The sequence below is a fragment of the Cellulosimicrobium sp. NPDC057862 genome (genome assembly GCF_042797035.1).
In the GTDB taxonomy this organism is placed as follows: domain Bacteria; phylum Actinomycetota; class Actinomycetes; order Actinomycetales; family Cellulomonadaceae; genus Cellulosimicrobium.
The window spans coordinates 546,791-602,508 of sequence record NZ_JBHVMH010000001.1; the positions used below are offsets into that span (position 1 = coordinate 546,791).

Sequence of the window (55,718 nt, forward strand, 5' to 3'; positions counted from 1 at the left end):
GGGGGGGGGGGGGGGCTCTCTTAACCCCCCCCCCCCCCCCCCGGGCGGCCGCGCGGGGCCCCTTTCCCGCCCCCCACCACCCCGGGCCCCGCCCCCCCCCCCGGGGGGGCCCGGGCCGGGCTCCTGACCCTCCTGGGGGCGGTGCTCGTCACCGCAGCGGTCGTCGGCGGATGCTCCCCGCCGTCTGCCGACGGGTCGTCCGACGGACTCCTCGGACCGACGGCCGACACCCCACCCGTCCCGGTCCCCCACCGGGACGGGGCGGGGACCGCAGGGACGTCCGGTCCCGCCCAGGACGTCCCGGTCCGACCAGCCCAGGACGTGCCCGCCCCCGCGCCGCCCGCGCCCACGCGCGTCGTCGTCGCGGACCTCGACGTCGACCTCCCCGTCGAGCCGGCGGGCGTCGACCCCGACGGGCGGATGTCCCTGCCGGGCAGCGGGGACGTCGCCGCGTGGTACCGGTTCGGCCCGGCACCCGCGAGCCCCGCGGGCACGACGCTCGTCGCCGCCCACGTGGACGACCCGGACGGTGTCGGGCCCTTCGCCCGGCTCGCGGAGATCGCGACGGGGGCCCGCGTCGACGTCGTCGACGCGACGGGCGCCTCGTACACCTACACAGTGACGGACGTGCGGAGCGTCCCGAAGCCCGACGTCCCGCTCGACGAGCTCTTCGACCGCACGGGCGAGCGCCGCCTCGTGCTCGTGACGTGCGGGGGCGCGTGGGACCGCGACCGGCGCTCGTACTCGGACAACGTCGTCGTGACCGCGGCGCCCGTCCGGTGACGCCTCTCCCCGGCCGGCGCTCGCGGGGCGCCCCGCGAGCGTGCGACGGCCCCGGCGCTACGATCGCTGCTACCCGCTCGCCGCTGCCGCCCGTGCGGTCGGCGCCGACCCTCGAGGACCCGCCCTGAACGTGACCGAGACCGGGACGCCCGACCCGGACCTGTGGCGCCTCGGCCGCGCGTTCGCGGACGGCGACGAGGCAGCCCTCGCGGAGGCCTACCGGCGGTGGTCCGCGCTCGTGCACACCCTGGCCCTGCGGTCGCTCGGCACGCGCGCCGACGCGGAGGACGTGACCCAGCAGGTGTTCGTCGCGGCGTGGCGCGGGAGGTCCCGGTTCGACCCCGACCGGGCCCGGCTGCCCGCGTGGCTCGTCGGGATCACGCGGCACACCGTCGCCGACGCGCACGAGGCCCGCGCCCGGGTGCGCCGGTCCGAGCAGGCGGCCGCCACGGACCCCCGGCCCGCCGTGGACGAGGACGCCGACGTCGGACGCGTCGCCGACCGCGTGCTCCTGTCCGACGAGCTGCGGCGGCTCGGCGATCCCGGCCGGACGATCCTCGAGCTCGCGTTCTTCCGCGACCTGACGCACGTGCAGATCGCCGAGGAGCTCGGCCTCCCGCTGGGTACGGTCAAGAGCCACGTACGACGGAGCCTGATCCGGCTGCGCGACCGATTGGAGGTGGACGGTGCAGCACATCGATGACGAGACCCTCGCGCTCCTCGCGCTCGGCGAGGACGTGCTCGACGACGACGCCCGCGCGCACCTCGCCTCCTGCGCGGAGTGCGCCGACGGCGCCGCCCGGCTCGCGCGCGTGGCCGACGCGTTCGACGGCGCCGACGCGCCCGACGAGCTCGTCGAGCCGCCCCCGGCGGTGTGGTCCGCGATCCGGGCCGAGCTCGAACTGCCTGCGGCGAGCACGGACCTCGACGAGCCCGCCGCCCGCGCCCCGTCCCGGGCCGACGCGCCGGACGGCGAGCGCGCGGGGGCCGTCGTCGTGCCGCTCGCACCGCGGCGTCGGCGGGTCTGGGTGCCCGTCGCCGCGGCGTCCGCCGCGCTCCTCGTCGGCGTGGCCGGCGGAGTGCTGTGGGAGCGGCGCGAGGCCGAGCCGCCGGAGACGACGGTGGCCAGCGCGACGCTCGACCCGCTGCCCGACTGGGAGGGCGCGAGCGGCGACGCGCGCGTCGAGGAGCATCCCGACGGGCGGCGCCAGGTCGTCGTGACCGTCGACGCCCCGGTGCCCGAGGGCACGTACCGCGAGGTGTGGCTTCTGGCCGAGGACCTCAGCGGTCTCGTGAGCCTCGGCGTGCTCGACGGCGCGGAGGGCCGGTTCGACCTGCCCGACGGCCTGGATCTCGCGCAGTTCCCGGTGGTCGACGTCTCCGAGGAGCACTTCGACGGCGACCCCGCGCACTCCGGAGACTCCGTCGTCCGGGGCCCGCTGGACGTCTGACGGCGGGTGGATCGGTCGAGACCGATTCTCACACGAAGTACCGTCGCCGAACGATCCCGCCCCGCGTCGCGGCCGTGATCATGTTCCCCGATCGGCGAGCAACCTTCCCGGGTCGTGGTCCGTGTTCTGTGCATGACGACGACGACAGGGGGTTTCGTGGCACCGATCGGTGGGAGCGACGAGGTCGTCCTTCCTGTCGAGGTCGGCGCGAGGACCGAGCGGGACAGGGAGTTCACGGCGTTCATGGTCGACGCGCAGCCGGCTCTCTCCCGGACGGCGTGGTTGTTGTGCGGAGACGTGCACCGTGCGGAGGAGCTGGTGCAGCACGCGCTGGTGCGCACGTACGTGGCATGGCCCCGAGCTCGCGAGCGAGATCCGATCGCCTACGCGAGGCGGGTGCTCGCGAACGCGCGGATCGACCACTGGCGCAAGCATCGCCGGGAGCACCTCACCGAGCCGCACGAGGTCCCGTCCGATGAGCGTGCGTCGACGGAGGGCACCCACGCCGAGCGGGACGCGCTCGTCCGAGCACTGGTGCAGCTGAGCCCGCAGCGTCGACGCGTGGTGGTGCTGCGCTACCTGCTCGACCTGCCCGAGCGGCAGGTCGCCGACGAGCTCGGCCTGAGCCTCGGCGCGGTGAAGTCGGCTGCGTCGCGGGGGCTGGCGCACCTCCGCCGGATCCTCGCCGACGAGGCGAGCTCGACCGAGATCTTGAAGGAGGAGCGATGAACGACGAGGACTTCATCCTGCGGCTGCGCTCCGCCTCGCGGCACACGCCCGACGTCGTCGTCGACCACGCCGAGGTCCTGCGGTCCGGTCGTCGTCGTCGCGCGGGACGAGCGGTCGGGTCGACCCTGGGGGTCGGAGCGCTGTGCGGTGGCTTGGTCGCCGGCGCGCTCGCCCTCACCCCGCCCCCGACGCGCGAGACCCCGGTGATGCCTGCGACGACCTCGCCGACGGCGCAAGCGCCGTCCGAGCCCGGGGGCGGGCCACGCGCGATCGTCGACGAGGCGGCTGGGACCATCACGACCCCGCTCGACGACTGGGTCCTCGGCGCCGACGAGCTCACCGAGCTGCGTACGGCCAATCACGTGTTGACGGCCCGATGCATGACCGACGCCGGGTACGGCCACACGGTGGTATCCGACGGACCGTCCTATCCCCTCAACACGGACGGGTTCGGCTTCGGGCTGTGGCGCCACGACGCGCTCCTGAGGTCCGGCTACGAGATGGATCTCGAGGGAGTCAGCAGGAATGGGTTCACCGCTGCACCCGGGACCGAGGAAGCCGTGACCGCGCAGCTCGACGTGTGCGGTCAGCAGGCCGTCGAGGCGGGGCTGACGTACGACCCCGAAGAGCTCGGGGAGATCCCGCCGACCGGCTCCATCCTGGCCGCGGACACCCCCGAAGGTGTCACGGTCGTCGCCGCCTGGAAGCAGTGCCTGGCCGATCGTGGTGTCGAACCGCCAGGGCAGGACGACGGGATGGTCCCGCCCGCCGCCCAGGACGCGTCACCGGACGAGGTCGTCCGCATCGGCGAGATCGACCTTGCCTGCAAGCGCGATCTCGACACCGTGCAGCAGCTCGCCGACATCCAGGCCGCGCACGAAGCCGAGTACGTCGCTCAGCACAAGGACTACCTCGAGCGGCGGCTCACCCTCGAACGGGCAGCGCTCGAGGCCTCACGGGCGTACCTGGAGGAGCAAGGCGTCTCCATGGACCCAGCCACCTGGTGAGCGGGACGTGCCCCTCGTCCTCGCCTAGGCCTGGACGTACTCCGCGAACGTCACGCCGGAGCGGAACGTCTGCGTGCTCGTCGACCGCCAGGACAGGGGCGCGTAGGTGCGCTCGCCGAACAGGGGGATCCCGGCGCCGAGCATGACCGGGTTGACCTTGAGCGCGAGCCGGTCGATCTCGTCGACGAGCACCGCGGCCAGCTCGCCCCCGCCGCACAGCCAGATGCCCTTGCCGTCCTCCCGCTTGAGCGCCCGCACCATCTCGACCGGGTCGGCGTCCGTGAACTGCACCCCCTCGCTCCCCGGCGGCGCCTCGTGCGCGCGGGTGAAGACGACCTGCCGCAGGTGCCGGTAGGGGTTCGGCAGGTGGTGGTCGGGGAGCCCGACGGCGTAGGTGTTCCACCCCATGAGGACCGTGTCGAAGGGTCCGTCGTCGACGGAGAAGCCGACGGCCCGGGCCAGCTCGGTCGGCGCCGTCCCGCGGTACCGGTCCCAGATCGGCTCCATGTGGTCCCCCTCGGCGAGGAACGCGTCGAACTCGCCGTCCGGACCCGCGATGTACCCGTCCAGGCTGACGGCGACGTAGTAGGTCAGCTCACGCATCATCTCTCCAACTACTACAGGTGAAGTGGTCACCGTCAGACTACAACAGGTGCAGTGGTTGGGATACCATCGGCGCATGGCGAGAAACTCCACCCGGCGTGGCGCGCTGGCGGACGCGGGGATCGCCGTGCTCGCGCGCGAGGGGTCGCGCGGACTGACCCATCGCGCGATCGACGACGAGGCGGGCGTCCCGACGGGTACGACCTCGAACTACTTCCGCAGCCGGGACGCCCTCGTCGCCGGGCTCTTCGAGCGCATCGGCGAACGCCTCGCGCCCACACCGGAGGACCTGGAGCGGCGCGCCGCCCAGAAGCCCGACCGTGCCCTCTTCGCGGACTACCTCCGCGACATCGTGCGCCGGCTGACGGCCGACGCCGACGTCACCCGCGCCCTGTTCGAGCTGCGCCTCGAGTCCGGCCGCCGCGCCGAGCTCGCCGCCCTGCTCGGGCCGTGGCTCCGCGCGGGCTTCGAGGCCGACGTCGCGTTCAACCGGTCGGCCGGCCTGCCCGGCGGTCGGCGGGAGATCGCCCTGTTCCACTTTGCGATCGACGGGCTCCTGCTCGACCGGCTCACGACGCCGGTCGACCCCGACGTCGCGACCGACGACGTCATCGACGCGCTCGTGGCGGGGTTGCTCCCGGAGCGTTGAGCCGCCTCGTCACCCCCGTCCAGGGGTGAGGCCCGCTACGCGCGGCGGCCGTCGAGGCGGTCGAGCCACGCCCGGACCGGGCCCGCGGACACGAGCCCCGAACCCGCCCCGGCGAGCTCGTCCGGCACGCGCGCGAGCGCGTGCCGGGCACGCCGCGCAAGGCCCGCATCACCGAGTCGGACGGCGGTCTCCGCGACGAGCGCCCACCGCAGCTCGCGCAGGTGGTCGGCCGGAGGCTCCGGGACCGCGCGGGCGAGGTCCGCGGCGCCGGGACGGTCGCCGGCGTCGAGCGCGCGCAGCGGCGCGACCCACGGTGTGTACGGGCCGGCGTCGCCGAGCCCGTCGAGCGGTCGCCCGTGCCGCAGGCGGAGCGTGAGCAGCGCGAGCGGGAGCAGCCCGTCGCGCACGCCGGGCATGCGCACCCCGGCCAGGAGGTCGTCGGCGGCCCGGTACGCGCGCGCCGCCGCGTCGGGCGACGCGGTCTCCGCGTCGCGCATCGCCCGGTACCAGGCCGTGAGCATCGGGACCACGGGCGACTCGTACCCGGCCGCGACGTCCTCCGCCGCCGCGGCGTGGACGTCGGCGTCGCCGAACCGCCCCGTCCCCGCGGCGGCCTGCAGACGCACGAGGTGCCCGAGTATCGCGAACGTCGGCAGGTCGTGGGCCTCCGCCAGCGCGACGAGCTCCGCGCCGGTCGTCTCCCGCTCGGCGCCCGCGCCCGGGCGTTGGAACGACTGGAGGAACCGGGCGTTGAGCGCGAGCGCGAGCGTCCCCGGGTCGCCGACGTCGCGCGCGATGCCCACCGCGTCCTCCGCCGCGGCCCGCGCCCACGCGTCGCGCGTCCCCCGGTGCTCGATCCCGACGACGGCGAGCAGCCGCGCCCGCAGGACCGGCGCCGCGTCGGGGCCGAGGCGGTGCAGCGTGCGCCGCGCCACGCCGACGAGCGCGTCGGCCGCCTCGGCGTCGTCGCTCCGGGTCCAGACGGCCGGGACGTCGTACGCCGTGACCGTGCGCGCGGTGAGCACCGGGTCACCCGTCGCCTCGGCCGCGAGCGCCGCGGCGACCCGCTGCTGCTGCGCGGTCGCGAGGTGGTCGCCGCCCGCGATCGCGAGCGTGCGCGCGACGTCGACGGTGGACCGCAGGTGGGTGCGCGAGGTCGGGGCCGTGACCGCGAGACGGGGGCCTGGCGTCGGGCCGTCGAGCGACGGCGCCTGATCGAGCACGTCGCGCTCGAGCCGCGCGAGCTCGGGTCCTGGGTCGAGGCCGAGCTCGTCGGCGAGCCGGCGGCGCGCGCGGCGCAGGACGTCGAGCGCGTCCGACTGCCGACCGTCGCGGTACAGAGCGAGCGCGAGCAGCGCCCACGCGTGCTCGCGCCACGGGTGCGCGACGGCGTGCGCGTCGAGCGCGGCGACCGCCTCCCCCGGGCGCCCGTCCGCGAGCAGCGCCTCCGCGAGCAGCTCGACCCCGCGCGCGTGCACCTCGACGAGGCGCCGCCGCTCCGCCCGCACCCACGCGCGGTCCGGCAGGTCGGCGTAGGGCTCTCCGCGCCAGGCCGCGACCGCGTCCTGCAGCGCGCGCGTCGTACCCGACGACGCGTCCCCGGCCCGGGCGTCCGCACCCGCGCGGTCCGTCGTCGCGGGCCCGGCGGGCCCGGCGGGCGCGCGGCGCTCCGCCCGCGCGACGACGTCCTCGAGCCGTGCCGCGTCCAGGCCTCCGTCCGGGAGCCGCAGCGCATAGCCGCCGTGCTCGGTGACGAGCACGTGCGACGGCGCGCGCGGAGCCCGCTCGGGATCGAGCCGACGGCGCAGGTCACCGACGAACGTCGCGAGCGCACCCCTCCGGTCGCGGGGATCGCGTGCGGGGTCCTCGTCCCACAGGTCCTCGGCGAGCCGCTCGAACGACACCGGACGACCGCCCGCGGCCGCGAGCCGGGCGAGGAGCTCGCGCTGGCGTGGGCCGCCCGAGTCGACCTCGACGCCGTCGCGCAGCACCCGGACCGGCCCGAGAACCTCGACGCGCAGCTCCACCACCCGGCCATTCTCCCCGCACCCGGACGTTCGCACCCGCGTGGGTCGCGTCCGTCGGGCACTGATCGGACGCTGATCCGCCGCTCGGAGGATGGGCACGAGCCGCCCGGGCAGGACCCGGGCGGGAACCGGGCGAGGCGCACGGCGACCCCTGCCACGCCGCGACCCGGTCCTGACCGCGTCCGAGAGGAACCACCCATGAACATCCCCGGCTTCGAGACCCGCACCGTCGAGGTGGCGCCCGACGTCGCGCTGCGCGTCGAGACCGCGGGCGAGGGCACGCCCGTCGTCCTGCTCCACGGCTTCCCCCAGACCCGCCACATGTGGCGGCACGTCGCCGCCGACCTCGCGCGCGACCACCAGGTCGTCGTGCCCGACCTGCGGGGCTACGGCGACAGCGGCAAGCCCGCCGCGACCACGCCCGACGTCTACGCCAAGCGCACCATGGGCGCCGACGTCGTCGCGCTCGCCGACGCGCTGGACGTCGACCGGTTCGCCCTCGTCGGCCACGACCGCGGCGCGCTCGTCGCGTTCCGTGCCGCGCTCGACCACCCCGACCGCGTGAGCCACCTCGGCATCCTCGACGTGGTGCCCACGCTCGACACGTGGGCCGTGCTGCACGGCGTGGACGCCGCCGTCGCGTTCCACCTCTACCTCATGGCGCAGCCCCCGGGCCTTCCCGAGGAGATGATCCGCAGCAGCGCCGACGCGTTCTTCGGGTCGTTCCTCGACGCGTGGACCCAGGACCCCGCGGCGATCCCCGACGACGTCCGTGCGCACTACCTCGCGGCGAGCCGGGACGCCGTCGACTCGATCGTCGCCGACTACCGCGCCACCGCGACGATCGACGTCGAGCACGACCAGGCGTCGCTCGACGCCGGTGACCGGCTCGCCATGCCGGTCACCGTGATGCAGCAGGACTGGGGCGCGCAGCTCGGGTACGACGCCGCGGGCGTCTGGCGCCGCTGGGCCCCGGACCTCGAGCACCTCACGACGACCGCCGGGCACTTCATGGCCGAGGAGGCGCCCGGCGACGTCGCGGCGGTCGTGCGGGCGCTCGGCCGGCGCTGACCTCCCCGCGGCGCGGTCCGTTCCGCCGCGCCCCGCTCCCCCGCCCACGACGGCGGCGCGGCCCGGGTGCAGGAGCAGCGTGACGAACCCGAGCCCGCCGCGGTACCCGTGGAGCCAGCCGTCGCGGTGCTTCTCGACCGCGGCCAGCACCTCGCGCGCCTCGGGGTCCTCCGGGTGCTCGACCGCCCACCGCGCGGGCGCCCCCGTCCAGGCCCACTCGTAGTCGTCCCACTCGTCCTGCGTGCTGACGTGCCCGTGCACCGTCGCCCACCCGTGCTCCGTCACGAGGTCGACGGTGCCGGGCAGGTCGAGGTACTCGTCCGCCGACGCCCCGCCCAGGCCGTCGAGCACGGCCCGCGTCGGGGGCGCGGGCCAGAAGCAGTCGCCGAGCAGGAGGAGGCCGTCGGTCGCGAGGTGGCCGCGCGCGGCGTCGAGCGTCGGGGCGAGCCCTCCGAACGCGTACGCCGCGCCCACGCTGAGCACGGCGTCGAACCGCGCGTCGCCCGCGTACTCCCGCGCGTCGCCCTGGACCAGAGTGAGCCGGTCCGCGACACCCGCCTCGGCCGCCTGGGCGAGCGTCTGCTCGAACCCGACGTCGGACGTGTCCACCCCGACCGCGGTGAGCGAGGGGTGCTGCCGCAGCGCCCGCAGGAGCCAGGTCCCGTCGCCGCACCCGAGGTCGAGCAGGCTCCCCCGGCCACCCACCGCGCGCCGGAGCAGGTCGTCGACGCGCGCGTCGCTCAGCGGCGACGCGATCGGGTGGTCGGAGTGCGCGAGCCGTACGAGCGTGGATCGTCCCATCGACGCACCGTAGGCCGGACGCGGCGCGGTCGTCAGCGGATTTCACTCCGGGCTCCTCCGCGAGATCGGCTCAGCGGTACCAGTCCTCGTCGATCGTCGCGAGGCGCGACGGGTGCGCCTCGCGCCCGAGGCCGTAGAACCGCTGGAAGCTCATGAGGAGCGGGCGCCACCGGTCGGGGTCCACGCGGTGCGCCGTCCCCGGCATGCGGACGCTCTCGTGGACGTGGACCCGCGTCACGCGCACCTCGAACGCGACGAGCGACCCGGCGCGGGCGGCGTCGTCGCGACCGAGCGGGTGGGCGTGCACGAGCCGCGCCTCGACCGCGACGGGGCACTGCGCGGCGCGCGGCGGCGCGACGGTGTCCGACGCCACGGGCGTCAGCCCTGCGCGCCCGAACTTGTCCGGCTCGTAGCGGTAGCCCACGGACGCCTTGCGCTCCGGCACCGGGTCCCGCCCGGTCGTCAGGGCGAGGCGGTCGACGGCGTCGACCTCGGCCGTCGAGGGCAGGTTCACCACGACCTCGCGCGTCGCGAGGAGGTTGAGCGCCGTCTGCGAGCGCGCGCCCAGGCCGAGCACCGCCGTCCTGCCGAGCCAGAACACCGACGACATCGGGGCGAGGTTCACGTGGCCGTCCGCGCCGACCGTGCTGAGCAGCGCGACGGGCGTGCCGAAGTACAGGATCCCCGGATCGATCACGACGTGCGACGGGGCGAGGCGGGTCGAGGTGGTGGTCATGGGCCCAGCCTCGCCACGCACGGTCGCGACGTCTGGCGGCCGTCGGACGTCGCGTCGCCGAGCGAGCGCCGGGGGCGGTGGAAGACTGGACGAGGAGCACGAGGACCGGACGGAGGCGGACGTGGGCGCGTCGGAGCTGCTGGGACTCCTCGCCCGTGCGCTCGCCGAGGCCGACGGCGACCTGCCGCCGCCCGCACGCATGTGCCAGGCGTGCGCCACGGTGCTCGGCGCCGAGAGCGCCGCGCTGACCGTCGCCGCGACGGCGGACGACCGCCTCACGGTGGCCACGTCCGACGGGGTCGCGGCGCGCGTCGAGGACCTGGAGGAGACCCTGGGAGAGGGGCCCGCCCAGCTCGCGCTGGCCGAGGACCGAGTCGTGGTGCGCGAGGCCGACGGGAGCCGCGACGGTGGCGCCTTCCCGGTGTTCTCCCGCGTCGTCGGGCCGATCAGCGGGGCCGCCACCCACCACGCCGTCCCCATGCACGCGGGCGGCCAGGTCGTGGGGGTGCTCAGCCTGCTCACCGCGTCGACCACGCTCGCGCGCGAGCCGGACGACGCGCAGTTCCTCGCGGACGTCGTCGGGCTGTCGCTCCTGGCCGACCTGGAGTCGCTCGACTGGTCGACGCGCGCCGAGGTGCACCAGGCGACGGGGATGGTCACGGTCCAGCTCCGGGTCGCGCCCCGCGACGCGCTCGCCGTGCTCCGGGCGCACGCCTTCGCCCGGTCGACGTCGCTCGAGGACGTCGCCGAGGAGGTCGTCGGGAGGCGCCTGAGCTTTACCTACAACGCCGGCAACGCCGTCCGGTCCGAGCGGGCCGAGGAGCCCTGACCCACGACCCGGGCGGGCGCGGGCCGGCAGCCGTAGGCTCGACGCCGTCCCGTCCGCCCACCGAGGGAGCCACCGTGCGCGCGACCGTCATCCACGCCCCGTACGACGTCCGCGTCGAGCAGCGCGACGACCCGCGCCTGCTCGCGCCCACCGACGCGATCGTGCGCGTCGAGGCGGCGTGCGTGTGCGGGTCGGACCTGTGGACGTACCGCGGCGTCAACCGGATCGAGCACCCCGTCGCGATGGGCCACGAGTACGTCGGCACCGTCGAGGAGGTCGGCGCCGACGTCCGGTCCGTGCGCCCGGGGCAGCTCGTCGTCGGGTCGTTCTTCGCGTCCGACAACACGTGCCCGATCTGCCGGGCCGGCTACCAGACGTCGTGCGTCCACCGCGAGCCCGTGCGCGGCGCCCAGGCCGAGCTGCTGCGCGTCCCGCTCGCCGACGGGACGCTCGTCGCGACGCCGGAGCGACCCGACGACGACCTGCTGCCCGGGCTGCTCACCGCGTCCGACGTGCTGGGCACCGGCTGGTTCGGCGCCCGCGCGGCCGAGGCGGGGCCGGGCAGGAGCGTCGTCGTGGTGGGCGACGGCGCGGTCGGCCTGCTCGCCGTCCTCGCCGCCGCGCAGCTCGGGGCCGAGCAGGTCATCGCCATGAGCCGGCACGCGCCCCGCCAGGAGCTCGCGCGGGCGTTCGGCGCGACCGAGGTCGTCGCGGAGCGCGGCGACGAGGGTGTCGCGCGCGTCCGGGACCTCACCGACGGGCTCGGCGCGCACGGCGTGGTCGAGGCCGTCGGCACGCCCGAGTCCGTGGCCCAGGCGCTCGGGTCGGTGCGTCCCGGCGGGCACGTCGGTGTCGTGGGGCTGCCGCACGGCGTGGAGCTCCCGGTCGTCGACATGTTCTACCGCCACGTGCACTGGTCGGGCGGTCCGGCGCCGGTCCGCCAGTACCTGCCCGAACTGATGGACCTCGTCCTCGACCGCCGGATCGACCCCGCGCGCGTGTTCGACCTCGAGCTCACCCTCGACGACGCCGCCGAGGGGTACGCCGCGATGGACGAGCGCCGCGCGATCAAGTCCTTGCTGCGTCCCTGACCGGCGGATTCGTCGTCCAGGCGTCGCGTGCACGACGATGGCGGCGAGCGACGAGGTCATGCAGCGGCTTCACGTGTCGCGCGAACGTGTGCGGCAAGGAGCGGAGCATGAACGGAACGGCAGACGCCGCCGTCCTCTCGACGTGGGTGGTCTCCCCCGGCGAGGTCGCCGCCGGTGAGTTCCGGTACTACCCCGGCTCGGACACCTGGTGGTGGTCGGACGCGCTCACCGAGCTGTTCGGCTACGCCCCGGGCGAGGTCGTCCCCACGACCGAGCTCCTCCTGTGGCACCACCGCGCGACGGGCAAGGACCGCGACCAGACGCTCGCGGCCATCGCCAGCGCGGCGTCGGGCGAGGCCCCCGTCCAGGTCCAGGTGATGCAGGACGCCCGCGGCGAGGAGCGCGCCGTCGTCGTGCTCGTGGACGCGACGTGGGCGGACCCGAGCGGGGTCCCCGTCGCGCGCGGCGTCGTCCTCGACGTCACGAGCGTGGTGGGCGTCGGCGCCCGGGCGCAGGCGAACGAGCAGATCGGCCTCTGGGCGCAGTCCCGCGCCGCGATCGAGCAGGCGAAGGGCATCGTGGCGCTCGCGTACCGCGTGACCCCCGACGCTGCCTTCGCGGCCCTGCGCCGCTCGTCGAGCCTCGCGAACGTCAAGGTCCGCGAGATCGCCGAGGCAATCGTCGCGGTGGCCCAGGCCCTCCCGGCCGGCGACGACCCCCGCCCCGCGCTCGACCGCCTGCTCGGCGGCGCGGACCGGGCCGCCTGAGGGGCGTGCGCCGCCCGGCGGGCCGGGACGGCGTCAGTCGAGCCAGGACGGGTCGTCGACCAGCTCCTGGAGCTCGTTCACGAGGCGGGCCACGTGGAACCCGTCCGCCGCGGCGTGGTGCACCTGGACCGCGACCGGGAGGACCGTCCGCCCGTCCCGCTCGACGTACCGCCCGAGCGTGACGATCGGCGCGAGGTGGCGCCAGCCGTCGCGGATCGCGAGCGTGAAGCCCGTGAACGACACCCAGGGCAGGCTCGACACGTCGAACGCGTTCGGCGGCGGCGCGCCCTGCGGGAAGAAGGCCGTCGCGGACCGGTGCTCGGCGAGCAGCGCCGACGCCGCGGCGTGGAACGCGTCGAAGTCCGCGTCGTACGGCGTCCACACGGCCGAGAACGTCTCGCGCTCGGGGTTGAGCACGGTGAACGACGGGTGCACCACCGGCCAGACCGCCGGGGCGCCGGTGTCGTCGAGGCACATCCGGAACTCCTCGTGCCGGTTCACGACCGTCGCGAGCGCCCAGACCTGCGCGACGTACGTCTTGCGGGACGACCCGGTCAGCGCGGCCGCGAGCGCCGTCACGTCCAGCTCGACGGTCATCGCGTACGTGCACGGTGACGCGTGGAGGAAGTGCTCGAAGTGCTCGCGGCGCGGCCAGGTCGCGACGTCGATCGGTACGGGAGTGTCCACCGCACCAGCGTCACAGGGGCCGGTGCGGGAAGCACGGGCTTTTCGGCCCAGGAGGGCGCGCTCGCGAGACGATCCGACGGCGCGCACGACGACGCCCGGCCCCCGCACCGTGGGTGCGGGGGCCGGGCGGGCGAGGCCTCGGAAGGTCCTGCGGTCGTCAGCGCGCGTCCGTGGACCGACGACGCCGCGAGGCGAGGACGAGCCCGGTCCCCGCGAGGACGATGAACGCCCCCGCGGCCAGGATGCTCGCGTCCGTGCCCGTCGTGGCCAGCGCGTCACGCTGAGCGGCGGCCTGCTCGACCTCGGCGACCGGCTGCGCGTCCGTCAGGCCCAGGTTCGCCGGGTCGGACGACGACACCGCGGTCGTCACGACGTTGCCCGTTGCGTCGACGTAGACGGGAGCGATGGGCTCGACCGGGTCCGTCGGGTCGGCCGGGTCGGCCGGGTCCGTCGGGTCGGCCGGGTCGGCCGGGTCGGCCGGGTCCGTCGGGTCCGTCGGGTCCGTCGGGTCCGTCGGGTCGACCGGGTCCGTCGGGTCGGTCGGGTCCGTCGGGTCCGTCGGGTCCGTCGGGTCCGTCGGGTCCGTCGGGTCCTCCGGCTCGTCGGCGAGGGTCACGCCGATCCAGTCCCAGGCGACGGACGCGCTGTCGAGCCCCCCGAGGCCGATGAGCCAGTGCTGCTGGCCGGTACGGATCCACGACTGGCTGGCGTCGTCCCAGGCCGAGCCGTTCATGTCCTGGCCGGTGTAGAAGTTCGGGCTGCCCTTCGTGGTGCCCTCGGCGGAGCCCCACACCTGGAACGCGGGCAGGCTCGCGACGTCCGTCCCCGCGGGGACCCGGACGTAGACCTTCTGGCCGGGGGTCACCGAGCTCACGACCCTGCCCTGGGCGTCGACGAGGACGACCCCGGCGGGCATCGCCGACCCGTCGGCCGTGCGCAGCTCGACGTGCACGTCGCCGGTGCCGCCGACGAGCGACGCGGTGAACCCGTAGTCGGTCGAGCCGTCGGCGTTGCGGACGAACCCGTTCGAGACGAATCCGGGCTGCGGCATGACGACGTTCTCCGTCAGCGCCTTCTCGATGAGCCAGGCCGCCGTCTGCATGGTGGCCCGACGGTCGCTCTGCCCCCAGGACCAGCTGCCGTCCAGCTGCTGCTGGGCGAACTCGCTCAGGGTCACGTGCCCGGCGTCGTCGACGTCGAAGAACAGGCCCATGACGTCGTGCCCGGTCGAGAAGTACCAGACGGCGAACTGCGTCGCCTCGTACGCCGTGTACTCCGCCGTCGTGTCGTCGACGGACGAGGCCTCGGACCGCACCCCGGCGCGGTCGAGCAGGTCGCGGGCGTTCGCGGCGCGGGCCGTCATGTCGGAGCCGCCCGTGAAGCCGTTGACGAGGATCGTCTGCTGAGCGTCGGTGTCGCCCCAGTGCATGCCCTCGGGGTCGGCCTTGGCGACCTCGCCGTTCCAGGCGTGCCACCACGACCCGGCGATGTCGCGGTCGTAGACCATGTGCGTCGTGCCGTCCTCGTCCACGAGCTCGTGGTGCAGGATGTGCAGCTGCGGCTGGCCCGACCACCCGGACCAGTCCTTGCCGGAGCCGCCCTCGGCCGGCTCCTGGAAGTACCAGTAGTCGCAGGGGAACCCCTCGTAGTAGCCGTCGTGCCAGTGCGGCTCGTACTCGGCGTCGGGGTAGGCGGCCTGCGTCGCACCGAGCAGACCGGAGGCGGACGCCGCGGCGAGGGTGGTCGGAGCGTCCGTGGCCGCCATGCCGTCGGCCGGCTCGCCGGCCTCCGCGTTCTCGTCCTCGGGGGCGCCTGCGGTGGTCTCCTCGGTCGCGGCGTCGGTCGTGGGCTCCGCGACGGGCTCGTCGCTCACGTCGCCGTTCTCGGGAGCGGGCGCGGTGGGCTCCGCCGCGACCTCGGGGGCCGGCTCCTCCAGGGCGGGGGCGACGACGGGGTCGACCGGTGCGGGGGCCTCGTCCGTCGTCGGCGCGACGGGCGCCTCGGGGGCCGGGGCCGCCTCGGAGGTCGCCTCGGGAGCCGCCTCCTCGACAGGAGCGTCGGTGGCCGTGGCCTCCGGGGCGGTCGCCTCGGGGGCCGCGGACTCGCCGTCGTTCGCGAACGCGGCCAGCGGAGCCCCCAGCACGAGGGCGGCGGAGACGGCGGTCGTGGTGGCGGTGCGAAGAACCTTCATGGTGGAGCTCCTCTGGCATTCGTGGTGGGTGTTTCCCGATGACTCCACGTTCCGCCCCGGGGGCACTCCTCCGGCACGCCCGAACGGAGGCGACGAGTACCTCCGAAAGTCGACTCCTCACGGCCCGGCCGACGGGCCCGGTCGCCCTCCCGTGGCTAGCCTGAGCGGCGTGGGGGTCCAGGTCTCGCGGGCCGACGTCCTCGTCGCGGTGTCCAGCGGGGCCGCCGGGGCGCTCCTCGTCGTGCTACGCGGCTCGTCCGGGCTGGGATGGGCGACCGTGGGGGTGGAGGTCGCTGCCCAGCTCGCGGCGTCGGCCCTGCTCCTCGCCCGACGGCGGTACCCCCTCGCCGTCCTGGGCGCGTGCGTCGTGCTGTCGTTCGTCTCCCCGGCCGTCGCGACCCTCGCCGCGCTCTACACCGTGGGGGCCGAGGTGCGGTCCGCCCGCACCAGCGGGGCGGCGGTGCTCGGCGTCGTCGCCGCGACGTGGCCGGCGTGGCGTGCGACGGCCGAGCCGTCGGGACCGACGACCCTCTGGGTCGCGACGCTGATGACGCTGTTCGCCTACGTCGCCGGCCGCGCCGAGCGCTCCCGTGCCGAGGCGGACCGCCGGGCCGCGGCGAGCGCCGAGGAGGCGGCTCGGGCGGGCGAGCGTGCCCGGCTCGCCCGCGAGCTGCACGACGTCGTCTCCCACCGGGTGAGCTACGCCGTCGTCGAGGCGGAGGTGCTCGCGACGACGACGGAGGACGCCGACGTCCGTCGTCTCGCGGACGAGATCGGCGCGAGCGGCCGCGCGGCTCTCGCCGAGATGCGGCAGGTCCTCACGGCGCTCACGGCGGACGCGCCCGAGCCCGCACGGGGAACGAGCGGGTCCACGGGCGGCACCTCGGCCGGCCCCGCCGCGATCGAGGCCCTCGCCGAGGAGGCACGCACCGCCGGCCAGCCCGTCCGGGTCCGGGTCTCGTCGCCGTCGTCGTCCCCGCCGGACCTCGTGGACCGGACGGTGGCCCGCGTGGTCGGGGAAGGCCTGACGAACGCCGTGCGGCACGCCCCGGGAGCGGCCACCACGGTGGACGTGTCGCCGGTCGAGGACGGCGTGCGCGTCACGGTCGACAACGCGCCGCCGACCTCCCCGCCGACCGGCCTCACCACCGGGGGCTTCGGCCTCGCCGGCCTGCGCGAGCGGGTCGAGCTCCTGGGCGGCACCCTGGAGTCCGGACCCACGCCCCCGGGCGGCTACCGGCTGCGGGCCACTCTCCCGAGGAGGACGCCATGATCCGCGTGGTCGTCGTGGACGACGAGGCGCTCCTGCGCGCCGGGGTCGTACGCCTGATCGGGACGGCCCCGGACCTCGAGGTGGTCGGCGAGGGTGGCGACGGCGCCCGCGCGGTCGAGCTCGTCCGCGAGCTCCGCCCGGACGCGCTCCTGCTCGACATGCAGATGCCCGTCATGGACGGTCTGGACGCCCTCGTCACGGTTCACCGTGAGCACCCGGAGACGGCGGTCGTCGTGCTCACGAGCTTCCTCAACGACGAGTACGTGCTGCCCGCCCTCCGCGCCGGTGCCGTCGGCTACCTGCTCAAGGACTCCACGCCCGAGGAGCTGCACCACGGCATCCGCGCGGCGGTCGCCGGCGACGCGATCCTCTCCCCCGCCGTGGCGAGGCATCTTCTCGCGGCGGCGGGCGACGACCTCACGCACCGTCGGGCCGAGGCCCGGCGTCGCCTCGACGAGCTCGCCCCGCAGGAGCGCGAGGTCGTCGGCGCGCTCGCAGGCGGGCTATCCAACGCGGAGATCGCGCGCCGGCTGTTCCTCGCCGAGTCGACGGTCAAGGCCTACCTCGCGCACGCGATGACCAAGCTCGGCACCACCAACCGCACGCAGACCGCGATCCTCGCGCACGAGGCCGGCCTGGGCGGCGGCTGAGCACCAGGGTCGGCACGCCCGAGCGTCCGCGTGCGGGCGCCCGTCCGGAGCGGGACCATCGCTGACGTGGGACGTCGCGCGCGCATCACCCGCTCCGGGGCCGTGCTGGGGCACGTGCTCGTGCTGGCGCTCGCGACGACCGCGGGCTGCACCGTGAGCCGGCAGGACCCCGGGCAGGCGACGGCCGCCGTGGCCGACGCGCTCGCGCAGGCCGGGTCGGCGGTCGAGACGACGCGGCTCACCGTGCGGCTGCTCGACGCCGACCGCGTCACGACGCCGGTCGCGGACGCGGCCGTGCTCGACCAGGTGCGCGTGCTCGAGGAGTCGGCCACCGCGCTGACGACGCTCGTGCCGCCCGACGACGTCTCGTCCGCGCAGCGCGACGCCGGGCTCGTCGCCGTCGCGGACGCGACGCGCGAGGTCGTCGCGGCGCGTGCCTGGGTCGCGCGGGAGGCGGGAGGCGACCTGTCGGAGGCGGGCGCCGTCCCGCTCACCGCGTCCGAGCTCGAGGCCGACCTCGCGCGCGCCGCCGACGACGTCGACACCGCGCTGGCCCTGGCGGGTGGCGCGTGAAGCGGCTCCTCGGCGTCGCGCTCGGCATCCTCACGGCGATCGGCGGGTTCGTCGACATCGGCGACCTGGTGACCAACGCCGTCGTCGGGTCGCGGTTCGGGCTGTCGCTCGTGTGGGTCGTGGTCGTCGGCGTCGTCGGTATCTGCCTCTTCGCGTCGATGTCCGGCCGCGTCGCGGCGGTGAGCGGGCGCGCGACGTTCGAGATCATCCGCGAGCGCCTCGGCCCGCGCGCCGCGGGCGCGAACCTCGCGGCGTCGTTCGCCATCAACCTGCTCACGCTCACGGCCGAGGTGGGCGGCATCGCGCTCGCGCTGCACCTCGCGAGCAGCGTCGAGCCGCGCCTGTGGATGCCGGTGGCGGCCTTCGCCGTCTGGCTCGTGCTGTGGCGCGTGAAGTTCCAGGTCATGGAGAACGTCGCAGGGCTGCTCGGGCTGCTGCTCGTGGGGTTCGGGGTCGCGCTCTTCCTGCTGGGCCCGGACTGGGGCGAGCTGCTGCGCCAGGCCGTGCCGCCGTCGCCCCCCGCTACCGAGCACGTCGCGACGTACTGGTACTACGCCGTCGCGCTGTTCGGCGCGGCGATGACGCCGTACGAGGTGTTCTTCTTCTCCTCCGGCGCCGTCGAGGAGGGGTGGACCGCGAAGGACCTCGCGCAGAACCGTGTCAACGTCCTCGTCGGGTTCCCGCTCGGCGGGCTGCTGTCCGTCGCGATCGCCGCGTGCGCGGCCGTGGTGCTCCTGCCGGCGGGGATCGAGGTGTCGTCGCTGTCGCAGATCGTGCTGCCGGTCGCGGAGGCCGGCGGGACGCTCCTGCTCGCGCTCGTGATCGTCGGGATCGTCGCCGCGACGTTCGGCGCCGCGCTCGAGACCGCGCTGTCGAGCGGGTACACGCTCGCGCAGTACCTCGGCTGGTCGTGGGGCACGTTCCGCCGTCCGGCGCGCGCCGCACGCTTCCACGTGACGATGGTCGTCGCGCTGCTGCTCGCCGTGGCGATCCTCATGACGAGCGTCGACCCCGTCGCGGTGACCGAGATGTCGGTGGTGTTCTCGGCCGTCGCGCTGCCGCTCACGTACGTGCCGATCCTCCTCGTCGCGAACGACCCGGAGTACATGGGCGAGCACGTCAACGGGCGCGCGACCAACGCGCTGGGCATGGTGTACCTGGTGATCGTGGTCGCCGCGGCCGTCGCGGCGATCCCCCTGATGATCGCGACGGGAGCGGGCTCATGAGCCGGGACGACTCCACGCCGACCGGGGTGCGGGTCCTGGACGCGCGCCTGCACCTGCTGAGCCGCCAGGTGCTCGACGTCGACGGCGAGCCGGTCACGACCGTCGACGACCTCGAGATCGTCTCCGCGGACGGCAGCGCGCGGGACGACGGCCCGCGCGACGCGGTGCCCGGCGAGCCGGCGGAGGTCGGCGCGCTCCTCACCGGCCCGGTGCTCGTGACGCGCCTCCTCGGCGGCCGCCCGCCCGCGTCCCGCTGGGAACGGGTCCAGTGGTCCGACGTCGGGCACGTGGGGACGGCGATCGAGCTCACCGTCCGGGCGGACTCGCTCGACCTGCACTGGACCGAGGACTGGTTGCGCGAGCACGTGGTCGGACGCATCCCCGGCGGCCGGCACGACCCCGAGGAGGAGTCGTGATCCTCGGCGACCTGCTGGACGCGCGCGTCCTCGGGCCCGGTGGCGAGAACCTCGGCTTCCTCGTGGACGTCCGGCTCGCGCTCGACACGCTGCCCGACGGCGGTCCCGCCGACCGCGACGGGCGGCACCGACCCGGCGGGGCGGGCGAGGCCGACCCCGACGACGCCCACCCCGACGACCGGGCGCTGAGCACGAGCGTCCGCCGCCGCGACCGGGTGGGTCGGGCGCGCGTCGTCGGCGTCCTCGTGAGCCCGCGCACGGGCGCGTCGTTCCTCGGGTACGAGCGCACGGACGTCGCGGCGCCGTGGCCGGTCCCGCAGATCGTCCGCCGCCGCCACCGCGGGACGTTCCTCGTGCCGTGGGGCGACGTCGCCGGCGTCGCCCCGGGCGAGGTGCGCCTCGCCGCGGGGTACCGGCGTGAGGACGCGGCCCTGCCCTGACCGGCGCCGCCGCTCGGCGCGTTGCGAGCGGGTCGCGGCCCCGTGACGCTGGACGGGACGGTGAGGCCACCGCCGTCGGCCGCCCGGGCGGAGGCACCGTGAGCACCGTCGCCGCGTCCGGCGACACGGGAGGACCCATGAAGGCGCTGTTCGTGAGCTGCACGCTCAAGAAGTCCCCGGAACCGTCCAACACCGAGGCGCTCGGGCGCGTGGTCGCCGAGGCGCTCCAGGACCGCGGCGTCGAGGTCGAGCACGTCCGGCTCGTCGACCTCGATGTCCCGCCGGGCGTCGTCACCGACGCGGGCGAGGGCGACGAGTGGCCGCGCGTGCACGAGCGGTTGCTGGCGGCGGAGATCCTCGTGGTCCTCACGCCCACCTGGCTCGGGCGCCCGTCGTCGCTCGCCCAGCGGATGCTCGAGCGCATGGACGCGATGATCTCCGAGGAGGGGCCCGACGGGATCCCGGTCGCGTACAACCGGGTCGCGGGGGTCGTGGTCACGGGAAACGAGGACGGCGCGCACCACGTCATCTCGGAGATCAGCGGGGCCCTCGCGGACATCGGCTACACGATCCCGGGGCAGGCGTGGACCTACTGGAACCAGGGCCCCGGGCCAGGCCCGGACTACGTGCAGACCGGCCACGGCCACGAGTGGGCCCGGGAGACGGGCCGCCTCATGGCGCACAACCTGCACGCCGTCGCGACGGCGCTCGAGGCGCACCCCGTCCCGGCTCCCGGCTCCTGACCGACGACCTCTACGACTCCGCGATGCGCTTGATCGCCGCGAGCCGGCGGTCCCAGGCCGCGCCGATGGCCTCGAGCGCACGCGCGGTCTCGCCCAGCCGGGCGCCGACCGCGCGATAGCGGATCTCGCGGCCCACCCGCACGGACTCGACGAGCCCGACCTCCGCGAGCACCGCGAGGTGCTTCGCGATGGCCTGGCGGCTCACGGGCAGGCGCGCGGCGAGCGCGGACGCCGAGAGGTCCGCGCTGCCGAGCTCCTGGAGGATCCGCCACCGGGTGTCGTCCGCGAGCGCCGAGAACACGGGAGCGAGCTCCGTCGCGGGTGCGGTCACGCGCGACCGCCCTCGGCCGCGAGCGCCCCCTCGAGGAGCGCGACGAGCTCGTCGAGCTCGCTCGTCCACCCCTGCTGGTGGCTCTCGAGCAGGCCGTCGGGGTCCGCGACGAGGTCGAACCCGGTCTCGACGACGCGCAGCACGGTCGTCGGCCCCTGGGGCTCGAGCGTGAAGCGCGCGACGGTCGAGCTGGTCTCGTCCATGACCTGCCCGACCGGGGTCCCCCACCGGAAGGCGAACGCCGTCGTGGGGTCGTACTCCTCGATGCGCACCTGGACGTCGGGCGCGTCGGGCCAGCTGAACACGCCCTCGCCGCCGACGCGCAGGTCGGGCAGCTCGGTCCGCTGGCCGAACCAGCCGCTGATGAGGTCCTCCTGGGTGAGCGCCGCCCAGACGCGTGCCGCCGGGGCATCGATGGTCACGGTCCGGGACACGGTGTACGACTCGCGGTCGACGACGGCCGGCTCGTTGGTGGTGGTCATGGTGCTTCCTCTCCGCTGGGAAGGTCTACTGTGTGCAACTCCAGAGTTGCATGTCGATTCCCGCTGCGCAACCCCTGAGTTGCTTCCTGTCGATGCCGCACCCGCTCACGCACCCCCGAGCGCGATCCCCGCCACCGCGGCCGCGAGGCACACGGCGAGCATCCCGAGCGCATGGAGCAGCGCGACGGCGCCCCGGCCCGCGAGCAGGAGGCGCGCGCCCTCGACCGACGCGGTGGAGAACGTGGAGTAGCCGCCGAGGAACCCGACCCCGAGCACCGCCGCGACGTCGCCGTGCCCCGGGTGCGTCACTCCCCAGCCCGTGAGCAGCCCCAGCAGGAAGCACGCGGTGACGTTCACGACGACCGTGCCGAGCGGCGTCGACCACCGGTTGTGCCGGGCGACGAGTGTGTCCAGCAGGAACCGCGACGCCGCGCCGAGCCCACCGGCGAGGGCCACGAGCGCGAGCTCTGCCCCGCTCACCGAGCACCGCCTCCCCGGGCGACCAGGCGCCGTCGGACCGCGGCCGCGAGCACGATCCCGCCCACCGCCGCCGCGACGCCGAGCGCGACGCTCCCCAGGGCGTACGCCGCGCCGAGGGCGGCATGCCCCCCGCTCGCCAGCCGCTCGACCTCGACGGCGAACGTCGAGTACGTCGTGAACCCGCCGAGGACGCCCGTCCCGCACCCGAGCCGCACGCCCCGCCGCCACCCGGCGTCGGGACCCGACCGGAGCAGCGACTCGAGCAGCGCGCCGAGCACGAACGACCCGGCGAGGTTGATCCAGAACGTCGTCCACGGCCACGACCCGGGCACGGGGGCGAACGCCTGCTCGAGGAGCGCACGCGCTGTCGTGCCGACGGCTCCACCGAGCGCGACGAGGCCGGCGAGCGCGAGCAGCGGGGTCCGTCGTCTCACCTCTCCCACGGCGTGCGGAGCTCCTTCCAGTCCACGACCGCGAGCGGGACCGTGAGCACGGGCCGGTGCTGGTGGTGGGCGAGGTGCGCGGCGACGGACCCCTCGACGAGCTCGCGCAGGTGCGCCGCGGACCCGGGCGCGCGCGTCCCGACGACGATCACCGCGGCGTCGACCGCCCGCGCGAGGTGCGTCAGCGCGCGGTCGGGGCGGCCCGCGAGGTAGTGCAGGTCCCACGCCACGCCCGCGCCCCTCAGCCCCTCGTCGACCTCGGCCCGCAGCCGGGCCTCGACCTCCTGCCAGGAGTCGTCGGCGGAGTCCGGGTCGAGCGGCGCGTGCGTCACCGAGCCGTCGGGGTGCTCCTCGACGACGTGGCGGGAGGTGTCCGCGTAGGCGGCGACCACGCGGGAGCCGACGGCGCCCGCCCAGGCGGCGGCCGTGCAGACCACGAGCGGGTCCCCGCCGGGGACCACCCCGACGACGACGGGGTGCCCGGCGAACGGGACCATGCGGTCGAGCGCGGGCTGGGGCACGGGTCTGGCTCTCATGCGGACCTCTTCCCGCGGGCAGCACCCTGCCCGCCGACGTGCGACGAGACAGGAACCATCAGCCCTGGCGGCGGTTCGGGCAGCTACGCCCCGGCGGGATCCATCACCGCCCTCAGCGTACCCAGCCCGGCCGACCCGCGCTCAGCCCGCCTTCGTGTCCAGCCACTTCTTCTCGCCGAACGACTTCGCGAGCTCGTGGTCCGTGACGACGAACCCGACGGCCTGCGCGACGGGCAGGATCTGGTCGCGCTCCAGCCCGTCGTCGATGCCGAGCCGGTACAGCATGACGACGGTCCCGGTGTTGAGCATGACCCCCGGCGAGTCCCCGTCGTCGAGCAGCGCGTACGTGCCCTGGAAGCCCGGCTGCGGCACCGCGGCGGCGAGGGTCGGGTGCGCAGGTCCCGAGGTGTCGGCGACGGGGTCCCCCTCCGGCGCGGCGTTGAAGGCGGCGGCCACGCGCTCGGCCTCCTCCTCCGACCCGACGTCCACCAGGACCAGGTCGAGCGCGAGGGTCGGGCCGTCGTCGGACACGACGCGCGCCTCGAACCCGGCCTGGCACGAGCCCGCGATCGCCTCGATCGCGGGGATCGCGGGCAGGTCGTCGCACGCGAAGTCGCGGCGGGCGGTGAGCGCGATGCGGTCCTCGTTGACGAGGTAGTCGTTGTCGGAGAAGTAGTCCCACGACATCGGCGCGAGCGCCGGGCCCGTCTCCGGGTCCATCTCCGCGCCCGCACGGTACTGCTGCTCGAGCCACGGCTCGTCGTCCGTGACGTCGGTGTCCACGGGTTCCTCGGACGCCTCGGGCTCCTCGGTCGCCTCCGGCTCCACCGGTGCGTCCGTCGCGGGCGCCTGCTCCGCGGTCGTCGGCTCCGGGGCGGGCGGGGCGTCGTCGCGCACCGCGAGCCACACGCCGAGGCCGCCGGCGACGACGACGAACGCACCCACGCCCGCGAGGACGGGCACGAGCCACTTCCGCGACCCGCGGCCGGGCGGCGTCGCGTACGGGGAGAAGCCGTAGGGGTCCGCCGGCGGGGCAGGCGGCCCCGGCACGACCGTCGCGTCGTCGGGCGCGCCGTAGGCGGGGCCGGACGGGGTCGCGTAGGGAGCCGTCGGGCTGCCGTACGGGGCGCCGGGCGCGTACGGGGCCGCGGAGGCACCGGGCGGCGGGGGCGGCGGCGCGTACCCGGGCGCGGTCCCCGCGGGCGGCCAGGTCGCCCCGGTGTCCGCGGGCGGGAGCGTCGCGTGCGGGTCGCCGGGTCGGCCGTGGCCCCCGCGACCTCCCGTGCCGTACGGGTCGGTGTCGTACGGCGCCTGCGCGTGCGGGCTCGCGTAGCCCGGCGCCGGGGCGCCCGACCCGCCCGGGCCCGCCCCGCCGTCCTCCCCGTACCGTCGCGGCGGCCGCATGACGGTGTGGTCGTCGACCGGCTCGTACGGGTCGGTGGGGTGGGACATCGGGCGGGTCCTCTCGTCGCGGGCGGCTCGTGCAGGGTAACGGAGCGCCGGTCCACCGGGGGGAGCCGCCCGGTCCGCGCGACCCGCGGAGGGTCAGCGCACCTGGGCCGTGGGCCGCAGCAGGATCTCGTTCACGGAGACGTGCGGCGGGCGGCTCACGGCGAAGAGCACGGCGTCGGCGACGTCCTGGGGGTCCAGGACGCGGATCTCCCCGGCGATCTGCGCGGCCAGGGCGCGCATGGCGGGATCCGTGAGGTGGCTCGCGAGCTCGGTGTCGACCATGCCGGGCTCCACGACGACGACGCGCACGCCCTGCGTGGCCACCTCCTGGCGCAGCGCCTCGGAGAACGCGTTGACGCCGTGCTTCGTCGCGGCGTAGACCCCGGACCCCGCGGACGCCGTCCGCCCCGACGTCGAGGACGTCTGCACGAGCGTGCCGCGGCTTGCGAGCAGGTGCGGCAGCGCCGCGTGCGACACGTGGAGGGTCCCGAGCAGGTTGGTGCGCGTCATGCGCTCCCACTCGGCCGGGTCGGCGCCCTGCACCGGGCTGCTCAGCATGACGCCCGCGTTGTTGACGACGACGTCGAGCCCGCCGAGCCGGCGAGCGGCCTCGGCGACGCCGGCACGCGCGGAGGTCTCGTCCGCGACGTCGAGCACGAGCGCCTCGACGCTCCCCCGGGAGCCGGCCGCTCCTGCGGCGACCTCCTCCAGCCGGTCGAGGCGGCGGCCGGCCGCGACGACCCGGGCCCCGGCGTCGGCGAGGGTCGTCGCCACGGCGGCGCCGATGCCGGACGACGCCCCGACCACGAGCGCCCTGCGTCCTGTCATGTCCATGTCGGTCTCCTCGTGCGGTAGCAGCGGTGAAAATGACCATACGGTCATGTTCGACGGTAGCACCGAACATGACCGCGTGGTCACCTTCCGTGCTACCGTCGCCGGTGAGGAGGTGGTCGACGTGCGCGCAGACGCCGTGCGGAACCGCGAGTCGCTCGTGCGCGCCGCGGGGAGCGTGCTGGCCGAGTCCGGGCTCGACGTCCCCGTCGCCGCGATCGCCGACCGCGCGGGCGTGGCCAAGGGCACGGTGTTCCGGCACTTCGCGTCCAAGGACGAGCTCGTCGTCACGGTCGTCGCAGGGCTGATCGACGACCTCGCCGTGCGCGCGGAGGCCCTCCTCGCCGAGCCGGACGCGCTGTCCGCGCTGCGCGCGTTCGTCGCCGCCGGGGTCGAGCTCCAGGCACGCGACCTCGCGTTCTGCCAGATGGCGGCCACCGCGGAGCAGCAGGTCCCCGGGCTGACCGACCGGCGCCGGAGGCTCGAGCAGATCGCGGACCTGCTCGTCCGCCGTGCCCAGGATGCCGGTGCGGTGCGGGCGGACCTCACGGGTCGGGACGTCGTCGGGCTCATGACCGCCGCCTACCAGGGCGCGTGCGCCACCGGCGACCCGTCGCGGTGGCCCTACTTCCTCTCCCTCCTGGTCGACGGGCTGCGACCGGAGGCCCCGTAGGCGGCCCGCCGCGCGGCCCACGCCGTGTGACGTGCCCGACGGGTGATCTCCTCCTCAGGGTGGACACGCCCGTGGGGCGGGCAGCGTACGCTGCGGGTGGGTCACCGGACGGCGGACAGGGGGAACTACCGCTCGACCGACGAGAGACCGGACCGCCGTCCGACCCGCACCAGCGCTCATGAACACACTCACCTGGACTGCCGAAGACGACGCGACCTGGCGCGCCCGCAGCGCGTCGCGCGAGTACGTGATCCGGCGCGACGACGCCGACGGCTGGACGCTCGACGGGCCGGAGCGCACCTGGGTCGCGCTGCCGAACCTCGAGGTCGCCAAGGAGGTCGCCGCGCTCGCGGACGACGTCCATCACGACGACGACAGCATGACCCGCTACCGCGTGGTCACCGCCACCGGCGCGCGCCGCGGCGAGCCGTTCGGCGCGGACAGCGACGAGGATGCGATCGACGTGCTCCGCGCCCGCCGCCGCGCCGGCAACCTCCCGCTCGCGCCGTTCCGGCTCGAGACGAGCGACGGGCGGCTCGTCGGGTCGTGGCAGAAGGCCACCGAGATCCCCGCCCGGCCTGCCACGTCGCACGACGGGACCGCCGGCCCGGTCTGAGCTCGCCCGGGCGAGCCCACGGGCCCGACGACGGGCGGGGTGTCAGCCCTCCGAGCGCAGCGCCGCGACGTGCGCGGCGCGCTGGCGCCGGCTGCTGTCGACGTGCGCCTCCGCCAGGGCGGCCGCCCGCTCGCCGTCCCGCGACGCGACCGCCTCGAACAGCTCCGCGTGCTCCTCGGTCACGTGCGCGAGGTCGTCGTGCTGCGACAACGCCCAGCGCACGCGGCTGCGGATGCCCTGCATCATGTCCCGCAAGAGCTGGTTGTCGGCGAGCTCGGTCACGATCTCGTGGAAGTCGGCCGCGGACCGGCGCGACCCGACGCTGTCGGCCGTCCGAGCACCCTCCTGCTCGCTCGCGAGCGCGCGCCGCAGCCGGTCCAGCCCCTCCGGGCCGTGCCGCTCCGCCGCGAGGCGGAACGCGAGGGGCTCCAGCACCTCGCGGACCTCGTCGAGGTCGGCGAGGTCGGCGTCGGAGAACTCCCGCACCACGGCCCACGTGTGCGGCCGCAGCACGACGAGCCCCTCCCCCTCGAGCGCCTTGAGCGCGTCGCGCACGGGGATGCGGCTCACGCCGAAGTCGGCCGCGAGGTCCCGCTCGACCAGCCGGGACCCCGGGCGGCGCAGCCCGTCGAGGATCTCGTCGCGCAGCGTCGCCGCGACCCGGGCGGACTCCAGCACTCGCTCCTCGGCTCCGGACACCGGTCGATTCTCCCACCGCGCCCGACGCGCGCACGCGGGTGCGGAGGGGTGCCCGGCCCCGGGCGCGCGCGCTCCCCGTGCCGTGGAGAGCGCCCGGCATCCGTGCGAGGGTGGAGGGACACGCGTCGAACGAGGGAGTTGCGATGTCGAGCACCACCCGTCCCCCCGTCCTCCGCCGGGCGCACCGCGCCCGCCTCGCGGGAGTGGCCGCGCTCGCCGTCGGGGTCGCGCTCGCGGCGCCGGCCGCGGCGGTCGTGCCCGCGGCGCCGGAGACCACGGCACCCGAGGCCCCGACGGCCGTGGCCGCGGCGCCCGACGAGGGGTACGACGTGATCTTCGACGGCACCGCCGAGTCGTTCGACGCCTGGGAGTACGCCGGCGACGGCGGGTTCGACCTGCTCGACGACGGCACGATCCGCTCCCGGGCGGGCGCGGGCGGCGGGTTCGGCACCCTCTGGTACCCGGTCCGGCAGTACGGCGACTTCTCGCTCGTCGTGCAGTTCCGCGACGACGCGCCCGGGGACGCGCGCGCCAACAGCGGCGTGCAGGTCCGGTTCCCCGACCTGTCCGGTCCCGTCGCGGGGTGCCCGACGACGTTCAACGGCAACGAGACGGGCAACCTCTCGTGGATCGCGGTCAACTGCGGGCACGAGATCCAGGTCAACGACTCCCCCGAGGGCGGGTCGAACGACCCCCGCAAGACCGGGTCCGTCTACGGGTTCGCCGACATCGGTCTCGACCGCGCGCGGCCCACCGCCAAGGGCACGTGGAACGAGCTGGAGGTCCGCGTCGTCGGGCAGCACTACACGGTGATCCGGGACGGGGTCGTCATCAACGAGTACGAGAACCTGCCCGGCGTCCCGTTCCCCGACCGCCCGCTCGACCCGGACTCGAGCAGCCGCGGGCTCGTCGGGTACCTCGGTCTCCAGGCGCACGGCTCCGCACCCGACGTCGTGTCCTACCGCGACGTGCGGATCCGGGAGCTCCCGCCCGTCCACGTCGAGGTGGACGCGCGCTGCCTGGCGGGGACGGCGCACGTCGCCGTGCGCGCGCTGAACGTCGGGGAGGACGCGGTGGACCTCACCCTCGGCACGGCCACGGGCGAGCGCTCGTTCGCGGACGTCCAGCCCGGCCGCAACGCCTACCAGTCGTTCGGCACGCGGTCCGCGTCGGTCGAGCCGGGCACGGCCACGCTGACCGTGGCGACCGCCCACGGCCCGGCCGTCGTCGAGACGCCGTACGCGGGGGTCGACTGCGGCTGAGAAAAGGGCGGGCGGCGACCGGCCCCCGTCTGTGAGGGTGGGGTCGTGCGCCCCTTCGACGAGCTGATCACCGAGGCCGAGCAGGCGGACGTCACCGGCTGGGGGTTCGACTGGCTCGACGGCCGCGCCACCGAGGAGCGCCCCCCGTGGGGGTTCGTGTCGCTCCTGTCGCAGCACCTCGCGCGGGCGGACGCGGCGCTCGACCTCGACACCGGCGGCGGCGAGGTCCTGGCGGAGGCGCTGGAGGCCGCAGCCGACCGCGGCGACCCCGTGCCCGCCACGCTCGTCGCCTCCGAGGGCTGGCCGCCCAACGCCGCGCGCGCCCGCTCGCTCCTCGCTCGGTGGGGAGGGCGCGTCGTCGTCCCGGTCGACGGCGTGCTCCCGGTCGACGACGCGTCGTTCGGGCTGGTCACCGCGCGGCACCCCGTCGCGCCGGCATGGTCGGAGATCCACCGCGTGCTGCGACCGGGCGGCACGTACCTCGCCCAGCACGTGGGCCCGGGCTCGGCGTTCGAGCTCATCGAGGCGTTCCTCGGGCCGCAGCCCGAGGCTCGCGCCGGCCGCGACCCGGAAGACGAGGCGGCGCAGGCGCGCGCCTCCGGCCTCGACCTCGTCGACCTCCGCACGGCCACGTGCCGCATGGAGCTCCACGACGTCGGGGCCGTCGTCTGGCTCCTGCGCAAGTGCGTGTGGTGGGTCCCGGACTTCTCGGTCGACCGCTACCGCCCCGTCCTCGAGGACCTCGACGCGCGGCTGCGGGCCGGCGCGCGCGACGACGGGACGACGTCCAGCCCGTTCGTGGCGCACTCGACCCGCCACCTGGTCGTCGCCCGCCGGGCGGGCTGACCCCGCCAGTCACCGGGCTACCGTCAGCCGGCGAGCTCCTGGAAGGTCCGGACGCCGCTGATCGCGCCCAGGATGAACCCGAGCGCCGTGCACGCGATCGCGATCCCGAGCGCGATCTTCGCCGTCTTCTCATTCCGTCGGGTCGCGATCGCGGAGAAGACGATCGCGAGCACGCCGAACACGATCGGCAGGAAGAACACCGCGATCGGGCTGAACACGTACGCGAGGATCGTGCGCCACGTCATCGGCTGCGGGCCGACGGGGGCGTACGCGCCGTAGCCGGGCTGACCGCCGTAACCGGGCTGACCGTAGGGCGCGCCGTACGGCTGCTGGCCCTGGGGCGGGTACGGCGCCCCGTAGGGCTGCTGGCCCTGCGGCGGGTACGGCGCCACGGGCGGAGCCTGCGGCGCCATCTGCCCGTAGGCCGGCTGGTGCTGCTCGGGCTGCGCGGGCTGGCCGTAGGCGGGCTGGCCCTGCCCGTACGGCGCCTGCGCCCCGTAGGGCCCGGGGGCGGCCGGCTGCCCGTAGGCGGGCTGGCCCTGCCCGTACGGCCCGGGGGCCTGCGGGGGCTGCTGGGCGTCGCCGCCCGGGTACTGCTGGTACGGAGGCTGGCTCACGGCGTGTTCCTTCGTCGCGGGTGGCGCCGTCCCGACGGCGGCGTGGTCCGAAGGCTAGCGCCTCGAGCCCACGCGCGGGTCCACGGCCGGGGACGGCGAGATCTCGGTGCCCTACGACCCCGCGGGCAGCGTGATCTCGACGAGCCCGGCGTCGCCGAGGTCGCGCGTCGCGACGACGACGCCGCGCTCGCGGTAGTCACCGGCCCGCACGGTCGCGGCGACGTCGGCGAGCGAGTCGGGACCGGCCCCGGCGCGCACCCGCACGCCCCGGCCGGGCTCGGCGACCCGGTAGACGACGCGGCGCGTCCGCCCGGCGAGCTCGAGGTCGACGGCGAGCCCGTCGGCCGTCGCGGGCAGCACCGGGTCGACGACGAGGGTCCCGGGCTGCTCCGTGAGCCCGAGCACGCCCTGGACGAGCTGGCGCAGGTAGATCCCGGGGCCGCTCGAGTACACGCGCCACCCGCCGCGCACGCCCACGGTCCCGTCGCGCAGCCGGTCGAAGTCGCGCGCGAAGCTCTGGCGGTCCGGGAAGTCGGCGTCGCTCGACGAGAAGTACGCGTTGCGCTGCCGGGGCGCGGCGTGCGCGAGGCGGCGGCCGAGGTCGACCGGGCTGATGCGCAACAGCTCGTCGAGCGCGCGGCCACGGCCCAGGGCCGCGAGCGCCTCGACGTAGCGGATGTGCGCGTGCACGTACATGAGGCCGATCTCGCGGCCGACGTTCGCCGCCTGCTCGGCCCGCAGGAACGTGTGCGGGATCCCCTCGTCGAACGCGGCGGGGTGGTCCATGAGGCGCACGCCGTCGGGGAAGTGGAGGTGCTCGACCACGAGGCGCTCGTGCTGCTCCGCCTCCTCGGGCGTGAGGATGCCCGCGATGATCGACTGCGTCATCGGGATGAGGCGGTAGCGCATCCCGGAGACCGTGTCGGACGGGTGGATGACGAGCTCGTCGCCGTCGGCACCGTGGCGCACGTACCCGGCCATGACGCCGTCGACGAGCGCGCGCTCGCGCAGGTCCGCGCGTACCTCGGCGGCCAGGGCCCCGGCACGCTCCGAGAGCGCGGCGTGGTCGCCGCTGCCGGACGTGGTGCGGGCGAGCAGCTCGGCGGCCTGCACGAGCAGCGCGGACGTCCACGTGGACGCGAGGTCCGTGCGCATCCGCGGGTCGGCGGGCTGGAGCGTGTCGTCCCAGTCGCCCTCGCCGTACGCGGGCAGGGCCGTGCCGGGCAGGCGGTCGCGGTCGAGGTGGTCGAGCAGCCGCGCGACGTGGTCGCGCACGGTCGCCGCGGCGTCGGGCCCGGACGCGGCAGGGCGCCGGTGCGCGTGGTCCCAGAACGGGACCGGCTCGTCGAGCACCGCGAGGTCGCCGCTCGCGTCGAGGTACTGCGCGAGCGCGAACAGCGGCCACACCACGACGTCGCCGTGCGAGGAGTCGTTGTAGCGCTCGCCGTACGCGTCGAACATGAACCACTGCGGGAACTCGCCCCACGTGTGCTGGTGCGCGAGGACGCGCAGCACGATCGCGCGCGCGACGTCGTGCCGCCCGCCCGCGAGCGCGAGCTCGAACGGCCCCTGGCACACGTCGCGCGTGCCCCACGCCGCGCCCGAGTACTGCTCGAGGCCGTGCGGGACGAGGAAGTGGATCAGGGCGTCGTGCGCGTACCAGGGCACGAGGAGGTCGAGCTCCTGCGTCTCGAGCTCCGCGTGGGGCGCGAACCGCAGTCCCCGCACGACCCCGCGGACGGTCGCGAGGTGGCCCGCGAGCGTCGCGTCGAGGTCGGCGAGCGGGTCGTGCGTCGACGCGGCGAGCGCGAGCGCGGCGTCGGCCCCGTCCAGCGAGCCGGTGATCGCGAGCCGGAGCGCGCCGGTGTCGGTCGCGCTCGTGAGGCGGTGCGCGGTCCCGGCGGGGGCGCCCGCGGAGCTCTCGGGGTCGAGCACGACGGGCGCGCTCGACGACACGACGTACCGCAGGTCGGGGTAGTGCGCGTCGACGTCGCCGCCCGGGACGGGGTGCACGACGACGCCCTCGCCGGCGTCCGACGTCGGGGCGACGTGCTCGACGACCCAGCCGCCGGCCTCGTCGTCGAGCTCGAGCGTCGCGGTGACGTGGAGGGGCTGCTCGCAGCGCACGTCCACGTCGATGCGGTTCTCCCGGTCGTGCGCGACGGTCCGCACGTCGACGCGGCCGAGCGGCGTCTCGTAGACCCAGCGGACGCCGCCGACGTCGAGGACGAGCGCGGACGGCAGGCCGAGCAGCCGGGGGCCGCGGCCGTCGTCGACGAGCACGCGCAACCCGCTGCTGCGCAGCAGGTTGAGGTGGTGCCGGTGCACGGTCGCGAGGCGGTTGGCCGTGGTGTTGCCGAGCACGACGTGCGACGCGAAGACACCCGGCGCGAACGCCGTCGTGGAGAGCACGTCGTCCGTGGGCAGCACGTCGTCGCCCGCCTTGAGCACGTGCCCGTGCGAGCGCTCGGTGACGGTGTCCTTGCGCGCGTCGACGACGTGCGTCCCGGTCGCGGTGAAGAACGACAGCAGCGTGCCGTCGGCGTCACGCTCGGGCAGCAGCACGTCGTCGGCGCCGAGCCCGACGGCCGCGAGCAGGTCGGCCTCGCCGAGCTCGTCGCCCGCGAGGAGGGGGGCGTCGCGCAGCACGGACGCGGTCCGCGGCAGCGGGGTGGTCGAGCGCTCGTCGGCGGCGGCGGCGACCGCGGCCGCCGCCCAGCCGGCCACCTCGTCGAGGTGCGCGGCGAGCGGTCCGGGCGCGTCGGGGTCGACGACGGTGACCGCGTGCACGCGGGCCGCCCCGCCCGACAGGTCGAGGGGGTGGGACACGAGGGTCGGCATCGCGTACTCGTACTGGAGCACCGCGGAGTCGACGGTCCCGAGCAGGCCGTGCGGGACGCCGTCGCGCCGCGACCGCGCCGTGAAGACCTGGAGCGAGTCCGTGAGGTGCGCGACCGCGCCCTCGACGAGGAACGCGACGGCGAGCGGGAGGCGCGGCTGCGCGGACATGGTCTGCCGGCTGACGAGCACGGTGCCCGCGTCGGGGTGCTCCATCGCGCGGTGCAGCAGGTACTGGCACACGTACGGCTCGCTCGACAGCGCGGCGGCGGGCGGCGCGAGCGCGAGGTCCTGCGCGTGCACGACGTCGTAGCGCCTGTCGGCCGGCGTGCTCGCGCCCGCCGTGAGGTCGACGCGCCAGACGAGCGTGCGCCCGTCGAGCGTCAGCGCGACGCGCGTGGCGAGCCCGAGCGCCTCGCCCGACCACACGACGCGGTCGGTGCCGACCTCGACCGACGTCACCGCAGGCGCCGACCCGGTGAGCCGCGCGACCTCGACCGCGCCGTCCGCGCGGGTCGCGCGCAGCAGGATGCCGCCGGGCATGCGGTCGTGCTCGCCCGGCAGGTACTGGTTGACGAGCAGGCCGCCCGTGCTGACGGCGCGCACGTCGCCGCCGCCCGTGAGCTCGACGGTCAGCTCGCCCGAGGCGAGCGTCGCGCCCGCGAGGGTGGTCGTGCCTGCGGGGCTGGCGGTGAGGGTCACGCGGTCTCCTGCTCGGTGGTGCGGTGCGCGGGCGCTGCGGGGGTCGAGCCCTCGGGGCGCAGCAGCGCGAGGAACTGGTCGAAGAGGGCGACCATGTCGACGTTGTCGGGGTCCAGCAGCCACTGGAGCTGGAGGCCGTCCATGACGGCGGAGAAGAGCTGGCCGATCGCCTGGGGGTCGACCTCGGGGCGCAGCTCGCCGCGCGCGACGGCGTCCTGGAAGCGCGTGTCGTCCTGGTGGCGCAGGGCGCGGTAGCGGTCGCGCACGACGTCGTGGGCCGGGTGGGCGGCATCCGTCGCCTCGGCCGCGACGACGACGTGGAGCGAGACGAGACCGGGCGTCTCGGCGTTGCGCCGGACCTGGTCGCGGATGGTCGTGAGGAGGTCCGCGCCCGCGGCCTCGTCCTCGGTGCGCCGCACGAGGTCGCGCCGGTCGCGCTCCTCGAGCGTCGCGGTCAGGAGGCCCGCCTTGCTGCCGAAGTGGTGCAGGAGCCCGGCCTCGGAGATGCCGACTCGCGCCGCGATCTCGCGCAGCGAGCTGCCGCGGAAGCCCTGCTCGCCGAACACCTCGACGGCGGTGCGCAGGATCTCGCGGCGGCGCTGCTCGCCCCGGACGATGCGTCGGTCGGGCAGGCCGGCCGCCGTCGTGCCGCGGGTCGCAGTCGCCGTCCCTCGGTTCCCCGAGCCCCCGGCCGTCCCCGTCGTGGCGCCGCCACCTGCGGAGTCGCTCTCGTTCATCACCGTCTCCTTCGCCAGTCTCTCGGCGCCAACGGTACGGCCTGGACGCCCCGGTTGAAAATACTAACCGAGCGCACGCTAAGGTAGTTTCCACAGCGGCTCACACCAGACGAGCCGACTGCTCGATGAGGAGGATTGCTCATGAAGCTCGGACGCAAGGCGGTCGCCATCGGCGTCGTCGGACTCCTGGCCCTGACCGCGTGCGGTCGTGCGGACGACGAGTCGACGGGTGGTGAGGCCGATGCCGGGTCCACCACGACGGTGGACGACGCCCCCGCGGAGGGTGACATCACGATCTGGGCGATGGGTGAGGAGGGCGAGAAGCTGCCCGACTTCGTCCAGGGCTTCACGGAGGAGAACCCCGACGCGAACGTCGAGGTCACCACGATCCCGTGGGCCGACGTCATGACGAAGTTCCAGACCGCCGTCGCCGCCGGCACCGTGCCCGACGCGATCATGATCGGCTCGTCCTTCATGCCGACGATGGTCGCCACCGGCGGCCTCGCGCCCGTCCCGGACGGCCTCGTCGACAGCGCCGACTTCGTCGAGGGCGCCGCGGCCTCGACCGTCGCCGACGGCGTCGACTACGGCGTGCCGTGGTACGTCGAGACCCGCGTCCTGTACTACCGCTCCGACCTGGCCAAGGCGGCCGGGGTCGAGGCGCCCACGTCGTGGGAGGAGCTCACCTCCTTCGCGCAGGCGATGCAGGCGAACGGCTCGACCTACGGCCTCCAGCTCCCCATGGGCGACGCGGAGGACTCCACGCAGGTCATCCTGCCGTTCTACTCGCAGGCCGGCGGCTCGGTCCTCAACGAGGCGGGCGACGCGTTCGACCTCGACAACCAGGCGATGGTCGACGCGCTCGACTACTACGCGTCCTTCTTCACCGACGGGCTGTCCCCGCTGTCCGGCTACGGCGACTCGCAGAACAGCGCGTTCGTCGACGGCTCCGACCCGGCCTTCATCTCCGGCCCGTGGATGGTCAACGTGCTCGCCGACCTCCAGGGCGAGGACTGGGTCGAGCAGAACGTCGCCACCGTCCCGGTGCCCGCGGGCTCCGCGAACAACGACTCCTACATCGGCGGCGCCCACCTCGGCGTGTTCGCCGAGGCCAAGAACGCCGACGGCGCGTGGAAGCTCGTGCGCTGGCTCGCCCAGCCCGAGACGCAGCAGGCCTGGTTCGACGCGACGAGCGACCTGCCCGCCCTCACCACCGCGTGGGACTACGAGCCCCTGACGTCCAACCCGCGCACCCAGGTGCTCCAGGAGCAGCTCGAGAACACGATCGCCCCGCCGACCGTGCCGAGCTGGGACGAGCTCTCCGCGACGATCGAGACCGAGGCCGAGAAGGTCGCGAACGGTCAGGTCACGTCCGAGGACGCCGCCAAGGCGATCCAGGCCAAGGCCGACACGCTCGGGCTCGGCTGGTAACAGGGCCCGTCAGTCATGACCACCACCACCGAGGGACGGCGCCGGCGTACGGCCGGCGCCGTCCACCGGCGACGGCAAGCGCTCGTCGCCTGGCTGTTCGCTCTCCCGTTCGTCGCAGTCTTCGCGGTCTTCATGCTGGGGCCGCTGCTCGCGTCGTTCGGGATGTCGTTCTCGGACCTCACGATCCGTGACATCAAGACGCCGTTCGCGGTGAACTTCGTCGGGCTCGAGAACTTCACCGGCGTCTTCCAGGACGAGCTCTTCCGCAAGGCGCTGGTCAACACCTTCTACTTCGTCCTCGTCGGCATCCCGCTGACGATGGTGCTCGGCCTCGCCCTGGCCGTCGCGCTCAACTCGGGCATCGAGAAGTTCCGCAGCGTCTTCCGCGTCGGCTTCTACACGCCCGTCGTGACGTCGATCGTCGCGGTGGCCGTCGTGTGGCGCTTCATCCTCCAGGACTCCGGCCTCGTCAACACCGTGCTCGGCTGGGTCGGCATCGACGGGCCCGACTGGCTCAACGACAGCGCGACGGCGATGCCGTCGATCATCGTCATGGCGGCCTGGCGCAACATGGGCACGCTCATGATCATCTTCCTGGCGGGCCTCCAGGCGATCCCGCGCGACGTCTACGAGGCGGCCGAGGTCGACGGCGCCGGCTCGTGGCGCCGGTTCCGCTCCATCACGGTCCCGCTCATGCGCCCCACGCTGCTGCTCGGCGCGGTGCTGCTGTCCGTCGGCTTCCTCCAGGTGTTCGAGGAGCCGTTCGTCATGACCAAGGGCGGCCCGGTCAACTCCACGCTGACCATCAGCTACTACGTCTACAACCAGTTCGGCTACGGCAACTACGCGTTCGCCTCCGCGGCCGCGTACGTCCTGTTCGCGCTGATCGCCGCGCTGGCCGCCGTCCAGTTCCGCCTGCTGCGGTCGAAGGAGGATTGACATGACCGTCACGTCCTCGCGGACCACCCCCGCGACGTCGACGCCGGAGGGCGCGCCCCGCCGTCGGGCGCGCCGCCCGATCCGCTGGTCGCGCGGCGCCACCTACACGGCGCTCGTCGTCGGGCTGCTCCTGACCCTCATGCCGTTCATCTGGATGGCGCTCGGCAGCTTCAAGACGCAGGGCGAGCTGCTCCAGCGCCCCATCACGTGGTGGCCGCAGAACCCCACGCTCGACAACTACGAGCGGTGGCTCTCCCAGCTCAACTACGGGCAGTACTTCACCAACTCGATCGTCGTGGCCGTCGCCGTCGTGCTCGGCAACATCGTCTTCTGCTCGATGGTCGGCTACGCCCTCGCGAAGATGAGCTTCCCCGGCAAGCGCGTGCTGTTCGCCCTGGTCATGCTCACGCTCATGGTCCCGGGCGTCGTCACGCTCGTGCCGATGTTCGTGCTCGTGTCCAACATGGGGCTCGTCAACACCTACCCGGCGCTCATCCTGCCGTTCCTGGCCGGACCGCTGGGCGTGTTCCTCATGCGGCAGTTCATGCTCGGCATCCCCGACGCGCTCATCGAGGCGGCCCGGATCGACGGCGCGGGCGAGTTCCGGGTCTTCTTCCGGATCGTGCTGCCCCAGTGCGGCCCGCCGCTCGCGACGCTGAGCATCCTCACGTTCCTCGGGTCGTGGAACAACTTCCTGTGGCCCCTGGTCGTCGCACAGACCGAGAACATGTACACCCTCCCGGTCGCGCTCTCGCTGTACTCGGTCGGCTCGAACGGCACCTACTACGGCCTGCTCATGGCCGGGTCCGTGCTCGTCGTGACGCCGATCCTCATCCTGTTCCTGTTCCTGCAGCGCTACTTCGTGCAGGGCATCGCCATGACCGGCATCAAGTGACCGGCGACCGACGAGGAGTACCTGTGTCGATCACCTTCCCCGAGTCCTTCGTCTGGGGCGCCTCGACGGCGGCCCACCAGATCGAGGGCAACAACGTCAACAGCGACTGGTGGGCACGCGAGGTCGACCCGGCCTCGACGCTCGCGGAGCCGTCGGGCGACGCCGCCGACTCCTACCACCGGTACGCCGAGGACATCCGGCTGCTGGCCGAGTCCGGGCTCACCTCGTACCGGTTCTCGATCGAGTGGGCGCGCATCGAGCCCGCCGAGGGCAGGTTCTCGCGCGCCGAGCTCGACCACTACCGCCGCATGGTCGACTGCTGCCTCGAGCACGGCGTCACGCCGCTCATCACGCTGCACCACTTCACGTCGCCGCGCTGGTTCGCGGAGGACGGCGGCTGGACCGACCCGCGGTCCGTCGAGCGGTTCGCGCGGTACGTCGAGCACGTGCTGCCCTTGCTCGACCGCGCGTCGCACGTGTTCACCATCAACGAGCCGAACATCCTCGCGATGATGATCACGGCCGCCAAGGGTACCGAGCAGCTCCAGGCGGGCACGATGCACGCGCCCGACCCCGTCGCGACCGAGCACCTCATCGCCGCGCACCGCCGGGCCGTCGAGCTCGTGCGGACCGTCGGTGTGCCCGTCGGGTGGCCCGTCGCGCCGCAGCAGTTCTTCGCCGACCCGGGCGCCGAGGAGGTCCTGCGCGAGTACGCCTACCCGCGCGAGACCGTCTTCCTCGAAGCCGCGAAGGGCGACGACTTCATCGCCGTCCAGGCCTACACGCGCACGCGCATCACGGTGGACGGCCCGCTGCCCGCCCCGGAGGACTCCGAGAAGACGCTCACCGGGTGGGAGTACTACCCGGCCGCCATCGCGGAGGCCGCGCGCCTCGGGCACGAGATCACCGGCCTGCCCGTCCTGGTCTCCGAGAACGGCATCGCGACGGCCGACGACGCGCGGCGCATCGACTACACGCGCGACGCCCTGCGCGCGCTGCACGCCGAGATGGAGGCGGGGCTGCCGCTGTTCGGCTACCTCCACTGGTCGCTGCTCGACAACTACGAGTGGGGCTCGTTCGCCCCGACGTTCGGGCTCGTCGCGTGGGACCCGGAGACGTTCGAGCGCACGCCCAAGCCCAGCCTCGGCTGGCTCGGCGGCGTCGCCCGCGGGACCGTCTCGCTCGACGACTGACGCGCCGCGGTCACGACCGCGCGCCGCACCCCCTCGCAGGTCACGACGCGGGGCGGGGACACCGTCCCCGCCCCGCGTCGTCGTCCGTCCGGAGGTGTCGTCACCCCGCCGCGCGCGCGTCCGTCTCGAACTGCGCCGCCGCGGCGACGGTGTCCGGGTTCTCCAGGAGCGCCGTGCAGAGCGCGGTGGACAGCGTGAAGTCCTCGACCCCGCGGGCTGCGAGCGCCGCGACCTGGGTCGTGTCGCGCAGGCTCGCGGCGAGCACCCGGCACCCCTGACCCGAAGCGCGCAACGTCGCGTGGAGGTCAGCGGTCTGCTCGACGCCGTCGAGCCCGAGGTCCCCCATCCGTCCCACGTAGGGCGCGATCCAGCCTGCGCCCGCCGCGTCCGCGAGCAGCCCCTGGGACGCGTGGTAGACCGCCGTGACGAGGACCGGAACACCCTCGCGCGTCAGGCGGCGCGAGACGGCGAGGCCGTCCGACGTCGCGGGCAGCTTGACGACGACGTCCGGCCCGAGCTCGACGAGCTCCCGGCTGTGCGCCTCGAGCGCCGCAGCGTCCGGCCCGACGGCCTGGAGGAACACCGTCCCGGCCCCGGCCGCGCGCGCCCACCGGTGGACGGCGGGGACATCGTCGACCGTGAGCCCCGACCGGTACAGGATCGTCGGGTTCGTAGTGACGCCGGCGAACAGGCCGGTCGCGAGGAGCCGCTCGACCTGGTCGCGGTCGGCGGAGTCGATGTACAGCATGCGTTCTCCCTGGTGGTGCGGTCAGGTCGTGGCCGGCCGGGGTCGGTCCGCGACCGTGGCGAGCAGGTCGTAGTAGGGGGCGTCGATCGTCGCGGGGTGTTCGCGGGGCGGGACGACGTCGAGCACGGCAGGCGCCCATGACGCGGCGACGCCCGACACGGTGGCGCCCTCGAGGACGGCGACGGCCTGGACGCACGCGCCGCGCGCCGTCGCTTCGGGGGCCGCGCGACGCACGACGGGGCGGCCGAGGGCGTCGGCGAGGACCTGCCGGTACGCGAGCGAACGGGCGCCTCCGCCGTTGACGACGACCTCGCCGCTCGTGTCGACGTCCACCCGCTCGAGCGCGCGGGCCGCTCCGACGAGGCCGGCGACGACACCCTCGAACGCGGCCAGCGCGAGGTCCTCCCGGGTCGTCTCGCCGGTGATCCCGCCGAGCACGCCGGTCGCGCCCGGTCGCCGCGGGGTGCGCTCGCCGTCGAGGTAGGCGACGAGCGTCGGCCGCTCCCCCCGGACGGGCGCGGCGAGGGCGAGGCGCTCCAGGGTCGCGTGGTCGACGTCGAGGAGCCGCGCGAAGGTGTCGGTGACCTTGGCGGCGTTGAGCGTGCAGGCGAGGGGCAGGTACCCGCCGGTCGCGTCGCACACGGAGTCGACCGTGCCGAGCGGGTCGACGACGGACGTGCGGCGCGGGCTGAAGACGACGCCGGAGGTGCCGAGAGAGACCCCGAGGTCGCCCTCGACGAGGCCGAGCCCGACGGCGGCGAGGTGCTGGTCTCCCCCGCCCGGCCCGACGACGACCCCCGGCCCGAGCCCGAGCTCGGCCGCGACGTGCGGGTGCACGGTCCCGACCGGGGTGTCGGGCCCGAGGACGGTCGGGAGGACGTCCGCCCAGCCGACCTCCGGCGAGACGAAGCGCTCCAGGAGCTCGGGCCGCCAGACGCCGCGGTGGACGTCGAGGTAGCCGGTCCCGGCGGCGTCGGACCGGTCGGTGACCGTCGCCCCGGTGAGCCGGTAGGTGAGGTAGTCGTGTGGCACGAGGACGTGCGCGACGCGCTCGAGGAGCGTGGGGTCGGTCTCCGCCACGTGCGCGAGCTTCATGATCGTCAGCGCGGACGACGGCGCCATCCCGACGTCGTGCATCCACGGCTCGAGCCCGTACTCCCCCGCGATCCGCGCCGCCGCAGGGCCCGCGGTCGTGTCGTTCCACAGCGGCGCGGGAGCCAGCGGCTCGCCGCTCCGGTCCAGGAGCACGAGCCCGTGGCACTGGGCGCCGACGGCGAGCGCGACGACCTGCGCCGGGCCGGCGTCGGCGTCGCGCAGGGCGCCCGAGAACGCCGCCCGGAACGCGGCCCACCAGTCCCGCGGGTCCTGCCGGCTGACCGGGGGCGCGGTCCGGGGGTGGGGGGCCGACGCGGCCCCGACGAGCGCGCCGTCGTCCCGGCGGCGCAGCTCGACGGTGCAGGACTGGGTCGACGAGTCGACCCCTGCGACAAGGTCCATGGCTACTTCCAGTAGGGCTCGAGGGGCGGCAGCTCCTGGGGCGCCTCGTCGATCTTGCCCACGGCCCCCGAGGGGTGCGAGTGCAGGACGTTCGCCCACGAGTACCCGCGCATCCGCATGAGGACCACGGCGAGCGCGTCGCCCCACGCTGCCGTCACGAGGGTAGAGCCCATCGCGATGACCTCGCCGGGGTCGATCCCGGGGATCATCGTCAGCTCGACCACGACGTCCGCGTTCCGCGCGAGGCGCGAGGAGGCGTCCGCCGTGACCGCGACGACCGTGTCGACGCCGCGCTCCTTGGCGCGCACGACCAGGTCGTTGATCTCGTCGCTCCCGCCCCCGCGGGAGATCGCGACGAGGATGTCGCCCGGGGCCATCGCGCCCATCGTGCCGTGCAGCGCGTCCGCGCCGGAGATGAACACCGACGGGGTGCCGGACACGGAGAGCAGGTGCGCCATGCGGCGCGCGACCGCGCCGGACGTGCCGGCCCCGGTGACGAAGACCTTGCCCGTGCACTCGTACACCCGCTGGACCACGTCCAGGAACACGTCGCCCAGGTCGGTCACGCTCGCGGCGACTCCCTGCGCCTCGTGCGCGACGACGGCCCGGGCGGTCTCGAGCACGGCGGCACGGCGTCGCGTCGTGGTGTCGGGGATGGTCATGGGTACTCCTCGTCCAGGGGTTCTCGGTGTGGTCACGCCGCGCTCCAGGCCGCGTGCCGCAGGTCCACGGAGGACAGGTCGCCGGCCGCGACGACATCGCCGTCGCACCGGCCCTCCGTGAGGGTGACGACGTCGTCGGCGAGCTCGAGGATCTCCTCCTCCTCGCTGGACACGACGACGACCGTGAGCCCGTCGTCGTGCGCGAGCGAGCGCAGGAGCCGGTGGATCTCGGTCTTCACGCCGATGTCGACGCCCTTGGTGGGCTCGTCGAGCAGCAGCACGCGAGGCGCCTGCGCCAGGACCCGGGCGAGCAGCACCTTCTGCTGGTTGCCGCCGGACAGGCGCTCGACGGGCCCCTCGCGGTCCCCGCGGACCTGCATGCGGTCCATGAGGGCCGTCGCCTCGCGGCGCATCCGCCGCTTGTCGAGCAGGCCGAGCCGGCGGTACCGGTCGAGGACCGGGAGGACGACGTTCGTCGTCGCGTCCAGGCCGCCGACGATGCCGTCGACCTTGCGCTCCTCGGTGAGGTAGACGAGACCGCGCTGCTGGGCCTCTGCGGGAGTCGCGGGCCGGTACGGCGCGCCGTCGATCTCGATGCTCCCGGCCAGGACCTTGTCGAGGCCGACGAGCGTGCGCAGCAGCTCCGTGCGGCCGGCGCCGATCAGCCCGTAGACCCCCAGCACGCGGCCGGGGTAGGCCGTGAGGCTGACGTCGGCGAGCGCGGGCGTGCGCAGGTTCCGCACCACGAGGGACGGGCGCGCACCCGCGTCGAGCGGGACGACGTCGGTCCTGTGCGCCGCCTCCGTGACGCCACCCGTCGAGGCGACGGCCTCGTCCCCGGCGATCGCGTGGACGACCGCCTGCCGGTCGACCGTGCCGGCCGGGCCGGCGATGCGGACCTCGCCGTCGACGAGCGCGACGACGTGGTCGGCGACCGCGTACAGCTCGTCGAGCTTGTGGTCGACGAGCAGGATCCCGAGGCCCTCGGTGCGGGCCAGGTCGCGCACGGTCGCGAGGAACCGCTCGACCTGCCCGCCCTCGAGGCTCGTCGTCGGCTCGTCGAGCAGCAGGTAGCGCGCGTCGCGCGCCACGGCCACCGCGATCTCGAGGAGCTGGCGGGTCGCGACGGGGTAGGCGCCGAGCTTGCGGTCGACGTCCACCGCGAGACCGAACCGGTCCGCGAGCGTGCGGGACTGCTCGCGCATGGCGCGGCGGTCGAGCGCTCCCCCGCGCGTCAGCTCACGGCCGAGGAACACGTTCTGCGTGACCGAGAGGTTCGGCAGGAGCGACAGCTCCTGGTAGACGGTCGAGATCCCGGCGTCGAGCGCGGCGGTCGGCGAGCCCTGGGGCAGCGCGCGGCCGTCGACGGTCACGGTGCCCTCGTCGGCGGGGTGCGCCCCGGCGAGGACGCGGAGCAGCGTCGACTTGCCGGCGCCGTTGTGCCCGACGAGCCCGGTCACGGTCCCCGCCGCGAGCGTCAGGTCGATGCCCTTGAGCACCCGCACGTGCGAGAAGCTCTTGACGATCCCGCTGGCCCGCAGGGCGCCGCCCTCGGCGGCGCCCCGCGGGACCGACGTCGTGACGTCGGTCATGTCAGCCGACCTCCCCCGGCGCAGGGGTCTCGCCGACGGTGAACGCCTTGAGCGGCAGGAGGATCTCCGGCTCGACGTCCTCGCCGTCCACGTACGCGCGGATCTGCTCGGTCACCTGGGTGCCGTAGCTCTCCGGCTCCTGCGCGACGCAGCCGCGGTACACCTCGGTGAGCGGCTCCTCGGAGGCGCAGAACCCGTAGAGCGCGACGTCGGTGCGGTTGCCCAGGGCCTGGAGCGCGCCGTAGACGGCGGGGCCGGTCGAGGCCCAGATGACGTTGATGTCCTGGTTGCCCTGGAGCATCTCGCCCGTCACGCGCAGCGAGTCGTCGGGCTTGACGTTGCCGTCGACCTTGGCGACGACCTCCGCGTTCGGGTTGGCCGACACGGCGTCGGTGAAGCCCTCGTCGCGGATGACGACCGGGCGCTCGTCGGGCTCGGTGATGAAGCCGATGCTCAGCGCGGCGTCGGCGCCGAGGTCCTCGAGGACCTTCTCGCCCATCGCGCGGCCGCCCGCCTCGTTGTCCGCCCCGAGGTACTGGACGATCGACGCCCCCTGGGCGGCGAGCGCGTCCTCGTCGACGATGACGTTCACGGTGAAGACCGGCACACCGGCGTCGTTCGCCGCCTTGACGATCCCGGCGGCGGGCTCCGACTTCACGGGGTTCAGCGCGAGCGCGCACGGGTCCTTCTGCAGCATGGCCTCGACCTGGGCGAGCTGCTGGGCGTCGTCGTCGTTCGCGACCTGGACCTCGACGTCGAACCCGTTGGCGGCTCCGCCGTCCTCGAAGCCCTGCTTCATCGCCACGTAGTACGGGTTGGTGAGGTTCGGGAGGCTGACCGCGACGTACGGGTTCTCCCCGTCGCAGGACGCTGGCAGCGTGGTCTCGGCCTGGTCGGTCGAGCCGCTCCCGCTCGTGTCGCCGGTGCCGGTGTCGACGGCGGAGCAGGCGCCCGCGAGGGCGAGGGCGGTCACGGCGAGGGCCGAGACGATGATCTTGCGTCGCATGAGTACTCTCCTTCGAGCGGTGGGGGTCAGGACGTCGCGCCGGAGGCGCGGCGTGGTTGGAGGAGCTGGAGGAAGAGGCGTCCTCGTCCTCCGGTGGTCGAGAGCGAGCGGCGGTAGGTGTCGAGGCTGACGCCGGCGAGGATGATCACGCCGATGACGAGGGGCTGCCAGAAGCTGTCGACGCCGACGACGTTCATGCCGTTCGAGACGGTCGCGATGAGCACCGCGCCGAGCAGCGCGCCGCCGATCGAGCCGACCCCGCCGAACAGGCTCACCCCGCCGACGACCGCGGCAGCGATCGAGTAGAAGAGCTCGTTGCCCGACCCGGCGGACGGGTACCCGACCATGAGGCGCGAGGTGGTCACGACGCCGGCGAGCGCGGCGCACAGGCCGGAGACCGCGTAGACGAAGAGGGTCGTGCGCCCGGTGTGGATGCCCGCGAGGCGCGCCGTCTCCTTGTTGCCGCCGAGCGCGTAGATGTGGACGCCCGTGCTCGTGCGCGCCAGGAGGACGCTGAAGACGACGGCGACGAGCGCCACGATGAGGATCGGCGTCGGGATGCCGAAGACCCCGCCGCGCCCGAGGAAGGCGAACATCGGGTCGCGCACCGTGACCGACGCCGCGCCCGTGAGGATCATCGGGATGCTGCCGGCGATGCCGAACATCGAGAACGTCGCGATGAACGGGGGCAGGCGCAGGTAGTGCACGAAGATCCCGTTGACGAGGCCCACCGCGACGCCGACGGCCAGCGCGAGGAGCGTGGCAGCCCACCAGGGGAGGCCGGCCTGCATCCCGAGCGCCGCGGCCATGCCCGTGAGGGCGAGGTTGGACCCCGTCGAGAGGTCGATGCCACCGGTGAGCAGCACGAAGGTCTGGCCCAGCGCGAGCAGCGCCACCACGGCACCGTTCAGCAGCAGGACCTCGAAGTTCCCGGCGGTGCGGAAGTTCGGGGACAGCAGACTCATCACCACCACCACGAGGACCAAGATCCCCGCGATCCCGACCTCGTCGGGGACGCGTCGTCGCGACATGTACTTCTCGCCTCCTTGCGGGTGCTCATATGAGCACGCTGTTGCTCGTATGTCGATAGTATGAACAGCACGAGGCCACAAGCAACGCACCTCGATCACAGATCGGTAACACATGCGCAGACGAGCGCTCAGATGAGCAAGAATGGGTGACATGACGGACTTCTCGCGCCACGAGCTCGCACACGTGGCCCGCCGCTACTACGTGGACTCGGCCTCCAAGGTCGAGATCGGCGAGGAGCTCGGCGTCTCACGGTTCAAGGTCGCCCGGATGCTCGAGCAGGCGCTCGAGGCCGGGATCGTGACCATCACCATCGACGACGCCGGCGTCGTCGACCCGGCCCTCTCCGCGCGCCTGCGCTCGCACCTCGGCCTGGACGAGTGCCTCGTGGTCCAGGGCCGTGACACCGTGTCCGAGCTGCGCGAGGACGTCGGCGCGGCCGCCGCGGAGCTGCTCACCCGGTCCCTGCGCCCGGGGAACACCCTCGGGTTCGCCTGGGGGCGGACGCTCACCGCCATGACGGAGCGCCTCACCGCGCTGCCCCCCGTCACCGTCGTCCAGCTCACCGGCGCGGTCGGCTCCGACCTCTCCGACTCTCCCGTCGAGGTGATCCGCCGCGTCTCCCTGCGTGCCGGGGGCGACGCGCACGCGATCTTCGCGCCCCTGGTCGTCGAGGACGCCGCGACGGCCGCGACGCTGCGCCGCCAGCCCGACATCGCCCGCGCGCTCTCGCTCTTCGACCGGGTCGACGTCGCGGTCGTCGCGATCGGCTCGTGGGACCCGCCGATCTCCCAGCTCCGCGAGGTCCTCGGGCGCGACGAGCGGGACGACCTCACAGCACGCGGGGTCCGCGCCGAGATCGCGGGCATCCTCCTCACCGCCGAGGGCGACCTCGTCCCCGACTTCGCCGAGCGGTGCCTGTCGATCTCCGCGCGGCAGCTCGCCCGGGTGCCCAAGGTGATCGCCGTCGCCGCCGAGCACGAGAAGGCGGCCGCCGTCCACGCCGTCACGCGGTCCGGCCTCGTCTCCGCACTCGTCACCGAGCAGCGCTGCGCCGAGGCCCTGCTCGACCTCCCGCCCGTCGCGCGCGGGACGGGCCGATGAGCGCACCCCGCACCCGCGTCGCCGCCTCGTTCTGGTCCACGCCGCGCGACCGCGTCGCCGCGGAGGCCGACCGGCTCGCCCGGGCCGGGCTCCGCACCGTCCACTGGGACCACACCGACGGGCGGTACGCCGCGGCGGGCGGATTCACCGCCGCGGAGGCGGCGGAAGTGACCGCCGACAGCGGGCTGGGCGCCGAGGCGCACCTCATGGTCGAGAAGCCGCTCCACGAGGTCGACCGCTGGACCGACTTCTGCGAGCTCGTCGTCGTGCACGCCGGGACGCGCGACTGGCGCGCCGCCCTCGACCGCGTCCGCGCGCGGGGCGCGCGCGCCGGCGTCGCGCTCTCGCCCGGCGTCGAGGTGCCGGAGGTCGAGCCCGGGACGGACGTCCTCGTCATGTCGATCACCCCCGGCCTGGCCGGCTCGACGTTCCAGGGCGACGCGCTCACCACGGTCGGGCGCACCGCCGGCCCGGGCCACGCCGTCGGCCTGGACGGCGGCGTCACGCGCTCGATCGTCCCGCAGGCGCTCCACGCCGGCGCCACCTGGCTCGTGTCCGGGACGGACCTCGTCGCGAGCGAGGACCCCCACGGCTGGCTGATGGCGGCGCGCGCCACGGGGGTCGCTCCGTCGCGCGACGGGGACGAAGGAGCCGGATGAGCACCGCGCGGCCCGGCCGGCGGAACGTCCCGCTCGCCGCCGTCGCGGCCGAGGCCGGGGTCTCCGTCCCGACGGTGTCGAAGGTGCTCAACGCGCGGCCCGACGTCTCGGCGACGACGCGCGAGCACGTCGCCGGCGTCCTGCGCCGGCACGGCTACGAGGTCCGGCCTCGCACCGCGAAGCGGACCGGGCTCGTCGACGTCCGGATCGTCGACCTCGAGGGGCCGTGGTCCGAGGCGGTCGTGCGCGGCGCGGTCGCCGAGGCACGGCGCCGGGCGCTCGACGTCGTGCTGTCGGTGGAGCTGGACCCCGACGACTGCGGGGCGTGGGTCCGGCACGCGCTCGCCCGAGGCACGGACGGGCTCGTGAGCGTGGTCGCCGTGCCCGACGCCGAGGCGCGCGCCACGCTGACCGAGGCGGGCGTGCCGCTCGTCGTCGTCGACCCGCGCCACCGCCTGCCCGAGGGCGTGCTCAGCGTGGGGGCGGTGAACTTCCAGGGCGCGTTCGAGGCGACGGCGCACCTGCTCGCGCTCGGGCACCGGCGCATCGCGACGATCACCGGCGTCCCGGAGCAGGACAACGCGATCGCGCGGCTCGCCGGCTACCGCGCCGCGATGATCCGGGCGGGCGTCCCCGTCGACGACGACCTGGTCTGCCTGAGCACGTACGGCGTCCCCGCGGGCTACGAAGGGGTCCAGCGACTCCTCGCCCTCGACGAGCCGCCGACCGCCGTCTTCGCGTGCAGCGACGACACGGCCCTCGGCGCGCTGCGGGCGCTGCGCGAGGCCGGGCTGTCAGTGCCGGACGACGTCTCGCTCGTCGGGTTCGACGACCTGCCCGTCGCGGCGTGGACCGACCCGCCGCTCACCACCGTCCGCCAGCCGCTCGTCGAGATGGGCGCCTCGGCCGTCGAGCTCGTGCACCGCGCCCGCACCGCGAGCGGGCACACGCTGCGCACCGAGCTCGCGACGAGCCTCGTCGTCCGCGAGTCCACCGCTCCCCCGCGCTCATGAGGCGGTCCCGGCGTGGTCGCGGGCCCTGACGCACGGTCCTGACGCACGCACCGGGCGCACGCTCGGACCACGACGGACGGGAGGGGCGCGGTCCGCGCCCCTCCCGTCATGTGGTGCCGGTCGACCGGCGACAAGACATCCGTCGGCCGGTCGGCCGGTCGGCCGGTCAGCCGCAGGAGACAGCCGCGTAGCGGTAGGACAGCTCCTGGGTCGTCGACCCGTCCGCGGACGTGACCGTCACCGTCGCGGTGCCGGACGGGATCTCCGCCGTGCGCGCCGCGAACGACTGGTAGGTGCTGCGGTGCGGGGCGACGTCGTCGAACGACCGCGTCCCGTAGGGCGTGGCGAGGGTGACGTCCGCGCGCCCGTCACCCGTGCTCGTCGCCCGGACGGCGACGTGGGCACGGCCCGCGAGGCAGCGTGCCTGGACCTGGACGCCGGCCCCCACGCCGGGCGTGAGGTCGACCGTGGCCGAGAAGGTCTCCGCCTCCATGAGGGGGCGCAGGCGCTGCTCGAGCTCGTCGTCGACGAAGTAGTCCTTGAGGCGCGAGTCGTCCAGGACGTTGCCGATCGCGGCGACGATCATCGCCTGGTCGAGCGACAGGTAGCGCTCGGCGACCGTGCCCGAGCGGACCGCGACGGAGTCGTAGAACCCGCCCGGGCCGTAGGCGCCGAGGTCGTCGGCGAGGTGGGCCAGGTTGTCGAGCACGCCCTCGGTGTCGTACGCGAGGCCGAGGAACGACGCGTGCGGCGTCACGACGCCGTCGCCGAACTCCGGCGCGGGGTTGGTCGCCTCGCGGCAGCCCTCGAACCCGAGGTCGACGTCGGTCTCGCCGTCGGACAGGTAGCCGTCCGAGCGCAGCCCGATCGCGTCGACGCCGTACTCCGCGTAGCCGCCGGCCGGGTTGCTCGCGGGCGAGAAGCCCCAGGCCCCGTAGCCGGCCTCGTCGAGGCCGTGCTCCTTGTGCGCGCGCACGACGAGCGGGTGGTTGACGCCCCACGACGTCGGGCCCCACTCCGCCTCGGGGACCAGCATGTCCGGCATGAGCGCCTCGAACATCGAGCCGCCCCAGCCCGGCACGACCGCGAGGTCGCGGTACCGGTACGCGCCCTCGAAGACCGGGACGCCCAGGTGCTCGCGGGTCTCGCCGATCGGCTTCTGCTCCTGCCACGCCCAGTCGCACGTGTCCGGGAAGGTCCGGTGGCTCGCGTAGTACGCCTCCGGCGGGACCTCGCCCTCGGCGATGCCGAGGTAGGTCGCGATGCGCGTCTCCGAGACCGTCGTGTCGTAGTGGTGGCACGTGTAGAACACGTCCGTCCCCGTGCCGAGGTAGTCGCCCGCGACCGAGCAGCCGGGCGGCTCCTCGTCCCAGAACCCGCCGCGCAGCAGCCCCACGCCCAGGTCGGGGCGCGCCTCCGGGTTGTAGAAGGCGCCGAAGTGCATGTCGTCGTAGATCGCGCGCGCCTCGTCCGCGAGGCTCGGCTCCGCCTCCGCGACGACCCGCAGGCCCGCGGCCAGCCAGCCGTTGTCCACCGAGCTGAGGAACTGGTGGACCGTGTTCCCGTCGTCCGGCCACGTCTCGACCCGGTCGCCCGTCGCGGGGTCGTACCAGTTGTAGAACATGCCGCTCGCGTCGTGCCGGTCGAGGGACGCGACGGTGTCGAGCGTCGTCGCGAGGCGGTCGCGCGCCTCGGCGTCGTCCACCAGGCCCAGGTCGCGCGCCACGACGGTGGACCAGAGCCAACCGCCGATGTTCGTGGGCGACGTGTACGCGCTGCTCGACGCCGGGTCCAGGTCCCCCTCGATGTTGTCCGCGGGCAGGCCGGTCTCCTCGTCCGTCATCGCGACCAGCGAGGTGTAGGTGTCCTCCAGGTACGTCTCCAGCGTCGCGCGCTGCGCGCCGGTCAGGCCGTGGGGCCCGACGGCGGGCGCCGCCTTCGCGGGGACGCTCGCCGCCGGGACGCTCTCCGCCGCCGCCGGGACGCTCTCCGCCGCGGCGGGGGCGGCGAGACCGGCCGCGAGCGCTAGCCCGCCGACGAGTCCGCCCGCGACGAGCGCGGCTCCCCGGCGGCGGGGCGGATCGCTCCGGTGGGGCGTGGTCGATGCATCCATCAGGCACTCCTTCGTGTCGTGATCCCCGAAATTTCGGGCGCACTTTCCGAATGGGGGCGCAGAGGGTAGCCCGGGTGCCGGAGCAGGTCAACGGGTCGCGGCACGGGCAGCGAGGCTCGCGCGGCCCGTGGGTCGACGCGCCGGGACGACGCACGGTGGGGCGCGCGACGTCGTCGTGCCGGGGCGGTCAGAGGCGCTCGGGCGCGGCGATCCCGAGGAGGTCGAGGCCCGTCGCCAGGGTCCGGCTCGTGAGCTCGCACAGCGCGAGGCGGTTGCCGCGCGCGGCACCCTCGGCCTTCAGGACGGGACACAGGTCGTAGAACCGGGTGAACGCGGTGGCGACGTCTAGATGTACTGACCGGAGACGTTGGTCGAATGAGTGCGACGCGTTGATCTGATCTGGTAGCGCGCGAGGGCCTCCCGCGGTGGAGTGGAACTGCCTAGGTATCCGCTCTGCTCACAGGAGGCCCTCGTGTCCCACGCTAATGCCGCTCTGACGCCGCGCGCCCGGCTCACGGTCGCCCGGCTGGTGATCGACCAGCACGTCCCGATCGCGGAGGTCGCGGCCCGGTTCCAGTGCTCGTGGCTGACGGTCAAACGGTGGGCCGACCGGTACGCGACCGGGGAGTCCATGGCGGACCGGTCTTCGCGTCCGCGCCGGATGCCGGCCAAGACCGACCGGGCGACGACCAGGCGGATCGTGTCGTTGCGGCTGCGTAAGCGTCTGGGCCCGGTCCAGCTGGCCGCGCTGACCAGGGTCGCGCCCTCGACTGCGCACCGCGTCCTGGTCCGGTGCCGGCTCAACCGGCTCTCGCACGTCGACCGGGCCACGGGTGAGCCGGTGCGCCGCTATGAGCACGACCACCCTGGCGCGATGCTGCACGTGGACGTCAAGAAGCTCGGCAACATCCCCGACGGCGGCGGGTGGCGGTTCGTAGGCCGGCCCCAGGGCAGACGCCACCGGGCGGCAACGCCCGGCAAGCCCAAGAATGCCTACAGCCATCCGAAGATGGGGCACGCGTTCGTGCACACCGTGATCGACGACCACTCCCGGGTCGCCTATGCCGAGGTCCACGACGACGAGACCGCCGTCACTGCGACCGACGTCCTGCGCCGGGCCGTGACCTGGTTCGCCGCCCGCGGCATCACCACGCAACGAGTCTTGTCGGACAACGGCTCGCCCTACCGCTCACACCTGTGGCGCGAGACCTGCGCCGAACTCGAGATCACGCACACCCGGACCCGCCCCTACCGGCCCCAGACGAACGGCAAGATCGAGCGCTTCCACCGCACCCTCGCCGACGGCTGGGGCTACGCCCGCGCCTACACCTCAGAGACCGAACGACGCGCTGCCCTGGCAGCATGGATCCACGAGTACAACCACCACCGCCCCCACACCGCTTGCGGGAACAAGCCACCGATCACCCGATTGACCAACCTGTCCGGTCAGTACATCTAGAGGTACCCGCAGAGCCGGTGCGGCTCCAGGGTCGCCGCGACGTCGCGCAGGGTCGCGTCGAACGCCTCGAGCGTCAGGACCAGGTCCTTCTCGGCGGGGTGAGCGGGCGCGGCGCCGTCGACGTCCTGTGCCCGCTCCCCCGCCTTGCGCAGGATGGACCGCACGCGCGCGTGCGCGTACTGGAGGTACACGCCCGTGTTCCCCGACGAGGCGACCATCCGGTCGACGTCGAAGACGTAGTCCCGGGTCCGGGTGGTGGACAGGTCGGCGTACTTGACCGCCGCCGTCGCGGCCGCGTGCACGACGGCGTCCCGCTCCGCCGGGGTGAAGTCGTCGCCCTTCTCCCGGAGCACGGCACGGGCGGACGCCTCCGCGTCGTCGAGCAGGTCGGCGAGGCGGACGGTCGCGCCGGACCGGGTCTTGAACGGCCTCCCGTCCGCGCCGAGGACCGTGCCGAACGGGACGTGCTCGGCGGACACGCCGTCGGGGAGCCAGCCGGCACGCCGGGCGGTGTCGAACACCATCCGGAAGTGCAGCGCCTGGCGCGCGTCCACGACGTAGAGGATGCGGTCGGCCCGGTAGTGCTCGACGCGCAGGCGCAGCGTCGCGAGATCCGTCGCCGCGTAGCCGTAGCCGCCGTCCTTCTTGCGCACGATCAGCGGGACCAGGTCGCCGTCGGGGTCGTTCACTCCGTCGGTGAAGGTGACGACGGCACCCTCGGACTCGACGGCGACGCCCGCGGCGAGCAGCTCGGACACGATGCCGGGGAGCGCAGCGTTGTAGCGGGACTCGCCGTCGAGGTCCCCGGCGTCCAGCAGGAGGCCCAGGCGGTCGTAGACCCGCGCGAACGCCTCCTCCGACTCCTCGGCCAGCGCGCGCCACGCGGCCACCGTGGGCTCGTCGCCCGCCTGGAGCGCGACGACGCGAGCGCGCGACCGGTCCGCGAAGGCCGGGTCGGCCTCGAACGCCGCGCGGGCCGCCCGGTACAGGGCGTCGAGCGCCGACATCGTCCCGACACCCTGGCCCTGCCACGCCGCCTCGGGATGCTCGTCGAGGTACTGGATGAGCATCCCGAACTGCGTGCCCCAGTCGCCGACGTGGTTCTGCCGGACTACCTCGGCGCCCAGGTGGCCCAGCACCCGCACGAGCGCGTCACCGATGACCGACGACCGCAGGTGACCGACGTGCATCTCCTTGGCGACGTTCGGCCCCGAGTAGTCGGCCACCACCCGCTCGCCGCTCCGTGACGCCGCGACGCCGAGCCGCGCGTCCGCGAGGCGCGCTGCCACCGCGGTCCAAACGGCCTGGTCCGGCACCGTGACGTTGAGGAATCCCGGGCCCGACACCGCGACGGGGAACGCGCCGACCTGCCGGTCGACACTGCGGGCGACGTCCGCGGCGACGTCGCGCGGCGGGCGGCCCACCCTCGATGCGACGGCGAGCGCACCGTCCACCTGGAAGTCCGCCCGCGCGGACCTGCGGACCACCGGGTCCGCGCCCGCCAGGTCGGCGGGGAGCACCTCCGCCAGGGCGGCACGAACGGCCGCCTCCACCTGGGTAGAGATCGCGACGACGCCTGCCATGAGCCCTCATCCCCCAGAACGTGTCCCTGAGCGCCTCAGCCTACGAAGCGGCACCAGCGCTTATACCTGGGGACAGCCGCATGGTCAGAGGCCAGGCCTCGTGACTCCGCAGTCTCACGCTCCCGGGGCGCCGGGCGTGACGACGCGAATTGAACAGGCGTGCAGGTGTGGCGCCGACGCCGGTTCAGCAGCGCGAAAACGCGAACGCCTACATCTGCATATCTGCAAAACGCTGGTAATGGCCCTGGAATGCGACCGTGATGGTGTCTGTGGGGCCATTTCTGTGCTTGGCGACAATCAGGTCCGCCTCGCCCGCACGCGGTGATTCTTTTTCATATGCATCTTCGCGATGCAAAAGGATCACAACGTCAGCATCTTGTTCGATAGATCCACTTTCACGAAGGTCACTCATTTGTGGCTTCTTGTCGCCGCGCTGCTCAGGACCACGGTTCAGCTGCGAGATGGCGATGACGGGTACCTCGAGTTCCTTCGCAAGCAGCTTGAGCGCACGCGAGAACTCCGAGACCTCCTGCTGGCGCGACTCGACGCGCTTACCGGAGCTCATGAGCTGGAGGTAGTCGATCACGACGAGCTTGAGGTCGTGCCGTTGCTTGAGGCGCCGGCACTTCGCTCGGATCTCCATGAGCGACATGTTGGGCGAGTCGTCGATGAACAAAGGCGCCTCGGCGACCTTGCCCATCGTCGACGCGAGCTTCTGCCAGTCCTGCTCGTCCATCTTCCCGGACCGCATCCGCGTCAGCGGGACCCGCGCCTCCGCAGCGAGAAGACGCATGGTGATCTCGTTACGGCTCATCTCCAGGGAGAAGATGACGGACGACATCTGGTGGTGCACCGCGGCATGGGTCGCGACGTTGATGCCGAGAACCGAGTTGTGCGTGGGCACCATCGATCGTCCTGCCAGGTACAGGTGCGAGGGATGGTCCACCTCGACACAGCGCACCGGCACCGACTCGACCCGGCGGACGTCGACGACGAACCGTGACGTGAGCCGCGCGGTGCCCGGACGGCGACGCTCCTTGTGGACGAGGCGCTTGCGCTCCAGCCAGAACACGTCGTCCTCGGTCGTGAAGGTGATCGTGTACGCCGTCGACGACGCCTCGGTCCGCCCCTTCACCGTCTTCGTGGACCACCCCGTGCGGTACCCGAGCGACAGGACGAGCTCACGCGTCTCGCGCGCGAGGCGCTCGTTCGTCAGGCTGATCTGGACGCTGCCCTGCGGCATGACGGTGCCGTCGGTGTCGAGCAGACCCGCCAGGAGATCACGGCGCTGGGCCGCGCTCGCGCGCAGGTACGCGGCCGGGATGCGGTCGGTCCCCGGCACACCGAGCGCGAGCAGGTCGTCCGTGTCCGGCCGCGCGACGTACCCGAGGCCTTCGATCCGCATGGCGATCTCAGGGTCGGCCGAGGTGAGCTCGGCGCGTCGGGAGCTGCCGTCGCCCAGCCAGACGCCGAGTGCGTAGGGATGGATCGGGAGGTCGGCCTCGGGAAGGTCGAGGGGTGCCGTGGTGGCGATCGAGTGGTTCGCGCGTCGCTCAGCGGTCGCGGTCCGGAGCGTGGTGGCGAGCTCCTCGGTCGTGCGCACGGACGACTCGGGCGTCTCGCGGGCGCGCACCGCGCGCCGCTGGGCGCGGGTCGACGTCACCCACTGGTGCTGCGCGTCCGCGACGATCACCGTGCCGTCGTCGAGCTCGACCTCGTAGCACGGGCGGTCGACCATGACCCCGGTCGCCGCGACGACCCGCGTGGGCGTCCCGTCCGCGGAGACGAGCAGGTCGCCGACCGCGACGTCACCCATCGTCGTCCAGCCCGACGGCGTGGGGAGCGGCGTGTCGAGCGCGAGGGCCTTGCCGATGGCCGGACGCGCCGCGACGACGATCATCTGGCCGGGGTGCAGGCCGTTGGTGAGCCGGTCGAAGTCGGAGTAGCCGGTCGGGACGCCGGTCATGCCCTCGCCGCGGCCCTGGGCGGCCTCGATCTCGTCGAACGTGGGGCCAAGGATCTCCGAGAGCGGGAGGTAGTCCTCGGTCGTGCGCCGCTCGGTGACGGCGTAGACCTCGGCCTGGGCGTTGTTGACGATCTCGTCGACGTCGCCGCCGTCGGTCGCGTAGCCGAGCTGCACGATGCGCGTGCCGGCCTCGACGAGGCGCCGGAGCACGGCGCGCTCGCGCACGATGCGCGCGTAGTACCCGGCGTTCGCGGCGGTCGGGACGCCGGCCATGAGGTCGTGGATGTACGGGGCGCCGCCGATGCGCTGGAGCTCGCCGCGCTTGGTCAGCTCGGCGACGACGGTGATGGCGTCGGCGGGCTCGCCACGGCCGTAGAGGTCGATGATCGACTCGTAGACGACCTCGTGCGCGGGCCGGTAGAAGTCGGAGCCACGGATCTGCTCGATGACGTCGGCGATGGCGTCCTTGGACAGCAGCATGCCGCCGAGCACGCTCATCTCCGCCGCGACGTCCTGGGGTGGCGTCCGGTCGAAACCTGAC

Annotated in this window: 55 protein-coding genes, 1 pseudogene and 1 riboswitch (1 of these 57 cut by a window edge); of the genes and pseudogenes, 29 read left to right on the forward strand and 27 right to left on the reverse strand. The window is 74.4% G+C overall.

The window, feature by feature from the left end:
* Positions 1-321 precede the first annotated feature (321 nt).
* The 5 genes from ACFVN3_RS02290 to ACFVN3_RS02310 all read left to right on the forward strand — a co-directional run bounded on the left by ACFVN3_RS02290 (position 322) and on the right by ACFVN3_RS02310 (position 3,970).
* Positions 322-783 (forward strand): class F sortase, encoded by a 462-nt coding sequence (locus ACFVN3_RS02290; RefSeq protein ID WP_378230131.1) that lies wholly within the window; start codon positions 322-324, stop codon positions 781-783.
* A gap of 130 nt (positions 784-913) precedes the next feature.
* Positions 914-1,486, forward strand: coding sequence for an RNA polymerase sigma factor (locus tag ACFVN3_RS02295; protein WP_378230133.1), 573 nt, complete (start codon positions 914-916; stop codon positions 1,484-1,486).
* A complete protein-coding gene (locus tag ACFVN3_RS02300; RefSeq protein WP_378230135.1) occupies positions 1,470-2,234 on the forward strand; it encodes an anti-sigma factor in 765 nt (254 codons plus the stop codon). The genes ACFVN3_RS02295 and ACFVN3_RS02300 overlap by 17 nt, the downstream gene beginning before the upstream one ends.
* 156 nt (positions 2,235-2,390) lie before the next feature.
* Complete coding sequence (locus tag ACFVN3_RS02305; protein ID WP_378230137.1) at positions 2,391-2,963, forward strand: SigE family RNA polymerase sigma factor; 573 nt, start codon at positions 2,391-2,393, stop codon at positions 2,961-2,963.
* Positions 2,960-3,970 (forward strand): hypothetical protein, encoded by a 1,011-nt coding sequence (locus tag ACFVN3_RS02310; protein WP_378230139.1) that lies wholly within the window; start codon positions 2,960-2,962, stop codon positions 3,968-3,970. Before ACFVN3_RS02305 ends, ACFVN3_RS02310 begins: the two co-directional genes overlap by 4 nt.
* A gap of 24 nt (positions 3,971-3,994) precedes the next feature.
* Here the strand turns inward: ACFVN3_RS02310 and ACFVN3_RS02315 are convergent, their stop codons facing one another.
* Entirely contained in the window at positions 3,995-4,573 is a 579-nt protein-coding gene (locus tag ACFVN3_RS02315) for a dihydrofolate reductase family protein (protein ID WP_378230141.1), read from the reverse strand.
* Positions 4,574-4,649: 76 nt separating this feature from the next.
* Between ACFVN3_RS02315 and ACFVN3_RS02320 the strand changes: the two genes are divergently transcribed.
* The gene (locus tag ACFVN3_RS02320) at positions 4,650-5,222 is read left to right on the forward strand and encodes a TetR/AcrR family transcriptional regulator (protein ID WP_378230143.1); all 573 of its coding nucleotides are present in this window, start codon (positions 4,650-4,652) and stop codon (positions 5,220-5,222) included.
* Positions 5,223-5,257: 35 nt separating this feature from the next.
* On the opposite strand, the gene ACFVN3_RS02325 is transcribed toward ACFVN3_RS02320, so the two are convergent.
* Positions 5,258-7,252, reverse strand: a complete 1,995-nt coding sequence (locus ACFVN3_RS02325) for a BTAD domain-containing putative transcriptional regulator (RefSeq protein ID WP_378230324.1) — start codon at positions 7,250-7,252, stop codon at positions 5,258-5,260.
* 195 nt (positions 7,253-7,447) lie between these two features.
* Here ACFVN3_RS02325 and ACFVN3_RS02330 point away from each other — a divergent pair, with 195 nt between their 5' ends.
* Positions 7,448-8,320 (forward strand): alpha/beta hydrolase, encoded by an 873-nt coding sequence (locus tag ACFVN3_RS02330; RefSeq protein ID WP_378230326.1) that lies wholly within the window; start codon positions 7,448-7,450, stop codon positions 8,318-8,320.
* 390 nt (positions 8,321-8,710) lie between these two features.
* On the opposite strand, the pseudogene ACFVN3_RS02335 reads toward ACFVN3_RS02330, so the two are convergent.
* Together ACFVN3_RS02335 and ACFVN3_RS02340 are read right to left on the reverse strand one after the other, a co-directional pair.
* Positions 8,711-9,121 (reverse strand): annotated as a pseudogene (locus ACFVN3_RS02335) (SAM-dependent methyltransferase); the annotation flags it as partial.
* Between the two features lie 70 nt (positions 9,122-9,191).
* Positions 9,192-9,857 carry a flavin reductase family protein gene (locus ACFVN3_RS02340; RefSeq protein ID WP_378230145.1) on the reverse strand — a complete coding sequence of 222 codons (666 nt, stop codon included), beginning with the start codon at positions 9,855-9,857 and terminating at the stop codon, positions 9,192-9,194.
* Between the two features lie 121 nt (positions 9,858-9,978).
* Between ACFVN3_RS02340 and ACFVN3_RS02345 the strand changes: the two genes are divergently transcribed.
* The 3 genes from ACFVN3_RS02345 to ACFVN3_RS02355 all read left to right on the forward strand — a co-directional run bounded on the left by ACFVN3_RS02345 (position 9,979) and on the right by ACFVN3_RS02355 (position 12,544).
* Positions 9,979-10,686: an ANTAR domain-containing protein gene (locus ACFVN3_RS02345; protein ID WP_378230147.1), complete on the forward strand. Its 708-nt coding sequence runs from the start codon at positions 9,979-9,981 to the stop codon at positions 10,684-10,686.
* Between the two features lie 74 nt (positions 10,687-10,760).
* Complete coding sequence (locus ACFVN3_RS02350) at positions 10,761-11,777, forward strand: zinc-binding dehydrogenase (protein WP_378230149.1); 1,017 nt, start codon at positions 10,761-10,763, stop codon at positions 11,775-11,777.
* Positions 11,778-11,884: 107 nt separating this feature from the next.
* On the forward strand, positions 11,885-12,544 hold the full coding sequence (locus ACFVN3_RS02355; protein WP_378230151.1) for an ANTAR domain-containing protein: 660 nt from the start codon (positions 11,885-11,887) through the stop codon (positions 12,542-12,544).
* 33 nt (positions 12,545-12,577) lie between these two features.
* Here the strand turns inward: ACFVN3_RS02355 and catA are convergent, their stop codons facing one another.
* Both catA and ACFVN3_RS02365 read right to left on the reverse strand, forming a co-directional pair.
* A complete protein-coding gene (gene catA, locus ACFVN3_RS02360) occupies positions 12,578-13,231 on the reverse strand; it encodes a type A chloramphenicol O-acetyltransferase (RefSeq protein ID WP_378230153.1) in 654 nt (217 codons plus the stop codon).
* Positions 13,232-13,388: 157 nt separating this feature from the next.
* Positions 13,389-15,422, reverse strand: coding sequence for a hypothetical protein (locus ACFVN3_RS02365; RefSeq protein WP_378230156.1), 2,034 nt, complete (start codon positions 15,420-15,422; stop codon positions 13,389-13,391).
* A 169-nt stretch (positions 15,423-15,591) separates the two neighbouring features.
* On the opposite strand from ACFVN3_RS02365, the gene ACFVN3_RS02370 reads away from it, so the two are divergent.
* The 7 genes from ACFVN3_RS02370 to ACFVN3_RS02400 all read left to right on the forward strand — a co-directional run bounded on the left by ACFVN3_RS02370 (position 15,592) and on the right by ACFVN3_RS02400 (position 20,743).
* On the forward strand, positions 15,592-16,695 hold the full coding sequence (locus ACFVN3_RS02370) for a sensor histidine kinase (protein WP_378230158.1): 1,104 nt from the start codon (positions 15,592-15,594) through the stop codon (positions 16,693-16,695).
* Positions 16,692-17,345 carry a response regulator gene (locus tag ACFVN3_RS02375; protein WP_378230160.1) on the forward strand — a complete coding sequence of 218 codons (654 nt, stop codon included), beginning with the start codon at positions 16,692-16,694 and terminating at the stop codon, positions 17,343-17,345. Before ACFVN3_RS02370 ends, ACFVN3_RS02375 begins: the two co-directional genes overlap by 4 nt.
* 66 nt (positions 17,346-17,411) lie before the next feature.
* Entirely contained in the window at positions 17,412-17,918 is a 507-nt protein-coding gene (locus ACFVN3_RS02380; protein ID WP_378230162.1) for a hypothetical protein, read from the forward strand.
* Positions 17,915-19,144 (forward strand): NRAMP family divalent metal transporter, encoded by a 1,230-nt coding sequence (locus tag ACFVN3_RS02385; protein ID WP_375807799.1) that lies wholly within the window; start codon positions 17,915-17,917, stop codon positions 19,142-19,144. The genes ACFVN3_RS02380 and ACFVN3_RS02385 overlap by 4 nt, the downstream gene beginning before the upstream one ends.
* Positions 19,141-19,560: a hypothetical protein gene (locus ACFVN3_RS02390; RefSeq protein ID WP_378230164.1), complete on the forward strand. Its 420-nt coding sequence runs from the start codon at positions 19,141-19,143 to the stop codon at positions 19,558-19,560. The genes ACFVN3_RS02385 and ACFVN3_RS02390 overlap by 4 nt, the downstream gene beginning before the upstream one ends.
* Positions 19,557-20,000: a PRC-barrel domain containing protein gene (locus ACFVN3_RS02395; protein ID WP_378230166.1), complete on the forward strand. Its 444-nt coding sequence runs from the start codon at positions 19,557-19,559 to the stop codon at positions 19,998-20,000. Before ACFVN3_RS02390 ends, ACFVN3_RS02395 begins: the two co-directional genes overlap by 4 nt.
* 98 nt (positions 20,001-20,098) lie before the next feature.
* The gene (locus ACFVN3_RS02400) at positions 20,099-20,743 is read left to right on the forward strand and encodes a flavodoxin family protein (protein WP_378230168.1); all 645 of its coding nucleotides are present in this window, start codon (positions 20,099-20,101) and stop codon (positions 20,741-20,743) included.
* 10 nt (positions 20,744-20,753) lie between these two features.
* Here ACFVN3_RS02400 and ACFVN3_RS02405 read toward each other — a convergent pair whose 3' ends face one another.
* The 7 genes from ACFVN3_RS02405 to ACFVN3_RS02435 all read right to left on the reverse strand — a co-directional run bounded on the left by ACFVN3_RS02405 (position 20,754) and on the right by ACFVN3_RS02435 (position 25,295).
* Positions 20,754-21,074 carry an ArsR/SmtB family transcription factor gene (locus ACFVN3_RS02405; RefSeq protein ID WP_378230170.1) on the reverse strand — a complete coding sequence of 107 codons (321 nt, stop codon included), beginning with the start codon at positions 21,072-21,074 and terminating at the stop codon, positions 20,754-20,756.
* Positions 21,071-21,556 carry an SRPBCC domain-containing protein gene (locus ACFVN3_RS02410; RefSeq protein ID WP_378230172.1) on the reverse strand — a complete coding sequence of 162 codons (486 nt, stop codon included), beginning with the start codon at positions 21,554-21,556 and terminating at the stop codon, positions 21,071-21,073. Before ACFVN3_RS02410 ends, ACFVN3_RS02405 begins: the two co-directional genes overlap by 4 nt.
* Positions 21,557-21,661: 105 nt before the next feature.
* On the reverse strand, positions 21,662-22,036 hold the full coding sequence (locus ACFVN3_RS02415; protein ID WP_378230174.1) for a fluoride efflux transporter FluC: 375 nt from the start codon (positions 22,034-22,036) through the stop codon (positions 21,662-21,664).
* Positions 22,033-22,470, reverse strand: a complete 438-nt coding sequence (locus ACFVN3_RS02420) for a fluoride efflux transporter FluC (RefSeq protein WP_378230176.1) — start codon at positions 22,468-22,470, stop codon at positions 22,033-22,035. The genes ACFVN3_RS02415 and ACFVN3_RS02420 overlap by 4 nt, the downstream gene beginning before the upstream one ends.
* Positions 22,467-23,015, reverse strand: coding sequence for a universal stress protein (locus ACFVN3_RS02425; RefSeq protein WP_378230179.1), 549 nt, complete (start codon positions 23,013-23,015; stop codon positions 22,467-22,469). Before ACFVN3_RS02425 ends, ACFVN3_RS02420 begins: the two co-directional genes overlap by 4 nt.
* A gap of 42 nt (positions 23,016-23,057) precedes the next feature.
* Positions 23,058-23,132: riboswitch (Fluoride riboswitch) on the reverse strand.
* Between the two features lie 24 nt (positions 23,133-23,156).
* Positions 23,157-24,467 carry a hypothetical protein gene (locus ACFVN3_RS02430; protein ID WP_378230181.1) on the reverse strand — a complete coding sequence of 437 codons (1,311 nt, stop codon included), beginning with the start codon at positions 24,465-24,467 and terminating at the stop codon, positions 23,157-23,159.
* A 93-nt stretch (positions 24,468-24,560) separates the two neighbouring features.
* Positions 24,561-25,295, reverse strand: a complete 735-nt coding sequence (locus ACFVN3_RS02435; protein ID WP_378230183.1) for an SDR family oxidoreductase — start codon at positions 25,293-25,295, stop codon at positions 24,561-24,563.
* Between the two features lie 52 nt (positions 25,296-25,347).
* Between ACFVN3_RS02435 and ACFVN3_RS02440 the strand changes: the two genes are divergently transcribed.
* Positions 25,348-25,971 carry a TetR/AcrR family transcriptional regulator gene (locus ACFVN3_RS02440; RefSeq protein WP_378230185.1) on the forward strand — a complete coding sequence of 208 codons (624 nt, stop codon included), beginning with the start codon at positions 25,348-25,350 and terminating at the stop codon, positions 25,969-25,971.
* A 178-nt stretch (positions 25,972-26,149) separates the two neighbouring features.
* Complete coding sequence (locus ACFVN3_RS02445; protein WP_378230187.1) at positions 26,150-26,587, forward strand: hypothetical protein; 438 nt, start codon at positions 26,150-26,152, stop codon at positions 26,585-26,587.
* A 42-nt stretch (positions 26,588-26,629) separates the two neighbouring features.
* Here ACFVN3_RS02445 and ACFVN3_RS02450 read toward each other — a convergent pair whose 3' ends face one another.
* Positions 26,630-27,286, reverse strand: a complete 657-nt coding sequence (locus tag ACFVN3_RS02450) for a GntR family transcriptional regulator (RefSeq protein WP_378230189.1) — start codon at positions 27,284-27,286, stop codon at positions 26,630-26,632.
* A 143-nt stretch (positions 27,287-27,429) separates the two neighbouring features.
* Between ACFVN3_RS02450 and ACFVN3_RS02455 the strand changes: the two genes are divergently transcribed.
* Entirely contained in the window at positions 27,430-28,548 is a 1,119-nt protein-coding gene (locus ACFVN3_RS02455; protein ID WP_378230191.1) for a DUF1080 domain-containing protein, read from the forward strand.
* Positions 28,549-28,593: 45 nt separating this feature from the next.
* On the forward strand, positions 28,594-29,394 hold the full coding sequence (locus tag ACFVN3_RS02460; RefSeq protein ID WP_378230193.1) for a methyltransferase domain-containing protein: 801 nt from the start codon (positions 28,594-28,596) through the stop codon (positions 29,392-29,394).
* A gap of 23 nt (positions 29,395-29,417) precedes the next feature.
* On the opposite strand, the gene ACFVN3_RS02465 is transcribed toward ACFVN3_RS02460, so the two are convergent.
* The 3 genes from ACFVN3_RS02465 to ACFVN3_RS02475 all read right to left on the reverse strand — a co-directional run bounded on the left by ACFVN3_RS02465 (position 29,418) and on the right by ACFVN3_RS02475 (position 34,288).
* Positions 29,418-30,011: a hypothetical protein gene (locus ACFVN3_RS02465; protein WP_378230195.1), complete on the reverse strand. Its 594-nt coding sequence runs from the start codon at positions 30,009-30,011 to the stop codon at positions 29,418-29,420.
* Between the two features lie 111 nt (positions 30,012-30,122).
* Positions 30,123-33,551 carry a GH36-type glycosyl hydrolase domain-containing protein gene (locus tag ACFVN3_RS02470; protein ID WP_378230197.1) on the reverse strand — a complete coding sequence of 1,143 codons (3,429 nt, stop codon included), beginning with the start codon at positions 33,549-33,551 and terminating at the stop codon, positions 30,123-30,125.
* Entirely contained in the window at positions 33,548-34,288 is a 741-nt protein-coding gene (locus ACFVN3_RS02475) for a TetR/AcrR family transcriptional regulator (RefSeq protein ID WP_378230200.1), read from the reverse strand. Before ACFVN3_RS02475 ends, ACFVN3_RS02470 begins: the two co-directional genes overlap by 4 nt.
* A gap of 141 nt (positions 34,289-34,429) precedes the next feature.
* On the opposite strand from ACFVN3_RS02475, the gene ACFVN3_RS02480 reads away from it, so the two are divergent.
* From ACFVN3_RS02480 to ACFVN3_RS02495, 4 genes are read left to right on the forward strand one after another with little or no spacing between them, the layout of a single operon-like run.
* Entirely contained in the window at positions 34,430-35,719 is a 1,290-nt protein-coding gene (locus ACFVN3_RS02480; protein ID WP_378230203.1) for an extracellular solute-binding protein, read from the forward strand.
* Between the two features lie 15 nt (positions 35,720-35,734).
* Complete coding sequence (locus tag ACFVN3_RS02485) at positions 35,735-36,658, forward strand: carbohydrate ABC transporter permease (protein WP_378230205.1); 924 nt, start codon at positions 35,735-35,737, stop codon at positions 36,656-36,658.
* Position 36,659: 1 nt separating this feature from the next.
* Entirely contained in the window at positions 36,660-37,553 is an 894-nt protein-coding gene (locus ACFVN3_RS02490) for a carbohydrate ABC transporter permease (RefSeq protein WP_154797411.1), read from the forward strand.
* 23 nt (positions 37,554-37,576) lie between these two features.
* Positions 37,577-38,746, forward strand: coding sequence for a glycoside hydrolase family 1 protein (locus ACFVN3_RS02495; protein WP_378230208.1), 1,170 nt, complete (start codon positions 37,577-37,579; stop codon positions 38,744-38,746).
* A 100-nt stretch (positions 38,747-38,846) separates the two neighbouring features.
* On the opposite strand, the gene ACFVN3_RS02500 is transcribed toward ACFVN3_RS02495, so the two are convergent.
* From ACFVN3_RS02500 to ACFVN3_RS02525, 6 genes are read right to left on the reverse strand one after another with little or no spacing between them, the layout of a single operon-like run.
* On the reverse strand, positions 38,847-39,494 hold the full coding sequence (locus ACFVN3_RS02500; protein ID WP_378230210.1) for a transaldolase family protein: 648 nt from the start codon (positions 39,492-39,494) through the stop codon (positions 38,847-38,849).
* Between the two features lie 21 nt (positions 39,495-39,515).
* A complete protein-coding gene (locus ACFVN3_RS02505) occupies positions 39,516-40,991 on the reverse strand; it encodes an FGGY family carbohydrate kinase (protein WP_378230212.1) in 1,476 nt (491 codons plus the stop codon).
* A 2-nt stretch (positions 40,992-40,993) separates the two neighbouring features.
* Entirely contained in the window at positions 40,994-41,653 is a 660-nt protein-coding gene (locus ACFVN3_RS02510; protein WP_087470396.1) for an SIS domain-containing protein, read from the reverse strand.
* Between the two features lie 32 nt (positions 41,654-41,685).
* Positions 41,686-43,245 (reverse strand): sugar ABC transporter ATP-binding protein, encoded by a 1,560-nt coding sequence (locus ACFVN3_RS02515; RefSeq protein ID WP_378230214.1) that lies wholly within the window; start codon positions 43,243-43,245, stop codon positions 41,686-41,688.
* 1 nt (position 43,246) lies between these two features.
* Positions 43,247-44,251 (reverse strand): substrate-binding domain-containing protein, encoded by a 1,005-nt coding sequence (locus ACFVN3_RS02520; RefSeq protein WP_378230216.1) that lies wholly within the window; start codon positions 44,249-44,251, stop codon positions 43,247-43,249.
* A 26-nt stretch (positions 44,252-44,277) separates the two neighbouring features.
* Positions 44,278-45,282, reverse strand: coding sequence for an ABC transporter permease (locus ACFVN3_RS02525; RefSeq protein WP_378230218.1), 1,005 nt, complete (start codon positions 45,280-45,282; stop codon positions 44,278-44,280).
* 151 nt (positions 45,283-45,433) lie between these two features.
* On the opposite strand from ACFVN3_RS02525, the gene ACFVN3_RS02530 reads away from it, so the two are divergent.
* Genes ACFVN3_RS02530 through ACFVN3_RS02540 form a run of 3 tightly spaced genes read left to right on the forward strand, consistent with a single transcriptional unit; the run spans position 45,434 to position 48,056 of the window.
* Positions 45,434-46,384 (forward strand): sugar-binding transcriptional regulator, encoded by a 951-nt coding sequence (locus tag ACFVN3_RS02530; RefSeq protein WP_157759518.1) that lies wholly within the window; start codon positions 45,434-45,436, stop codon positions 46,382-46,384.
* Complete coding sequence (locus tag ACFVN3_RS02535) at positions 46,381-47,043, forward strand: hypothetical protein (RefSeq protein WP_378230222.1); 663 nt, start codon at positions 46,381-46,383, stop codon at positions 47,041-47,043. Before ACFVN3_RS02530 ends, ACFVN3_RS02535 begins: the two co-directional genes overlap by 4 nt.
* Complete coding sequence (locus ACFVN3_RS02540; RefSeq protein ID WP_378230224.1) at positions 47,040-48,056, forward strand: LacI family DNA-binding transcriptional regulator; 1,017 nt, start codon at positions 47,040-47,042, stop codon at positions 48,054-48,056. The genes ACFVN3_RS02535 and ACFVN3_RS02540 overlap by 4 nt, the downstream gene beginning before the upstream one ends.
* Before the next feature lie 166 nt (positions 48,057-48,222).
* On the opposite strand, the gene ACFVN3_RS02545 is transcribed toward ACFVN3_RS02540, so the two are convergent.
* The gene (locus ACFVN3_RS02545) at positions 48,223-50,169 is read right to left on the reverse strand and encodes a glucoamylase family protein (RefSeq protein WP_378230226.1); all 1,947 of its coding nucleotides are present in this window, start codon (positions 50,167-50,169) and stop codon (positions 48,223-48,225) included.
* Positions 50,170-50,356: 187 nt separating this feature from the next.
* Positions 50,357-50,617 (reverse strand): DALR anticodon-binding domain-containing protein, encoded by a 261-nt coding sequence (locus ACFVN3_RS02550; RefSeq protein WP_378230328.1) that lies wholly within the window; start codon positions 50,615-50,617, stop codon positions 50,357-50,359.
* A 24-nt stretch (positions 50,618-50,641) separates the two neighbouring features.
* Between ACFVN3_RS02550 and ACFVN3_RS02555 the strand changes: the two genes are divergently transcribed.
* Entirely contained in the window at positions 50,642-51,628 is a 987-nt protein-coding gene (locus ACFVN3_RS02555; protein ID WP_378230228.1) for an IS481 family transposase, read from the forward strand.
* Here the strand turns inward: ACFVN3_RS02555 and argS are convergent.
* Positions 51,625-53,211, reverse strand: a complete 1,587-nt coding sequence (gene argS / locus ACFVN3_RS02560; protein WP_378230230.1) for an arginine--tRNA ligase — start codon at positions 53,209-53,211, stop codon at positions 51,625-51,627. The two genes, ACFVN3_RS02555 and argS, sit on opposite strands and share 4 nt — an antisense overlap.
* A gap of 208 nt (positions 53,212-53,419) precedes the next feature.
* Positions 53,420-55,718, reverse strand: the 3' portion of a protein-coding gene (gene dnaB / locus ACFVN3_RS02565) for a replicative DNA helicase (protein WP_378230232.1). Its footprint extends 44 nt past the window's final position; 2,299 of the gene's 2,343 nt are visible here — the last part of the coding sequence; its start codon lies off the right edge, out of view; the stop codon is at positions 53,420-53,422.

Excerpts from the sequence above, each read along its gene's own strand:
- ACFVN3_RS02475 (WP_378230200.1), bottom strand. The coding sequence starts at position 34,288 with ATGAACGAGAGCGACTCCGCAGGTGGCGGCGCCACGACGGGGACGGCC.
- ACFVN3_RS02355 (WP_378230151.1), top strand. The coding sequence starts at position 11,885 with ATGAACGGAACGGCAGACGCCGCCGTCCTCTCGACGTGGGTGGTCTCC.
- ACFVN3_RS02525 (WP_378230218.1), bottom strand. The coding sequence starts at position 45,282 with ATGTCGCGACGACGCGTCCCCGACGAGGTCGGGATCGCGGGGATCTTG.
- ACFVN3_RS02485 (WP_378230205.1), top strand. The coding sequence starts at position 35,735 with ATGACCACCACCACCGAGGGACGGCGCCGGCGTACGGCCGGCGCCGTC.
- ACFVN3_RS02430 (WP_378230181.1), bottom strand. The coding sequence starts at position 24,467 with ATGTCCCACCCCACCGACCCGTACGAGCCGGTCGACGACCACACCGTC.
- ACFVN3_RS02500 (WP_378230210.1), bottom strand. The coding sequence starts at position 39,494 with ATGCTGTACATCGACTCCGCCGACCGCGACCAGGTCGAGCGGCTCCTC.
- ACFVN3_RS02320 (WP_378230143.1), top strand. The coding sequence starts at position 4,650 with ATGGCGAGAAACTCCACCCGGCGTGGCGCGCTGGCGGACGCGGGGATC.
- argS (WP_378230230.1), bottom strand. The coding sequence starts at position 53,211 with ATGGCAGGCGTCGTCGCGATCTCTACCCAGGTGGAGGCGGCCGTTCGT.
- ACFVN3_RS02340 (WP_378230145.1), bottom strand. The coding sequence starts at position 9,857 with ATGACCACCACCTCGACCCGCCTCGCCCCGTCGCACGTCGTGATCGAT.
- ACFVN3_RS02515 (WP_378230214.1), bottom strand. The coding sequence starts at position 43,245 with ATGACCGACGTCACGACGTCGGTCCCGCGGGGCGCCGCCGAGGGCGGC.
- ACFVN3_RS02455 (WP_378230191.1), top strand. The coding sequence starts at position 27,430 with ATGTCGAGCACCACCCGTCCCCCCGTCCTCCGCCGGGCGCACCGCGCC.
- ACFVN3_RS02425 (WP_378230179.1), bottom strand. The coding sequence starts at position 23,015 with ATGAGAGCCAGACCCGTGCCCCAGCCCGCGCTCGACCGCATGGTCCCG.
- ACFVN3_RS02440 (WP_378230185.1), top strand. The coding sequence starts at position 25,348 with ATGTTCGACGGTAGCACCGAACATGACCGCGTGGTCACCTTCCGTGCT.
- ACFVN3_RS02520 (WP_378230216.1), bottom strand. The coding sequence starts at position 44,251 with ATGCGACGCAAGATCATCGTCTCGGCCCTCGCCGTGACCGCCCTCGCC.
- ACFVN3_RS02330 (WP_378230326.1), top strand. The coding sequence starts at position 7,448 with ATGAACATCCCCGGCTTCGAGACCCGCACCGTCGAGGTGGCGCCCGAC.
- ACFVN3_RS02310 (WP_378230139.1), top strand. The coding sequence starts at position 2,960 with ATGAACGACGAGGACTTCATCCTGCGGCTGCGCTCCGCCTCGCGGCAC.
- ACFVN3_RS02390 (WP_378230164.1), top strand. The coding sequence starts at position 19,141 with ATGAGCCGGGACGACTCCACGCCGACCGGGGTGCGGGTCCTGGACGCG.
- ACFVN3_RS02490 (WP_154797411.1), top strand. The coding sequence starts at position 36,660 with ATGACCGTCACGTCCTCGCGGACCACCCCCGCGACGTCGACGCCGGAG.
- ACFVN3_RS02375 (WP_378230160.1), top strand. The coding sequence starts at position 16,692 with ATGATCCGCGTGGTCGTCGTGGACGACGAGGCGCTCCTGCGCGCCGGG.
- ACFVN3_RS02315 (WP_378230141.1), bottom strand. The coding sequence starts at position 4,573 with ATGCGTGAGCTGACCTACTACGTCGCCGTCAGCCTGGACGGGTACATC.
- ACFVN3_RS02535 (WP_378230222.1), top strand. The coding sequence starts at position 46,381 with ATGAGCGCACCCCGCACCCGCGTCGCCGCCTCGTTCTGGTCCACGCCG.
- ACFVN3_RS02505 (WP_378230212.1), bottom strand. The coding sequence starts at position 40,991 with ATGGACCTTGTCGCAGGGGTCGACTCGTCGACCCAGTCCTGCACCGTC.
- ACFVN3_RS02545 (WP_378230226.1), bottom strand. The coding sequence starts at position 50,169 with ATGGATGCATCGACCACGCCCCACCGGAGCGATCCGCCCCGCCGCCGG.
- ACFVN3_RS02365 (WP_378230156.1), bottom strand. The coding sequence starts at position 15,422 with ATGAAGGTTCTTCGCACCGCCACCACGACCGCCGTCTCCGCCGCCCTC.
- ACFVN3_RS02510 (WP_087470396.1), bottom strand. The coding sequence starts at position 41,653 with ATGACCATCCCCGACACCACGACGCGACGCCGTGCCGCCGTGCTCGAG.
- ACFVN3_RS02480 (WP_378230203.1), top strand. The coding sequence starts at position 34,430 with ATGAAGCTCGGACGCAAGGCGGTCGCCATCGGCGTCGTCGGACTCCTG.
- ACFVN3_RS02540 (WP_378230224.1), top strand. The coding sequence starts at position 47,040 with ATGAGCACCGCGCGGCCCGGCCGGCGGAACGTCCCGCTCGCCGCCGTC.
- ACFVN3_RS02445 (WP_378230187.1), top strand. The coding sequence starts at position 26,150 with ATGAACACACTCACCTGGACTGCCGAAGACGACGCGACCTGGCGCGCC.
- ACFVN3_RS02435 (WP_378230183.1), bottom strand. The coding sequence starts at position 25,295 with ATGACAGGACGCAGGGCGCTCGTGGTCGGGGCGTCGTCCGGCATCGGC.
- ACFVN3_RS02410 (WP_378230172.1), bottom strand. The coding sequence starts at position 21,556 with ATGACCACCACCAACGAGCCGGCCGTCGTCGACCGCGAGTCGTACACC.
- ACFVN3_RS02530 (WP_157759518.1), top strand. The coding sequence starts at position 45,434 with ATGACGGACTTCTCGCGCCACGAGCTCGCACACGTGGCCCGCCGCTAC.